The sequence below is a fragment of the Collinsella sp. AM15-2 genome (assembly GCF_003471985.1).
GTDB lineage: Bacteria > Actinomycetota > Coriobacteriia > Coriobacteriales > Coriobacteriaceae > Collinsella.
Genome location: NZ_QRKO01000021.1, coordinates 1 through 40,648, shown reverse-complemented (window position 1 = coordinate 40,648; position 40,648 = coordinate 1). Strand labels below are relative to the sequence as shown.

Here is a 40,648-nt window from a genome sequence, read left to right as displayed (position 1 = left end):
GGGGAGGCATACTTTGTTTTGAGAAGTTCGCGAAGCCCACTTCTCAAAACAAAGTATGCCTCCCCGGCCCTCGTCCGTGAACTCTTCCGCTGGGCGAGCCATAGACGCCGCGTACCGATAGGGTGAGGTGGCGGCTTGAAATTGGTGCTATATTCAGCTTGAGTTGTTAAATGTTAGTAGGAGAGGCTGATATGGGGCTGTTCAAGAAGAAAAACCCGCAGGATGCCTTTGATCCCGATGTGTTTACCATCACGGATACGATTTTGGACCCGCCGCGGTTTACGTTTTTGCCGGCTATCTACCAGGATGCCACGCGTCGCAAGTGGGCCGTACATCAGCGCGGCGGCGAGCCGAAGATTTTTGCCTATGCGGACGTGTTGCAGTGCGAAGTGGCCGAGGCGGGCGATCCGGAGGCCGATGAAGCGGTCTCTAAACAGGAATTTGCCCAGCGTATTCTGGCAAATCCCGCTAAGGCGGCAAAAATGAACGCAGCCAAGCGTAATATGTGTCTTGGTATGGGCGTTGTTGTGGCGGTTCAGACGGGAAAAGACGAGGTTTCCAAACTAGAGATTCCCGTTATGACCGATGAAGTCAAACGCGATTCAAGCCTGTATAAGTCGTATCGGAATGTCGCCGAGAAGATCAAGGCCGAATTTGATGCCATGGGTGGTCTGGCCTAATTTTGGCGACATACGTTTCTGAACGAGGAGTCTGTGCAATGGCAGGCGAATCTTATGCAATTCCCCCCAAAGATCGTGCTGTTGAGGGGATTCTTTGGTATATCCAGCACCATCAGCTTGCCGGCGGCGATCGCCTGCCGGCCGAGCGCGTGCTGTGCGAAGAGATTGGCGTTTCGCGTACGGCGTTGCGCGCCGGTATCACGCGGCTCATCTCGTGTGGAACGCTCGAGAGCCGTCGCGGATCGGGTACGTATGTGTGTCCTCCCAAACCGCTCAATATCTTTCAGGAAACGTATAACTTCTCCGATGCTGTGCGGACTGCCGGCCTGCACCCCTCTTCTCGTCTGGTTTCCACCGGGGCCATCGAGGCGGATGAGGCACTTGCCGACAAGCTTGGGGTTGCTGTAGGCGCTCCTTTGCTCCGCATGCAGCGTGTTCGACTTATTGAGGGCGAGCCGGCGTCAATTGAGACGGCTCACGTTAACCTGTCCCTGTGCCCCTCGCTTCCCGATCACGATTTTGAGTGTGAGAGCCTTTACGATGTCTTGCTCAAAGAAGGCGGCGTGCGCGTTGAGCATGGACGTGAGCATATCTCCATCTCGCGTTTGAACGCCGAAGAGGCCGAGTTGCTCCAGCAAGAAGAGGGAACGCCGGTGTTCTATGAGAGCACGATAGAATTTGATAAGGACATGCGTTTTGTGGAGCATTGCAAATCGGTGATTTTGCCCACAAAGTTCCGCTTTGCCGATAACGGCGAGAAGAACGGCATGAGGAGCGTGGCAGGTGAACAATGGCTGAAACAGTAGATGCCACCCCGGTTTATATGCGCATTCGACGCCGCATCGAGGAGCGTATCGAGCGCGGTATATATCCCACGGGTTCCATGATTCCGTCCGAAAAAGACCTCGCCGAGGAATTTGGTACGACGCGCTTGACCATCCGAAGCGCTGTCGATGAGCTGGTTCGGCGTGGGCAGATTCGACGCGTCCGCGGAAAGGGCGCGTTTGTGGCACAGAAAGTGCCCGTTGCCTACGAGCGAACGGGAGGCTTTCGCGAATCAGTTCGTGCTTCGGGCGGCGAGCCGTCCGTCCGCATCCTCGCGCGTTCCAAGCGTTATGCGGGTCCATATTATGCCAACCTGTTTGGCATTGCCGAGGACGATTTACTGTATTCGATTCGGCGTTTGAACTGCGTCAACGGCGATCCCGTATCGATTGAGATGGCGTTCATCCCGTGCCTGCTGTTTCCCACAATCGAAGATATTGACGTGTCGGTCTTCAGTTTGTACGAGACCTATGAGATGTTGGGCCGAAAGCCGGTCATGGCACAGGAAAAGCTCGATATCGAAGCGCTGGGCGCGCGAGATGCCGGCCTGCTTGGACTGGAGCAGGGCGATCTTGCCTTGACGCTTGAGTGCGTGAGCTTCGATGCGAGCGGCCAGGCGATCGAGTACGTCAAGTCGTTTAACCGCGGTGATGCGGGTGGATATACCTATACGTACTAGCTGGTTTTTTGCATAACGGGCTGAAAAGCTGACGGAATTTTGATTTGTTGAGCAGACTGCATATACGACCTTACATGGCTCAAAATCGACCGTTCGCCGATGGGGATAAATTAATCGACAAAGAGGTATCAAAAAGCCGTAACCTGTAACTGTGATTGGTATCAAATACTAATGATTTGTAACGAGGTGAGACGATGAAGATGCTCGATTACGTTCAGCTTGCCCATGTGCGTATGGGAGAGAGCCTCGAGCGTTCGTCTGAGCTGGTAGCGCAGCTCGTTGATATTTTCCAGTCCGGTTCTTTTAACGCGCTGCGCATCGTTGCTTCGGGTTCGTCGCGCCATGCCGCCGATTGCGCCCGCGATTACCTGCAAGATGCCCTGCAAATGCAGGTGTCCGTTGTGACGCCCGAGGCCTTCGTCGATTTTGAACATACCTATCCGCAGCATGCGCTCAACATTGCCGTTTCGCAGAGCGGCTATTCGACCAATACGATCGCGGCGCTCGATTACATGCGCGCACACGATATGGCTGCAGTTGCGCTCACGGCAAACGTCGAGGCACCCATCAAGGAGCACGCTGACATCGTTCTTGACTACGGTGTGGGTGTCGAGTCGGTGGACTTTGTGACTCTGGGCGTCGAGGTTCTCGTTGAGTACCTGGTGCTCTTTGGTATTTACTGTGGTCAGGCGCGCGGAACGATTGACGCCAAGGGCGTTGCCCAGCGTCTTGACGACCTGCGCGAGGCTATCCAGGCCAATGCCGTGATGTGCAAGATCGCCGAGGCGTATGTCCAAGACCACATGCTCGAGCTTTCTGAGCACATGCCCGCCATGGTCGTCGGCAACGGCCCCAACTATGGCGTTGCCGAAGAAGCGGCCCTCAAGCTGAGCGAGACCATCAAGATCCCTGCCATGCATCACGAGGGCGAGGAGTTCGTCCACGGTCCCGAGATGCAGATAACCCCAGGCTACCTGGTGTTTATCGTCGACGATCCGCAAGGGTCGGAGCGTCTTGCGAATATCGCCGATGCGCTATCGAACGTTACGACAAAAACGGTGCTGCTCACGGCCCATCCCAGGGGTAGGGCTCACGAGGTTGCGGTGCCTCAGGTGGCTCCGCTGCTCAGCGCAATTCCCAATCTTGTGTTCTTCCAGACGATTGCGGCCATAATCGCCGAGTGTCTGAAGTCATGGGACGTGCACCCGTATCTCGATGCCGTCTCCAAACAGATGGAGGTCAAGGCAGAGGGCTACGAAGAGTCAGTCAATGCGCTTAAGGCCAAAGCGGCCGAGTGTTACGGAATGTAAGCGGGCTTTGATGCCCGTTGGCATGGGGGATGTAGAGACAACCCCAGAAAGGAGAAGCAAATGAAGGAAACCGAGAAGATCGAGATCATGCATTTCGACCAGGAGGGCTACCTCGAGGACGGCAAGGCGCTCTACGAGACCGGCAAGAAGATGACCGCACTCGCCGACAAGGTCGCCGACGAGGGCTACGACGCCGTGTTCCTGATGGGCGTCGGCGGCACCTGGGACGAGCTCATGCAGCTCGAGTACCTCATGAACAAGTTCGGCGACCGCGACCTCGAGGTCTACCTGATCCACGCCGCCGAGTGGAACGTCATGGGCCACAAGCGCATGACCGAGAAGTCCGTCGTGCTCACCGCCTCCGAGTCCGGCACCACCCCCGAGGTCCTCGAGGCCGTCAAGAAGATGAAGGAAAAGGGCATTCGTGTCTACGCCATGACCAAGCCCGAGGGCCCCATCGGCCAGGCTGTCGGCGCCGAGAACTGCGTCAAGATGGCTTCCGATCATGGTAACGGCGGCTGCGAGATGGGCTACTACCTCGCCGACTGCTTCGGCCTGCGCCTGCTCAACCGCCTCGGCTGCTTCCCGCAGTTCGACAAGTTTATTGAGCAGACCAAGGATGTTTGGACCCACCTGGTCGACATCCGCAAGAGCTTCGAGCCGCGCGCCGAGGAGCTCGCCAAGAAGTACGCCCTGGCCCCCTACACCATGTTCATCGGCTCCGGCGCCCTGTGGGGCGAGACCATCCTGTTCTCGATGTGCATCCTCGAGGAGATGCAGTGGAAGCGCACCCGCTACATCACCTCGGCCGACTTCTTCCACGGCACCCTCGAGCTCGTGGAGCCCGGCGTCCCCGTGTTCCTGTTCATGGGCGAGGACGAGAACCGCAAGCTCGACGAGCGCGTCCGCGCGTTCCTGACCCGCGGCGTGACCGGCGACACCGACATCAACATCATCGATACCGCCGAGTTCGCGATCCCCGGCCTTGACGACGAGTTCCGCGTCATCGTGTCTCCGTGGATTCTCTCCTCGCTGATCACCGACCGCCTGGCTCGCTACTACGAGACGGTCACCAAGCACAACCTCAACTACCGTCGTTACTATCACCAGTTCGACTACTAATAGTTAACCACTCATTTAAGAAGCACCCTGCCCGGGCGCATGCGTCCGGGCATTTTTATGCCGAAATTCGCAAGAAAGGGGAATCGAATGAGGCAGTTTATCGTGGCGTCCCATGCTCACTTCGCGTCTGGAATCGTCGAGAGCATCGGCCTGCTCTCCGGCGAGCGCGAAAACGTCCATGCGCTGTCTATGTATGTCGACGGAAACGAGGACCTGGTCAAGGAGGCCGCAGCGATTCTGGACGGCTTTGCCGCGGACGATGAGGTCGTAGTTTGCACCGACCTCTTTGGCGGCAGCGTCAACAACGAGTTCACCAAGATCGTCCAGACGCGCCCCAACACGCACCTGGTGACCAATATGAACCTGCCACTCCTTATTCAGCTGCTGTTCGTGCCCGACTCCACCCCGATCGATGAGGCCATTCGCCAGATCGTCGAGGCGGACGACACTAAGGTCAAGTACGTCAACGACCTGCTGGGGCAGGCCGAACTCGATGAGTTTTAATCGTTAGGAGCACATCATGATTCAGATGATTCGCGTGGACTATCGACTGCTTCACGGCCAGGTTGCCGTTAGCTGGACCTCGGCTCTGGGTGCCGACTGCATCCTGTTGGTGAGCGACACGGTCCTCAATGACAAGCTTCGCCTGCAGGCCCTTTCCCTTGCAAAGCCTGAGGGATGCAAGGTCGTCGTCAAAAACACCGAGGATGCCGTCAAGGCGCTTCAGAGCGGTGTGACCGACAAGTACAAGCTCTTCGTGGTTTGCGAGACGATTCAGCAGGCCGGTGCCGTCGCCAAGGCGATGGGCGTCAAGAAGATCAACCTCGGCAATGTTGCCTTTAGCGAGGATGCCCGCCAGGTCTCGACGAGCGTATTTCTCACGCCCGAAAACGAGGCATACGTCAAAGAGCTGCTCGGCGAGGGCTACGAGCTGTTCATTCAGATGATTCCGGCAGATGCGAAGACTGACGCCGCGAAGGTCATCGGTTAGGGGCCGTCATGGTTATCAAGACAATCCTGATTTTCCTGATCGCCCTTTTGGGTTATTCCGAGTGGCTGACCGGTACGAGTTACCTTCAGCGTCCCATTGTGCTCGGACCGTTGGTCGGCCTTGTCATGGGCGATGTGGTGACCGGCACCATCATGGGCGCCACGATGGAGCTTGCCATGGTCGGCGCCATCTCGGTCGGTGCGTATAACCCGCCCGATACGATTTCCGGCACTATCCTGGGCGTATCGCTTGCCATGCAGGCCGGTGCGGACGCTTCGGCGGCCCTGACCCTGGGCATTCCCATCGCAACGATCGTCCTGGCGCTCGATACCGCCCTGGGCCAGCCGGTGATGCTGCTGCTGGTGCACCGTATCGACAAAAACGTCGAGGACGGAGACACCAAGGCCATCACGCGCAACATGCTTATCGCGGGTTATGCGCAGAGCTGGTGCGGCCTGCTGATTATTCCCCTGGCATTCTTCTTTGGCGCCGATGCCGTCGCCAGCCTGCTCAACATCATCCCCGATTTCGTTCAGACCGGCATGGATGTCGCCGCCGCCTTCTTGCCCGCACTCGGCTTTGCGATGCTGGCGCAGATGATTATGAACAAAACAGTGGCTCCGTTCTTCTTCGCTGGCTTCTTCCTCGTCGCCTACTTTGGCATTAGCACGACGGGCGTGGCGATTTTTGCCGCGATCATCGTCGTCGCGATGACGGTTTTGGGTGACAAGAAAAAGGCGGAGCAGCCCGCAGTGGCAACCGAGGATCCTGCGATTGGGAGTGGGTTCGATGAGTTTTAAGTTTGAGTCTTCTTTCGACGGGCTGATTTCCCGCGCAGACCTTAAGAAACTGTTCTGGCGCTCGATTCCCTATGAGCATTCCTGGAACTACGAGCGTATGGGCCATATCGGCTTTATGTGGGCCCTTATGCCGATCCTGCGCAAGCTGTATCCGCAGGATGCGGACTTTAAGGCCGCCCTTAAGCGCCATATGGAGCTCTATAACGTCACGCCGTACATCTCGACGCTCCCCATGTCCATTGCTGCCGCAATGGAAGAGGTCAACGCTACTGACGATAGCTTTGACACGAGCGCGATCTCTAATGTCAAGCTTGCTTTGATGGGACCGCTGTCCGGCGTGGGCGATGCCTTCTACTGGGGCACACTGCGAATTTTGGCAACGGGTGTCGGCACGTCGCTGGCGCTGCAGGGCTCTATTCTTGGCCCGATTTTGTTCCTGCTCGTGTTCAACGTCCCTCACTACATCATCCGTTACCTGCTGACGTTTGTGGGATATCGCTTTGGCTCGGACATGATCAGCAAGGTCCAGGAATCGGGCATTATGGACACGATCGTCAAGATGGCCTCTATCATGGGCGCCATGGTGATCGGAGCTATGACCATGGAGATGGTCACCGTGGACATTCCGCTCATGGTCGGCGCGGGCGATGGCGCTCAGACGCTCGCCGAGCTGCTCAATGGAATCTTCCCGGGCTTTGTCACGATGGGGCTGTTTGGAATCGTCTATCTCATGCTCAAGAAGAAGATGAATCCGCTGCTCATCATGCTCGTGATCCTACTCGTGAGTATCGCCGGCGCGTTCTTTGGAGTGCTTGGTGTTCAGTAGGGCATCCGTCATAATTAAAACAATGTAAGAGGGGGCGTCGCGCACACTGTGCTGCGGCGCCCTTTTGCCGAAAGGTGGACAGGATGGAGTATCCACAGCTTGCCGTCATGAATATCAGCCATCGCTATTTTGACCTTGAGGAATTCTTTTCCTCGGCAGCGGCCTCGGGCTACACGTGTTGCGAGCTTTGGACCGGGGCGATGCATCTGTATGTCGATTGCCATGGATACGATTCGCTCGAGCAGGTGCGGGAGCTGTCGCAGCGGTATGGAGTTCGGATTGTGGGACTTTGTCCCGAGCAGAACAACCCCAAGCCGTGGAATATCGCGGCGCGTGGGAATGAGGCGCGTGCCCGCACGTTCGCGTACTTTAAGAACGTTGTGGATATCGCGGCAGAACTTGGAGCCGAGCAGGTCATGGTCTCGAGCGGCTGGGCATTTTTGAACGAGCCGATCGAGGACGCGTGGGGTCGCAGCGCCTCGATGCTGCGTGCGATTGCCGAGCATGCGGGAGAACGCGGCGTGCGACTGGTGCTCGAAGCCCTACAGCCGGTTGAGTCGATGATCGTGAACTCGGCGGCCGATACGAAGCACATGATCGAGGCAGTTGATCATCCGGCACTTAAGGCATGTCTGGATATGGGCGCCATGGCGGTGGCGGGGGATACCATCGACGATTACTTCGATCTGCTTGGCGATGATGTCGCCCACGTGCATTTTGTCGATGTTGCGGCAGATGGCACGACGCATCTTGCCTGGGGTGACGGCGACCGCGATATGCGCGCTGACCTGGATAGGCTGGTGGCGCGCGGCTATCGCGGAGTTGTTTCGGCCGAGACCTATGACGGGCGCTATTTTGCCGACCCCGCAGCTGCCGATGCGCAGGTAATGGCAGAGTATCGTCGTGCGATTGGCGCCTAGGTGGGGTTGGGCTGCGGCAATCTGCCCCATGTTTCCAAATGAATACGGCGTGAGCTGCTGCGACGGATTTCCCCCGCAAGCACTCTAGTATGCTAAAGTACCCAGAAGACCGGCGGAGCTATGCCGGTCTTCTGTTCTATACGAAGCACAGCATGAGGAGGCTCACCAGATGACGGCCACACCGTGGGGATTCCGGGACATATTGCCCGAGGAGGCTCAGGCGCGCGAGGAGATCGCATGTACGGTGAAGGGCTGCTTTAGGGAGCATCATTATCTGCCGGTTGAAACGCCGCTGCTCGAGGATAAGGGTTCGCTCGAGGAAGGTGGCCGCATTGCGGACACGCCGTTTAAACTCTTTGACGATGACGGGCGTTTGCTGGTGGTTCGTCCCGACAACACGTTGCCGATCGTGCGCTTGGTTTCGACCCGCATGCGCGCGGCCGATCTGCCGCTGCGCCTGCGCTACGAGGCGCCGGTGGTTCGCGAGTGCCAGCGCAATGCCGGCGGCTCGCGTCAGTTTACGCAGCTGGGCTTTGAGCTCATCGGCGCGGGCGACGCCGCGGGCGATGTCGAGATTGTCTCGCTGGTAGCCGAGGCCGTGCGCAAACTGGCGTTGCCCGATGCGCGCATTATCGCGGGCAGCGTGCGTCCTTTTAAGGAGCTGCTCGCGGCGTGCGAGAATCGCGAGCTGGCTGCCGAGGCCCTGCGCTGCGTGCACGCCAATGACTTTGTGGGCCTCGATGCCCGCGTGGCGGCAAGCGCTGAGTCCGAGGCCGTCAAGGCCGCCATTAGCGAGCTGCCGCGCTTGCACGGCGGCGCCGAGGTGCTTGACCGTGTGGACGCGCTGCTGGAAGCTGCCGGTATCGCCGCGCCGCTGACGCGCGAGCTGCGTGCCCTGGTCGAGGGTCTGGCACCCGAGGACGCCCAGGTGCTGTCCTTCGACTTCTCCATCATGAACTCGTTTGATTACTACACGGGCCTGGTCTTTAAGGCCTATGCCGGCGGCCTGCCCGATCCTGTTGGTTCGGGTGGACGCTACGACTCCATCTTTACCGGCGCATTTGGCGACGGCATCGAGGTGCCGGCGGCGGGCTTCGCCTTTTCGCTCGAGCGCCTGGAGGCCGCGCGTACCTCGGCCGAGGACGCTGCTTCGGACGGCGATCATGCCGCGGGCCGTGGCGCCGAGGGCCCGCTGCGCATCGCCGTGCCCAAGGGCTCGCTTAAGGCCGACACGCTCGACGTGCTCGAGGCCGCGGGCCTGGACGTTTCCGAGCTGCGCGATCCCGGCCGCCACCTGATCGTGCGCGGCCGCGACACGCGTGCTGGCGAGGGTGCGGTCGGCGATATCGAGTTTGTCATCGTGCGACCCAGCGACGCGCCCGCCTTTGTGGGCTGCGGCGGTGCCGACTGCGGCATCTGCGGTTGGGACTCGCTTATCGAGGCCGACCTCAACCTGCTGCAGCTGGTCGATCTGGGCTACGGCCTGTGCACCTTTATCGAGGCGGAGCCCGCGTGGCGCGCCGGCCAGGCCGAGCGCAACTATGCCCGCCGCGGGTCGCTTCGCGTGGCCACCAAGTACCCGCGCATCGCGAGCGCCTGGTATGCCGAGCGCGGCGTGAACGTCGATATCGTTTCGCTGCACGGTAACATCGAGCTGGGCCCCATCGTCGGCATGACCGATCGCATCGTGGATATTACCGCGACGGGCGCCACCCTGCGCGACAACGACTTGGTCATCACCGGCCGCATTATGGACTGCACGGCCCGCTTCTTCGTCAATCCGGGTGCCGCGCGCCTGGATCCGCGCGTGCGCAACTTGGCCGATCGCTTGGCAGCTGCTGTTAAGGACAAGCATTTTGAGCCCGTCGCGGGCTCGGCACAATAGCGCGAGCGCGCACGGGCGCCCCCATATCCGGGCTGCGGACCGATTGGTGCCGCTGCCCGGCATCTCGTTTTTCAAACGCAACCTCGACCGATAGGGGATACCGATATGAAGACCATCAAACTTGCTCCCGGCGAGCGTCTCGTTACCAAGCAGCTCAACCGCAAGGGCGTGCTGCCGCAAAACATCGTCGACGCCGCCCGCGATATCGTGGCCAACGTGCGCGCCAACGGCGATGCTGCGGTGCGCGATTACTGCCAGCGTTTTGACGGTGTCGAGCTGCAGAGCTTTCGTCTGCCGCAAGAGCAGATTGACGCCGCGCTCGAGGGCCTCGATCCTGCCTTTGTCGCCGCGCTCGAGAAGGCCGCGCGCCAGATTCGCGAGTTTCACCAGCGCGAGGTCGAGCAGAGCTGGTTTACCACGCGCCCGGACGGCACGATGCTCGGCGTCAAAGTGACCCCGCTCGCCGCGGCCGGCATCTACGTGCCGGGCGGTCGCGCGCAGTATCCCTCCACCGTGCTCATGAACGCCATTCCCGCCAAGGTGGCCGGCGTCAAGCGCGTGGTCATGGTGACGCCGCCGCAAAAGGACGGCCTGATCAGCCCTTATACGCTCGCCGCGGCCAAGCTCGGCGGCGTAGACGAGATCTATATGGTGGGCGGCGCCCAGGCCGTGGCCGCGCTGGCGTACGGCACCGAGACCATTCCGCGCGTCGACAAGATCACCGGCCCGGGCAACGCCTTTGTCGCTGCGGCCAAGCAGATTGTCTCGGGCGACGTGGGTATCGACATGGTCGCCGGCCCCTCCGAGGTCTGCGTGCTGGCCGATGCCACGGCCAAGCCCATGGTGGTTGCTGCCGACCTGATGGCGCAGGCCGAGCACGATCCGCTGGCTGCCTGCTACCTGGTGACCTGCGACGAGCAGTTTGCGCGCGAGGTCGAGGCGGGCATCGATATTCTAGTGGCGCAGTCGCCGCGCGCCGAGATCACGCGCGCCTCGCTCGATAACGAGGGCACTATCGTAGTGGCCGCCGACATGGCCGCTGCCGTCGAGGCCGTGAACACCGTGGCGCCCGAGCACCTTGAGCTGCACTGCAAGGATGCGATGGGCCTGCTCGGCGGCATTCGCAACGCCGGCGCCATCTTTGTGGGCGCCTGGAGCTCCGAGCCGCTCGGCGATTACGTCGCCGGCCCCAACCACACGCTGCCGACCGGCGGCACCGCCATGTTCTCTAACCCGCTTTCGGTCGAAGAGTTCGTCAAGCGCTCGAGCGTCATTTGCTATACACCCGAGGGCTTGCTCTCCGACGCTCCCGCAACACAGCGCCTGGCCGAGGCCGAGGGTCTGTGGGCGCACGCGCTTTCGGCTGCGCTGCGCCGCCGCATGTTGGAGCAGGGCGAAGATGCCGTGAGCGCCGAGTCGCTGACGGCGGCCGACATGACTAAGGTTGCCTGGCCAGGCGACGCCGTGGCGACGGTTGCCGAGGGCGTGGACCTGGCGGCGGCTGCGGGCGGTGCTGTTGGCGCGGTCGTCGAGGAGGCCTAATATGGCCGAGCTGACGCCCCGCATGAAGGAGCTCGTCCAGCCCTACTTGGCCGGTATCGAGCCCTACGATCCCAACTTTACGCCTACGCGCATCAACCTTTCGGCCAACGAGAACACCTATCCCGTGCCGGCCGGCGTGCGCGAGGCGGTCGACGCGGCCCTGGTTGCCACGCCGCTCAACCGCTATCCCGATCCCATGTCGAACGACCTGCGCGACGAGCTTGCTGCCTGGCATGGCGTGACGCGCGAGAACATCTGCGTGGGAAACGGCGGCGACGAGCTGCTCTATAACTATCTGCTGGCGTTTGGCGGCGCGGGGAGAACCCTGCTCAACTGCCCGCCGTGCTTTAGCGAGTATGCCTTCTTTGCGTCTCTGTGCCAGACCGAGGTGCGTGACGTGTGGCGCGACCCGGCGAGCTTTGAGCTCGACCAGGCAGCCGTGCTTGCGGCGGCGCCCGAGTGCAGCCTGGCGATCGTGACCTCGCCCAACAATCCCACGGGCGACGTGGCGCCGCTCGACTTTGTCGCGGCCCTGTGCGATGCGTGTCCCGGCATGGTCATGGTCGACGAGGCCTACGTTGAGTTTGCCGACGATTCGTTTGGCGCGGCCACCACGGCGCAAGGCCTTATCGCCGAGCATCCCAACCTGGTGATTCTGCACACGCTGTCCAAGGCGTTTGGCGCCGCCGGTACGCGCTTGGGCTACGTGATCGCGGCGCCCGAGGTTATCGAGGTGTTCGCGGCGATTCGCCAGATTTATTCGGTCAACGTGCTGAGCCAGGCGGCGGCACTTGCCTGCGTGCGTGCCCGCAACGCGTACGCGCCCGTGGTGGCACAGGTCGCATCTGAGCGCGAGCGCGAGCTGTGCGCCCTGCGCGCGATGGCTGCCGAGGGTCTGCCCGTGGAGGCGTGGCCGAGCGCGGCCAACTTTGTGCTCGTGCGCACGCCGCATGCCACGCGCGGGCGCGAGCGTCTGCGCGATGAGTATTCGATTTTGGTGCGCGATTTTAGCTATGCGCCGGGGCTCGCGGACTGTCTTCGCATTACCGTGGGTACCCCGCAGGAAAACGATGAGGTGCTGGCTGCGTTTGCCGCGCTGGTGAAGGAGGAGATGTAGATGGGCCGTTATGCCGAAGTAACCCGTAAGACGGGGGAGACCGATATTGTCGTCAAGCTCGACTTGGATGGAAGCGGCGTGTGCGATATCTCGACCGGAGTGCCGTTTTTCGACCACATGCTCAACGCCTTTGGTCGTCATGGCCTGTTCGATTTGACGGTGCACGCGGTGGGCGATGTGGAGGTCGACGCACACCACACCGTCGAGGACACGGGCATTGTGCTGGGCGAGGCATTCTGCCAAGCGCTGGGTGACAAGGCGGGCATTACGCGCTTTGCCGATGCGGCGATCGCCATGGACGAGACGCTCGTGATGGCCGCCGTGGACATTTCGGGTCGCGGGCAGGCCTACTGCGAGCTGCCCGTGCCGACTGAGCGCGTGGGCAGTTTCGATACCGAGCTGACCGTAGAGTTCTTCTACGCCTTTGCGCGCGACGCCAAGCTCACGCTGCATGTGCGCGAGCTGGCGGGCGGCAACTCACATCACATTATCGAGGCCGCCTTTAAGGCCGTGGGCCGCACGATGCGCCACGCCTGCGAGCTCGATCCCCGCGTGCAGGGCATCCCCAGCACCAAGGGCTCGCTGTAACCGTCACAAGGGTAAAACCACCACGAAGATGCCTGTCCTCTTCGTGGTGGTTTTGGATGATGAGAAGTGGAGGGGTCGCGTGGGCGAACCGAAGATCGTGGTGGTCGACTACCACAAGGGTAACTTGTCGAGCGTCGTGCGCGGGCTTGCGCGCGCCGGTGCCGCCGCCTGCACGTCGGACGATCCGGAGCAGATCCGCAACGCGGACGGCCTGGTCATCCCGGGCGTGGGCGCGTTCTATGACGCGATCGCCTTTATGCGTCAGAGCGGCGAGGCGGACGCGGTGCTCGATGCCGTTGCCGCCGGAACTCCGCTGCTCGGCATCTGCCTGGGCCTTCAGCTGTTTTTTGAGCGCGGCAACGAGGGCGTGCCTGCGGACGAGGGCGTGGTCGCCGACGGTAACGCCCCCGAGCAGGCTGACGGCCCCTGGGTCGATGGCCTGGGCATCATGCGCGGTTCGTGTACGCGCCTGGAGTCGAGTCGCCTGAAGGTGCCGCACGTGGGCTGGGACCAGGTGCACATGACGCCCGCCGGTGCGGCCGATCCGCTGCTTGCCGGTTTTGCCGAGGGCGCCAACATGTACTTCACCCACAGCTACGCGGTGGCCGACGACGCCGATGCCGCCGATGTGCTGGCGCGCGCACACTATACGCGGAGCTTCCCATGCATTGTGCACCATGGCAACGTGTGGGGCTGCCAGTTCCATCCCGAGAAATCCTCCGCGCTGGGTCAGCGCATCCTTAAGAACTTCGTCAACATCGTCGAGGAGTTTGGCCGATGATCCTGTTTCCCGCAATCGATCTGATCGACGGCAAGGTCGTGCGCCTGGAGCGCGGCGACCGTAGCCGCTGCAAGGTATATTCCGACGACCCCATGGCCGTTGCCCGCTCGTTTGCCGAGCAGGGCGCAAGCTGGGTGCACGTCGTCGACCTGTCCGCCGCCTTTGGCGAGGACGAGGACGCGTGCGCTGCCAACTCGGCGGCGATTAAGGCTATCTGCGGCGTCGACGGCCTGTCCGTGGACGTGGGCGGCGGCGTCCGCTCGCTCGCGCGCATCGACGAGCTGGCTGGCTTCGGGGCACGCCGTATCGCACTGGGCACCGTACTGGTGACCGAGCCGGGTTTTGCCGAGGTGGCGGCCCAAGGCTTTGGCGAGCTGCTGGTGGCAGATATTGCCGCCCGTGACGGCCAGGTTAAGGTGAACGGCTGGCGCGACGGCGTGGGCGTGGCGCTCGACGATGCCGTGGCGCAGCTTTCCGAGCTGGGCTTTAAGCATCTGGTGTATACCGATATCGCGCGTGATGGCATGCAGACGGGCATCGATGTGGCGGTGTATCGCCATGTGGCCGAGGTCGCGGGCTTTCCCGTCGTGGCTTCGGGTGGCATCTCGACGCTCGATGACATCCGCGCGCTGGCCGCGGTGGGTGAGGGCGCGATTGAAGGCGCTATTACCGGCCGTGCACTCTACGAAGGCAACTTTACGCTGGCCCAGGCGCTGGTCGCCGCCCGAGGGGAGGAGTAGCCCATGCTTACCAAACGCGTAATTCCCTGCCTAGACGTCAAGGACGGCCGTGTGGTCAAGGGCGTCAACTTTGTGAGTCTGCGCGATGCGGGCGATCCGGTGGAGCTGGCACGTGCCTACGACCGCGAGGGTGCGGACGAGGTTGTTTTCCTGGACATTACCGCCACGAGTGACAACCGCGCGACGACTATCGAGATGGCGGCGCACGCGGCCGAGGAGCTCGCCATTCCCTATACCGTGGGCGGCGGCTTTCGCGACCTGGCGGGCATGCGCACCATGGTTGCAGCCGGTGCCGACAAGGTGTCGCTCAACTCGGCGGCCGTACGCGACCCGTCGCTGATTAGCCAGGCTGCCGCGGCGTTTGGCAGCCAGGCCGTGGTCGTGGCGATTGATGCCAAGCGCGTGGGGCTGCCCGGGGAGCCGGGCGCCGATAAGTGGGAGGTCTTTACGGCGGGCGGCCGCAACGCTACGGGTATCGACGCGGTGGCGTGGGCCGAGGAGGCGGTTCGTCGTGGCGCCGGCGAAATCCTACTGACCAGCATGGATCGCGACGGCACCAAGGCCGGCTTTGACCTGGCGCTCACCCGTGCTGTGGCCCGCGCGGTACCGATTCCCGTCATCGCGAGCGGTGGCGTGGGCACGCTCGAGCATTTTGCCGAGGGTGTGATCGAGGGCGAGGCCGATGCTGTGCTGGCGGCGAGCGTCTTTCACTTTGGAACCTTCAGCATTCGCCAGGTGAAGGAGTATATGGCGTCGCAGGGTATCCCTGTGAGGTTGGACTTCTAGTGCTGCGGCTTGCCCAGGCACCGCATCTTGCCGTTCAAACCGTCGCTCGCGTACCAAAGTACGCGTCGCTCCTCTTTCGCGGCAACCTGCGGCGCCTGGACAGCCCTCGCCGACCTGTGGGGTTTCGTTTATGACTTGGGAGAAATGATGACTGAGGTAGTAGAAGCTGCTGATCTTAAATATGACGCCAACGGGCTGATTCCTTGTGTGGTTCAGCAATATGACACCGGCGAGGTGCTTATGGTTGCTTGGATGAACGAGGAGTCGGTGGGGCTTACGCTTAAGACCGGCACCACGTGGTTTTGGAGCCGCAGCCGCCAGGAGCTCTGGAGCAAGGGCGCGACGAGCGGCAACATGCAGGAGGTCCGCGAGCTCTGGGCCGACTGCGATAACGATACGCTGCTGGTCAAGGTCGACTCGCCCGGCCCGGCCTGCCATACCGGCAACCGTACCTGCTTCTTTAAGCGCGTGGAAGGGGGAGCGCGATGAAGGTCGTGACGCCGTTCGAAGTTGCCGACTGCAACGCCGAGCTCCTCCGCGCGGGCGTGCCGTGCCGCGTGCACCTGACCGATGCCTGCGGGGCGCAGTCGCTTTGGCTCGAGGCCGAGAAGGAAAGGCTCGATGAGGCCCATGCCGTTATCGTCGAGTTCTTTGAGAAAAAGGGCGCAAAGCCTCGGTTCGATGAGACCGGTACCTACTTTACGCTGCAGTAACGAGAGGAAATAACCATGGGAGTCAGAACAGCTAACGTGCAGCCGGGAAACATCGGCGAGACGCTGACGGGACTGGCCGAGGTGATTCACGGTCGTCGTGACGCATCGCCGCAGGAGAGCTATACCGCCCGCCTGCTGACCGACGTCGAGGACGAGCTGCTCAAGAAGCTTGCCGAGGAGGCGAGTGAGGTGATCATGGCCTGCAAGGATAACGATCACGATCACATCCGCTACGAGGCCGGCGACCTGATCTACCACCTACTCGTGACGCTCGAGCGCTACGGCATCACCCTCGACGAACTGGCCGGCGAGCTCAACGCCCGCCGCCACTAGTCGTTTAAGAACGTCCCTAACGGCTAGTCTTAGGCGAGGGGCGTGGATTCCCATTCGCCGGTGGGGTGGGGGATATCGAAGGTTCGGTAGCCGCAGTCGTAGGCGTGGGTCTGGGCCTCGCGGATATTCCAGCAGATGTCGCAGGCGCGGTGTGCGTCCGAGCCAAAAGTAATCGGCACCTCGGCGTGGGCGAAGCAACGCAAAAGCCCCGTCGAGGGGTAATAGTCGTCGAGGCCCTTGCGCGGCGCGGCGGTCGAGACCTCGACACGGCGACCAGTGTCGTGAGCGCACTCGGCCATCTGCCCCCAAAACGGAGCGGGGTCAAAGTCGGGTGCAAAGCCTTCCTTCGAAAAGCGCATGACCAGGTCGGGGTGGGCCATCACGTCAAAGTTGAGTGAGCTTTCGCAGGCGCGGCACCAGTCGTCGACGTAGCGCCCCCATACGCCGCGCACGCCCTGGTTTTCCCAAACATGCAGGTTGGTATCGTCGTCGATCCAGCCGCAGCGTGAGTCGGGCGTATCGGGGCGCGCGACGTCCTCTGTCCCTGCCGTGCCCGCAGCGCCGGCCATGATATCGCCCGGATCGCCAATCCAGTGCACACTGCCCAAGCGCACTACGGCACCAGCGGACCAGCGCTCCACCAAGGGCTCGCAACCCTCGTACCAATCGCATTCAAAACCGTAGATAAAGGCGAGCTCCGGCGCGATTTGCGCGGCGAGCTTGCGGGCGTCCTCAAATGCCAGGCGATGCGCCGTCAGGTCGCCCTCGACAACTTGCACTTCGCAGTTGGCGTCCATGCTGGCGGGCAGGGTGAGGTGGTCAGTCGAGACCATGACGCGGCAGCCTGCCGCAGCAGCGGCACGGACGTTGTCCTCAAACGAGGCATGGCCATCCGAAAACGAAGTATGGGTGTGGCAATCGACCAGAGGGCAGGCGGGCATGGCGACTCCTTTGCATTTGGTGAATCCGCTCCATTGTAACGGCGCGGCCCCCGATGAGACGAGCGCACCGGGGGCCGAAATCGACGGGAAAGGACAGGCGGCGCGTGCCGGCGCCGGCGACTACTTGCTTCGTGCCGCCACGCGTTTGGCCTGCACTGTTACCATCGCGTGCCGCACGGCGGTGATGGGGCGATAGCGGATCATACGTGGTCCCGACCAGCGCATGACCTCGCGGATCTTCTCGCGCATGGCAGACCGGTAACAATGCGAAGGACAGGCCGAGCAAAATGTCTTGGTGCCCATGTGGGGGCAGTGCCCAATGCGCGCGACGGCGTATTTCTGCAGCTCGGCGCATTCGGGGCAGAGCGTAATGGTTCGGAGTCCGAGCTTCACGCGCACGGGCTCATCGTCGCCAGCCTGTTTGACCGCATGCTCGCTGCCATGATGTCCACGACACCACAGCGCAATCATCTGCGACACCATTTGGGCCTCGCGCTCACGTTTGCGTGCCAGCTCCGGTGTGTCGACCTGGCGCGCCATTAGCTCAGCCTCCCGTGCTCGACCGAAAGCGAGAAATCGGCAAACGCGCAGGTGCTGGCACGGTGGCTTACCAGCACAATGGTCTTGCCGCGACGCTTGAGCTCGTCGATCGCCTGCATCACGGACGCCTCGTTGAGGGCATCGAGCGCGCTGGTGGGTTCGTCGAGCAAGATGAAGGGTGCGTCGTTGAGGAAGATGCGCGCAAGGCCGATGCGCTGGCGCTCGCCGCCCGAAAGCGAGTCGCCCAGCTCGGCAACGGGCGTGTCGAGTCCCTGCGGCAGACGGTCGATGAGCGTGGTGAGTGAGGCGGAGCGGCAAGCGTCGAGCAGCTCGGCATCGGTGGCGTTGGCGTGCGCGACCAGCAGGTTCTCGCGTACGGTGCCGCAGAACAGATGCGTGTCCTGGGTCATATAGGCCTCGTGGCTGCGCAGGCTCGCCGTGTTGATGTGGCGGGCATCGACGCCGCTCACCGTGATGGTGCCGGCTGCGGGGTCCCAAAAGCGCATGAGCAGCTTAAGCAGCGTCGACTTGCCCGAGCCCGAGCGTCCCATGATGCAGGTCATGGTGCCGGGCGCAAAGGTGCAGGTCACGTCGTCGAGGATGAGACTCGAGGCGGGGTTGTTCGCGGCCTGCTCTGTGGTGTCGGCACCGCCCGCGTCCACGCCGCTCGCATAGCTAAAGCTCACATGCTCGGCTGCGGCGCCGGCAAACCCAACGTCCTGCCCGTCGGAGACCTCGGCGCACTGGGGCTGCTCGTCGAGCAAATCGAGCACGCGCGCGCCCGAGGCGAGCGTCTCCTGCAGTGAGGCGCCCAGGCGGCTCACGGCCATCACCGAGCCAAACGACGACACAAAGGTAAAGACGGCGACAAACGCTGCGGCAAAGTCAATCGTTCCCGCAGCCACCAGCTGCAGCGCACGTCCGAGCATCACCAGATTGGCCGCAAGAATAAGCGCATCGGCTACGGCCTCACTGGCCGCTTGGCGGCGCTTGAGGCGCGCGTCCACGGCGCCGACTTGCTCGGTCAGCTTGCCCAGGGCACGGCTACGATCGGCGCCACCGGCAAACTGGATAGTCTCGGATGCGCCGCGCAGACTGTCGAGCACAAAGGCACCCAGCTTGCCCGCGCCCTCGCGGCTCTGGCGGCCGGTGGTGCCGCATGCCTTGGCCGAGATCAGGGGCAGCAGCACGCCCAGGACCGCGTAGGCCACGAGCGCGATGCTCGCGAGCTCGGGGCTCACAGCCAGCAAAAAGCCCTCAAACACAACGGTGCAGACCAGAGCTATGGCAATGGGCGAGATGGTGTGCGCGTAGAAGACCTCGAGCAGCTCAATATCCGAGGTGACCAGGCTCACGAGCTCACCCTTGCCGCGGCCCTCGAGCTTGGCGGGGGCGAGCTGGCGCAGGGCGCCAAACACCAGGTCGCGAATGTGTGCGAGCAGACGGAATGCGATGTAATGGTTGCAGAGCTGCTCGCCGTAGTGGAGCGGCCCGCGTGCGATGCCGCAGGCGGCACAGGCCGCGCATGCTGCGATAAGACCAAGCCCCAAGGCGTTCCGGCCCAGCGCGGCCATAAGACCAAGGGCGCCAAAGGCCGGCACGAACGCGGCGGTGAGCATGCCAATGCTGCCCAGGGTAACGGCCAAAACAAGCCAGCCGGCAAGCGGTCGGACGAGCCCCATCATGCGCCACATGATGGACGGCGCCGAGCGACGGGCGCGGCCGGAGTCAGGCGCCGCGGCAGCGGAAGACGAACCAGCACCGTTGAGGCCATCGGTACAGGCGGCGCTGCCGTCAACAGCCTCATCCGCGCCAGCATCCTCGGCATCATCCTCCGCATACGCATATGCCGAGAGCTGCTCCTGGCTATCCCACATGCGTGCATAGACGCCCGCGGTGGCCAAGAGCTCGCCGTGAGTCCCGCGCTCGGCAATACGGCCACGCTCCAGCACCAGGATCTGATCGGCGTCTACGATCGTCGACAGGCGGTGCGCCACCACAATTACAGTGTGCTCGCCGGCAAGCGATGCGATGACCTCGCCGATCGCGGCCTCGCTTGCGGCATCGACGTTGCTCGTAGCCTCGTCAAACACATAGATCGGCGAGTCATGCAGCAGGGCGCGGGCCATGCACACGCGCTGGCGCTGGCCGCCCGAAAGGTTGGTGCCGCCCTCGTTAATCACCATGTCGAGCCCGCCGTTGGCCTGCACAAAGGCCGCCACGCGCGTGCGGTCGAGCGCGCGCAAAAGCTCGGTATCGGTGGCGTTGGGCTGGGCGAGCAGCAGGTTGTCGCGCAGGGTGCCGGCAAACAGGTAGCCGTTGGTGGGCACCAGGGTGACGGCGCGCATGAGTGAGGCGGCCGTGGCATCGCGCAGCTCGACGCCGCCAATGCGAACGCTGCCACGGTAGGCACCCTTGCGGCCCGCGATAATCCCCGCGAGTGTGGACTTGCCGCCGCCGCTTTCGCCCACGAGTGCCACGAGCGAGCCGTGCGCAATGGTCGCGCTGGCGCTGTCCAGCACCGTGCGGTCGCCGTATGCATAGCTCACGCCCGCGAGCTCGATATCGCCGCGACCGTCAAGCTCAACATCGCCGCGCTCGGGCTCGGGCGTATCCAAAATGCCAAACATGCGGCGCGAGGCGGCCATGCCGTTCATGGCCGTGTGGAACAGCGATCCCAGGCGGCGCATGGGCAAAAAGAACTCCTGCGACAGAAAGACGATGAGGAAGGCAGACTCAAAGCCGATCTTGCCCGTGGTGAGCTGCAGCGCGGCTACGATAATGCCGAGCGCGGCGCCCATATAGACGACCAGGTCCATGACGCAAATGGAGCGCAGCTGCATCACCAGCAGGCGCATGGTCGCTGTGCGGAAACGCTCGGACTCGGCGTTGATGCGCTCGTGCCAGCTGCGATCGGCCTGGTAGACCTTAAGGGTGGTGAGACCCTGCACGGCCTCCAGGAACATGCCGCCCACATCGACATAGCTGCCCCAGTACTCGGCACCGATCTTTTTGGCGTTGCGCATGACCATCATGATGGAGACGGGGATGACCGGAACGCAGGCGAGCAGCAGCGCGGCGGGAAGACCCGCCTGGCCCACGAGTAGCACAAACAGCGTGATGGGTGCCAAGCCGGCAAAGAAGAGCTGCGGCAGGTAACCGCCAAAGTACACCTGGAGTTGCGTGGCGCCCTCGACGCTGGTCTGGACGGCCTCGGCCGTGGGGACGGTTTCGGTGTAGGAGGGGCCGAGTGCGGTGAGCTTGTCGTAGACGAGCGAGCGCACGCGGCGGACGGCCTCGAACGCGGCTTTGTCGCCGGCGCGTTGGGCCAGGTAGATGGAGGCGGCGCGCACGATGATGGCGGCGGCGAGCGGCAGGGCCGCCTGCGCGAGGGCGTCGACGGCGAGCGCGGCGGAAAGACCGTCCGTGACGATGCCGCCCAAGATGCGCGCAAGCACCCACATCACCGTGATGTTTGCCATGAGCGCGATCCACTTAAACAGGACGCTTGCCATAATGTGGGGCGTTGCCTGCGGAACCAGGGAGAAGAGCCGCTTCTCGAACATGAAACCTCCTATGCCGTAACGGTGCCGGGCTGGGTCCTCGGCAGCCGCTTAGTTAGCCAAATGCAACTAGAGTAGCATCGTGCAGCGGGTAAGTATGCCGAGGGTTATTTTTTGGCCGATGAACTGCGTAGAAAGTTCAAAATTGTTGAGTGCAGCGAACTTTATGGTGGACGGAGTGCGGGCGCGATTCTGATCGTGTGCGGCCCCGCTCCAAAACGTGTACGTCAGCCTCCAAAACCGACAAGAAATGACATGTTTGGAGGCTGATGTACATGTTTGGATAGGGGCGAGGGCGGCGACGGACGAAAGTCACGCCTGTGCCATTGTCCGATGTGCTAGCGTTTGAGTGAGCAAAACGAGTCCGTGCGGAAAGGATCCAGACCGTATGCAATGCGATAGCACATCTCCGCTGTCTCGCGAGACCGATGCGCCCGAAACTATCGTCAAGCTGGAGTGCGACATCGATGACGCGTCGCCCGAGGTGCTCGCCTATGCCGCCGACCGCCTGCGCGGGGCCGGCGCCCGCGAGGTGCACTGGCTGCCCCTCTACTGCAAAAAGGGCCGCCCCGGATGGCAGTTGCAGGTGATCTGCTCGCACGAGGATATCGAGTGCCTACAGACGATTATCTTTTTGGAGACCACGACCAACGCCGTTCGTCGCCAGGTGATGGAACGCGTTTGCCTGCCGCGCCGATTCGAGCAGGTGACAACGCCTTGGGGCGAGGTATCCGTTAAGGTGGCGACCCTGCCCGACGGCAGCGAGCGCGCGGCTCCCGAGTACGAGGATTGCGCCCGTCTTGCCCGCGAGCACAACGCGCCGCTCCAGCGCGTGATGCAGGCGGCACAAGCCTTGGCACTGCGATTTGAATAGCGCGCCCGGCCACATCTCGCGCCTGGCCACATCAACCCCATCCGAAAGGACCCTCCCATGAAATACCTCATCGCTTCCGACATTCACGGCTCGGCATACTGGACCGAGCGTCTGGTCGCCGCAATCGAATCCGAGCAGCCCGACCGCATCGTGCTGCTGGGCGACCTGCTCTACCACGGCCCGCGCAACGACCTGCCGCGCGACTACGCCCCCAAGCGCGTGATTCCGCTGCTCAACGCCCTGGCCGACCGCATCATCGCCGTCCGCGGCAACTGCGACGCCGAGGTCGACCAGATGGTGCTCGACTTTCCCGTCATGGCGGACTACGCCACGCTGTTCGATGAGGCCGGCCGTGAACTGTTCCTGACGCACGGCCACGTCTTTGGCGCCGGCATGCACAACAGCGTCGACCACGTGCCCGCGCTGCCCGAGGGCTCCGCGCTCGTCTACGGCCACACGCATATCAAGGTTAACGAGGCAAGCGAGGCACGCCCGGGCCTATGGCTCTTCAACCCCGGCAGCGTGAGCATCCCCAAGGACGGCACGCACAGCTACGGCATCTACGAGGGCGGCGCATTCCGTCACGTGATCCTGGAGGAGAAATAATCATGGCGCAGCACATGGCTCGGCAAAATGCCGAGGGCTCGCGCGATCTGTCCACGCTGGTCGACGTGTCGGCCGAGCTGCAGCATTTGGTGCAGACTATCTGGCGTCTGCGTCAGCCCGATGGCTGCCCGTGGGACCGCGAGCAGACGCACCGCAGCATTGGCAAGAACATGATCGAGGAGGCCTACGAGGCGCTCGATTGCATCGAGGCGGACGACGTGGCGCATCTGCGCGAGGAGCTGGGCGACGTGCTCATGCAGGTGGTACTGCATGCGCAGATTGCGGCGGACGCCGGCGAGTTTACACTTGCCGATGTGGCACGCGATATCGACGCCAAGCTCATCCGTCGTCATCCGCACGTGTTTGGCGATGCGGACGCCGAGAGCTCCGATGAGGTGCTCAAGATCTGGGACGAGGTTAAGCTTGCCGAGAAGGCTGCAAAGGACAAGGCCGTGGCAGCGGGCGAGGCTGCGCCCGAGGGCCTGCTCGACGGCGTGCCCACGCATCTGCCGGCGCTGATGCAGGCTCAGAAGGTGTCGCGCAAGGCGGCTGCCGTGGGCTTTGAGTGGGAGACAGTCCAGGACGTGTGGGACGAGGTCGCCGAGGAGCGCGCCGAGTTTGAGGCCGAGACTCCCGGCTCGCCCGAGCGCGAGATGGAGTTTGGCGACCTGCTCTTTGCCCTGGTCAACGTTGCGCGCAAGGAGGGCATAGACGCCGAGAGTGCTCTGCGTGCGAGCACGGCAAAGTTCCGCCACCGTTGGGCCGCGATGGAGGCTGCTGCGCGCGAGGCGGGCGATGACCTCGCCGTCTGCTCAACCGCTCAACTCAATGACCTGTGGGACCAAGCAAAAGCAAGCGAGTGAGACCTGCGTCTCTCACGGTATCCATTCACAGAGAGGTCTCTACAAGCAAAAGGCCATATACAGCGGAAGATGTGCCAGCTGTGCTTCGGCATCCCACTCGAGTTGTTTAGGATGCAGCACATATGCCGTCCCGATTTTTTTGTTAAAGCGTGCGCGGAACCGATCGAGGGAGATGGTCCCGTATTTGCGCGGCGACTTAACTTCGATGGGGCTGATGCGCGGCTTTCCAGCGGCGTTGACATAGGGTCGGGTAACGAGGAAGTCGATTTCCATGCGCTCCTCCCCCTCCTTCTTTCCGCTTTGGGAATAAAAGAAGAGCCTGTGTCCATTGGCCTTTAGAGATTGGGCAACGTAGTTTTCGGTAAGCATTCCTTCGTTCAATCCGATGTCGCCGCGAAGCACGGCCCTGTAAACGTCTTCATCGGTATCGTTGTTGTCAGAGAAGGCAAGCGTTACAAGCAGGCCGGTGTCTGCCATGTAGCACTTGAGGGCCGTTTGCTCCATGCTGAGTGAAAGGCCCACGCTCGGTTCGCTTGCGGCATAGCAGATATTGGCAATTCGCGCGTCTGCCAGCCAAAAGAAGGCTTCTTCGTAGGTGCGCATGCGTGCGTTTTTATCAAGTGAGGAAAGCTTGAATCGCTTTTCGTGCCTAGAGAGCTGACCCGGGATGCCATCAAGTACGGAGACGACTTTGAATTCGTAACCGGTTGCAAAACGAGAGATATCGTTGCGATAGAGCTGGACGATTCGGCGCTTCGAAGCGTCGACGGGCGCAAAAGCGCGCTGTTCAACATAGATGGATACCGGCTCAGGCATGCCGCCTACGAGCATGTATTCGCGCATAAGGGAGAGCGCTCTGCGATGTAGGGCATCGGGGAGCGGCTTCATCTTGTTAAAACTCATGCGAATGAGATCGGCCAGCCCCTTTTCGTCCATGCCCCAAAGAAACTCCTCAAAGTCGAGGGGCTCAAGTTCCAGAGACTCTTCCTCGGATGGGATGACGATATCTTTAATGTTCTGCTTGATGCTGAGCAGGGATCCAGTTTCGATGTAGTCGTAACGTCCGTCTGCAACGAGATACTTGATGAGTCCGCGTGCTTGCGGGTACATCTGGACCTCGTCAAAGACGATAAGCGTCTCGTGTTCATAGAGTTTGACGTTATAGAAAACCGAGAGATAGAGGAAAAGCGAGTCGAAGTCGGTGCGGTAGTCCTCAAAATATTGCTTAACTTCGGCAGGTGCTTGAAAGAAATCAATGACAAGGCAGGACTTGTATTCGGTTTCTCCAAACATGCGGGCAAGCGTGCTCTTGCCGACGCGACGGGCTCCTTCAATAAGAAGTGCTGTTTTACCAGCGCTTTCATGCTTCCATTTTAGTAGTTTGTCATAGGCTTTTCGTTTAAGCATGGCTACCTCGTACACGATATCCAGAACTTTTATGACCTGATTATGCACGATATCCAGAACTTCAGACCCTTAGATTTGCACGATATCCAGAACTTTGCACGATGTAAAAGCACATTATTGGCTCTTTCATTCGCAAGCCAGGTAAAGACGGTATGCCGATAGAAGAATTTAATGGGGGGGGGCGACCTCTAGAGATGAATGCTCGGTGCAAAAACAAGCGCCCCAAAGAATGATTTCTCCAATTCATATGTATCCCTTGGCTAACTTAGGGCATAATGCAAAAAGTGCGACATGGCTAACTTACGGAGGCACACCGATGGTGCACAGTCGGCCAGTCGCTTGCATCCACTACGTTTCCAAGTGAGAGGGAGACAACATGAGCGATATTTTGGACGTCTACGGTCGCGAGGTGCTCGACAGCCGCGGCAATCCCACCGTCGAGGTCGAGGTCGTGCTCGAGGACGGCAGCTTTGGCCGCGCAATGGTGCCTTCGGGTGCTTCGACCGGCGCCTTTGAGGCATGTGAGCTGCGCGACGGCGACAAGGGCCGCTATCTGGGCAAGGGCGTTTCGCAGGCCGTCGAGCACGTCAATAACGAGTGCGCTAACGCCGTCGTGGGCCTCGACGCCTTCGACCAGCGCGCCGTCGATGCCGCGCTGATTGCCGCGGACGGTACCCCCAACAAGACCAAGCTCGGTGCCAACGCCATCCTGGGCGTGTCGCTGGCCGTCGCCCGCGCCGCTGCCGAGTCGGCGGGCCTGTCGCTGTACCAGTACCTGGGCGGCGTCAACGCCCACCTGCTGCCCACGCCTATGATGAATATCCTCAACGGTGGCGTCCATGCCGACAATAACGTTGACTTCCAGGAGTTCATGATCATGCCGGTGGGCGCCCCGAGCTTTGCCGAGGGCCTGCGTTGGTGCGCCGAGGTCTACCACACCCTCAAGGGCGTGCTGCACGAGGCCGGCCTGGGCGGCGGCGTGGGCGACGAGGGCGGCTTTGCGCCCAACCTCAAGACCAATGCCGAGCCGTTCGAGTACATCACCAAGGCCGTGGAGAAGGCCGGCTTTAAGCCCGGCGTCGACTTCATGTACGCCATGGACCCGGCCTCGACCGAGTTCTACAACGCCGAGACCGGCATGTACGAGCTCAAGGGCGAGGGCGTGGAGTACACGAGCGCCCAGATGGTTGATTACTGGGAAAAGCTCGTCGACACCTATCCCATCATCTCCATCGAGGACGGCATGGCCGAGGAGGACTGGGACGGCTGGGTCGAGCTGACCCGTCGCATTGGCAACAAGGTGCAGCTGGTGGGCGACGACCTGTTCGTCACCAACACCGAGCGCCTCAAGAAGGGTATCGAGCTGGGTGCCGCCAACGCAATCCTGGTCAAGGTTAACCAGATCGGTACGCTCACCGAGTCGCTCGAGGCCATCGAGACCGCCAAGGAGGCCGGATACGCTTGCATCGTGAGCCACCGCTCCGGCGAGACCGAGGACTCCACGATCGCCGACCTCGTTGTGGGCGTCAACGCCGGCCAGATCAAGTCGGGCGCCCCGTGCCGCAGTGACCGTATTGCCAAGTACAACCAGCTCATCCGCATCGAGGATGAGCTCGAGGGCAGCGCGCGCTACGCCGGTAAGGCCGCGTTCTACAACATTCGCTAAACGGGCGGTGCTCGCGGGGGCGGGGTTGACTCGGCTCTGTTCGACTTCTGATGGCCGCTATTGGGCGCTGGGCCGTGTGGCTCAGCGCCTTTTTTATGTCGAGCAAAGGCTGCCGAAGGCGGTGCGCGCGCTCGTGCTATAACTAGAATACTTAGCGCAAACAAACCTCAACCGCACAAGGCGCACATGGATCAGATTTACGACAACAGGTACTATTCCGCCGGTTCGCGTGAGCCGTCGTCTCGCCGCGCGCATTCGGTGCAGCTTGGCGGGCCCGAATATACGGGTGCTGACCGTCCCACGCATCGCACGCCGGGCACTTCGCACTCCCATGCTCAAACGAATATGTCGACGCATCGCCCGGACCGTCCGTCGCGCGCGACGTACGAATCGCGCCCGTCTGCTCAAGCGCACGACAAGTCGACCAAGCCCTCGAGCCGTCTTTCGGGCTCGGACTTCATGCACTACGCCAACGACAACGCGGTGATTAAGGCAATCTACGACTTTACCCATGGGCCCCAGCGTGGACTGTTTATCGGTATTGTCGTTGCCCTGGTGCTCGTGAGCCTGTACTTTCCCGTGCGCGACCTCTACGTTGCCAAACGCTCGAGCGACATCTTGGCCAAGCAGGTCGAGATTCGCCAGCAGTACAACGACGAGCTGCAGAAAAGCGTCGACAAACTGCTCTCGGAGGAGGGCATTAAGGACGCGGCGACCGAGGATCTGGGCCTGGTGATGCCCGGCGAGACCAAGATTGACGTGCTGGGCCTGGACGACGATTCGGATTCGTCTTCGAGCAAGAAGTCGTCGAACGCCAAAAAGGCCAGCGAAGTGGCCAAAGAGATCGAAGAGGTGGGCAAGGACGCGCCGTGGTACATCCAGACGCTCGACATGCTGTTTGGATTTAACGGCGTCGAGGGTCAGACGGTCGCGTCCAGCGGCGAATAGCGCCCGGAGGGGAGCCTGCAATGACGAATTGCAAACGATATAAGGTGGCGGCGATTGACTTGGGAACGGTGTCGTCGCGACTGGTGCTGGCCCAGGTCGAGGGCGGGGCGATCGTGGAATCGTCCAAGCATACCGAGATTACCGATCTAGGCGAGGGTGTCGACGCGACGGGGCGCTTTTGCGAGGCGGCCGTTGAGCGCGTGCTTGCCGCATGCCGCATGTTTGTGGACGAGGCACGTGCCTTTGGGGTCGCGTGCATCTGCACCACCTGCACGAGCGCCGCGCGCGATGCATCCAATGCCGCACTGCTGCTGGACGGCCTGCGCGATCTGGGGCTTGAGCCGCAGGTGATTCCGGGCGAGGTCGAGGCGCGCCTGACGTTTTTTGGCGTGGCGCACGACTTTGCAGGCGAGCGCATTATTGTCGCGGATTCGGGCGGCGGGTCCACGGAACTCGCGACGGGTGTGTACGCACCGGAGCGTGGGGTCTTTGCGCTGGAGGGCACGCGTTCGCTGGACATTGGCTGCCGTCGTGTGACGGAGCGGTTTTTCTCGGCATTGCCGCCAACGGACGGCGAGCTTGCTGCCGCCGCCAACTGGGCGGGCGAGCAGTTCGCTGCCTATTTTGAGGGCCTGCCCGTCGATTTTGAGCGTGCCGAGCGCCTGGTCACGGTGGGTGGCACCGTCACCACGCTCGTGGCGCTCGTTCACGAGCTGGAGCCGTACGACTCGAGTTTTGTGCACCTGCGCGAGCTTTCGATGGAGCAGGTCTCGGCCGCTATCGAGCGCATGTCCACGCTGGATGTTGCAGGCATCGCCGCGCTGCCAGGCGTGCAGCCCAAACGCGCGGGCGTGATCTTGGCCGGTGCCGTGGTAATTCGCGAGCTCATGCGCGCTGGCAATTACGACACGCTCACCGTAAGCGAGAACAGCTTGCTTGCCGGCATGGCCGCCACCATCAACGAGACTCTCGACGGCGCGACCCCCACCATCGCATGGGCCCCGAGCCTGAGCACCCTCTAAAACTAGTCTTTTTGGGACGGGGCTATTTTAGCTACTTATGCCAGCCTGTCGATTTGCCCAATCTCCCAAAGCGGAATATTGACGAGCATGTCCTCGTCTCTATATGCCGCCAGGGAGGTCCTCACGCAACGCATGAGTTTGAATTTTTCGCAGGCTATTTTCAGACTCTTCGCTTTAAGGTTCTCCGCCGCCTTGACCTCAAGCGGAAGTACAGCCCCCATGTGATCGATAGCAAAATCGGTTTCGGCATTGCCAGAGGTAGAGGACCAGTACGCGGGGCTTTTGCCTTGCAGTAAGAGTTCCTGTGCGACATATTGCTCGGTGAGCGAGCCCTTAAACTCGGTGAAAACAGCGGAGCCGTCCAGGACGATGGTCGGTGGGAGGTTGGAGAGCGCGCCGAGGATGCCGGTGTCGATGCAAAACAGCTTGAAGCCTGAGAGGTCCTCATAGCTCGAAAGCGGTGCCCTGAGAGCGGAAACGCGCGGCACCTTATGAACGATTCCGTAATCCATGAGCCACTGGAGACTCTCTTCGAAATCGCGTGCGCGCGCCCCGGGGCGAAGGGCTCCGTAGATGAACTTTTTATTTTCCTTTGCAAGCTGGCCGGGGAGGGATTTCCAAACCAGCCTCATGCGCTCGACAATGCGGGCGGGCGCATGTTTGCCAAAATCAGATTCGTAAGCCTCGATGATTTGTTGCTGAAGCCTGCGGGCTTCGATGAAATCGCGGGTCGCGGCGAAGGCGGAGACGACTTCGGGCATGCCGCCGACAACGAGGTATTCCTTGAGCAAGTGCTCGAGCTTTTCGGTAACGTTTGCCAGAAGATTCATGTCTGCGGCAAGGATGGCGTCGGCGAGCGGGTTGCCATCGACGGCGCGAACGAACTCGGTAAACCCCATGGGACGCATGGTGAGCTGGTCGATTTTGCCGACGGGAAATGACTCGTTTTCGCGCCGGAGCGCGAGGCCCATATAGGAGCCGGCTGCGACGATATGGTATTCGGGCGCAAGCTCGTTGAAGTACTTGAGCGAGGTGATGCCGCGCGGTGCCTCTTGGATCTCGTCAAAGATGATGAGCGTGTCTGCCGGCGTTATGGTTTGGCCACTTAGGAGTTCTATCTGGGAGATGATGCGCTTGGGGTCGAGGTCCCCATCGAACAGCGAACGTGCGCTCGGCTCGAGCATAAAGTCAAAACGAATGACGTTTCGATACTGCTGGCTTGCGAATTTGTTAAGAAGCCACGTCTTTCCTGTCTGGCGGGCTCCCTTAAGCAAGAGAGGTTTGCGATTCGCCCTTGATTTCCAAGCGATAAGTTCACTCATAAGCTGTCGTTGCATATTGCCTCCCAACCCTCTCGGCTAGTATAAGGCCATATGCGCGTTTCCCTTGGAAAATGTGCGAGACAACCACGTTTTTCCATCGAAAAATGTGCGAGACAACCACGTTCTTCCATCGAAAAATGTGGGAGTATCAACCTAAGCTGCGGTGAAATAGTTCTTAAATAGGCTGGTAAACAGCATAAACAAGAACTATTCCACCGCAACTTATCATCCGTGTCGGCATCCACAAGAAACGAGCCCGCGTCTCCGGGGGACACGGGCTCGTAAACAATGCGTGGTAGGGGCGGTGGGACGTCTGCGAATTTGCGCAGCAAATACGCACCGGCCTCGGTCGCCTGCCGGCGCCCTCGCCGGCTCGCTACAAACGCTCCGCGTTTGCTTAACGCTCGCCCCCTCGCGGGTTCGAGCCCCACCGGCGTGCAAAAGAAACGAGCCCGCATCCCTGGGGGACACGGGCTCGTAAGCACTACATGGTAGGGGCGGTGGGACTCGAACCCACAATCCTTGCGGCGAGAGATTTTAAGTCTCCTGCGTATGCCAATTCCGCCACGCCCCCGTAAGATTAGAAGTCTAGCACAAGCCGTCCGTTACGCGTTGACGGCCATCGAGTGTTGGCCCGACTTCTCGAGGAACTCTTGGAACTTTGCCTCGTCGCCCTTGTTTTGGTACTGCAGGGCCAGCAGGTACTCCAAGCGGCAGCGCTTGACCGGGTCGTCGCCGACATCCTCGAGCATGCGCTCCAGTTCGGGAATGTCGTTGTGGCGCTTGAGGATCATCGTGTCGTACATCAGCTGGCATTCGTGTGCGACCGCCTCGGCCTGACCGCCCTCAAAGCCCTTGATCTCGTGCAGAAGCTCCTTGGACTTTTTGCGATCCTCCTGCCCAACGTAGTAGTTAAAGGCCTTGATCACCAGGTCGACGCGCTGCATCTTGGGCAGGTTGAGCCCCAGCAGCAGGTCGAACATCTCGTCGACGCGCTCGTGGTCCTCGCGCAGCAGATAGGAGTTCAGGCGCAGGTAATCACGGTTGTAGCGCGGGTACAGCATGCTGGTGAGTTTGGCGTCGAGCAAACGATCAAACTCGTCCCACTGCTTGGCGGCCATAAGCTGCTGCAGGCGTTTGAACGTGGTACGTTTTTTGACGCTAAAGAACACCGACACGGCGATGCAGATGATAACGACGGCGGTCCAGAGTGTGCGGGAATCGGGCATATTAGGATCCTTAGTCGCTCGTAAAGCGAGCGGTATGGCAACACGTACTAGATGTATTATACGCAGCGCGCAAGCAAACTGGCATAAAAGCTCATCGAGGCTGAGTGCCATCGCTCGCTGCGGTACACTTACCTAAAGTAAACCATGAAGGGAGACACTACCTATGAAGAAGATCGTTTTGGCTTGCGGTGCTGGCGCTGCCACTTCCACGCTTGTTGCCCAGAAGGTCGCCACCTTGCTCGACGCCAACGGTTATGCCGGCAAGTACGAGATCGTGCAGTGCGCCATCTCCGAGGCCAAGGACTACTGCGACGAGGGCGCCGATCTGCTGATCGCCACCACCGTTGCCCCCGAGGGCCTCACCTGCCCGTACGTGAGCGGCGTGCCCTTCATGACCGGCATGAACCGCGTCGCTGCCGAGAAGGCCGTCCTCGACGTCATGGCTCAGTAGGCGCTGACTGTATGAGTGAGCAGAACGCCAATCCGGTCGAGCTCTTTGGCATGCGCGTTGCCCATGTGGGCATTAACGCCACCGACCCGGCAGATGCCCTGGAGATCGCGGAGCTGTTCTCGACGATGATGGGCCTGCCCGTTATCGAGACCCCGGTTTCGTACTTTAACGATTCGCTGATCGAGGTCATGAAGCAGAACGGTCGTGGCACCAAGGGCCACATCGGCTTTGCCGTCAACGACATCGATGCGGCCGAGAAGTGGTTTGCCGAGCGCGGGCTCGAGGTCAACGAGGAGTCGCGCGTGCTGCTGCCCGACGGCGGCACTAAGCTCGTGTACTTTAAGCGCGAGTTCGCCGGCTTCGCCGTGCACCTGTGCCGCGAGTAGCGCACAAGCTGCCATAGCTAACGAAAAATGGGGTAAGGCCACGTGGCCTTACCCCATTTTTAATGCCGAGAGGGTGACTGACGGGCTGCCGTAAAACGAAGGTGAATGCTTTTCCGCGAAGTGAACGAGTGAAATCGGACCTCTGGAGCATCGACACTTTGGAGGCACCGTTTCCTGCGGTTTCGTAAGGTTTTTCCTGCAGTTTTGGCGTCAAAAAGTGTGGATGCTTCGGGGGTCCAAAATAGGTCGTTCACTTCGCGGAAAAGCATTCACCTTCGATTCGTGAGAGACGCCCCTACCGCGGCAGGCGAATCGTAAAGCGGCTGCCGACGCCCTCGACTGAGGTCACGCCGATGACACCGCCATGGCTGTCGACGATCCACTTGGCAATGGCGAGCCCCAGACCCGAGCCCTGCGCGCCGGCATCGCGTGCGTTGTCGGCGCGGTAGAACCGTTCAAAAGCGTGAGCTGCGGATTCCTGGTTCATGCCGATACCCTCGTCCTCAACACTTATGTCGATCGTGCCCGCGCTCGCATCCGGCACTACGCCAAATCTGATGGACGTGCCCGCGTTCGAATACTTGGCGGCGTTCTGCACGATCACGCGCAGCGCCTGCTTCACGAGTGCCACGTCAACCGATGCGTTGCAGCGCGGGTCGCCGGTAAGTGCGGCATCATACGCCAGCCGATATGTGTGCCCGGCATCGATCATCTGTGATTCTTCGCAAACCTCGCCGACCAGTGCAGCCAGGTTGGTATTCGCGCGCCGCAGCACGGTGCGACCGGCATCGCCGCGTGCCAAAAACAGCAGCTGCTCCACGAGCTCCTGCATATGCTCGCTTTCGGCTTTGAGCGAGGTGATGGATTCTGCCAGCACGTCCGGGTCGTCTTTGCCCCAGCGGTCGAGCATGTTCACGTAACCCTGAATCACCGCGATGGGCGTGCGCAGCTCGTGACTCGCATCGTTGACAAAGCGCATCTGCTGCAGCTTTGCCTCTTGCATCTGGCGCAGCAGGCGGTTGAGTGCGACCTCGATGCTCGCCAGGTCGGCGTCGCCGGTGGCGACGCTCGGTGAGTCGACGCTTGCGCGCTCGATGGCCTGCTCCAGCGTTTCCATCTTGCCGCCGGCGAGCTGCATGCGGCCGAGCTCGTCCACACGCAGGGCCAGGTCGTTGAGCGGCGCCATGGTGCGGCGCACGCGGCGGGCGCCGCCGAGCATGTTGAGCACGCTGATGACCTGCCAACCCACAACGACAAGGTAGAGAGGCCATAGCGCGACGAGGTCCTGCGCGAGGGGGAAGGTCTTGGTGGTGCGCGCAAACTCGACGGTATAGGTGAGCGTTGTCAGGTCCCAGCCGCGCGCGGGCGTCAGCGACATGCTGCGAACGCTGGCGCTGGGGATCCATCCCGCGGTAAACGAGCCATCGGGCAGCGTCTGGTTGTAGCCATAGACGAGGATCGCCGCCGCAACAAGCAGCAGTAACAGATCCAGCCAGACGTAGCTCACCAAGCGGCGCCACATATAGCTCCAGTTGATGGCGCGGGCGATGGAGGTGACGCGCTTGGCCTCGTCGTTACGCGCGGCAGACATAGCCCACCCCGCGCACGGTCTGGATGATGCGGGCACCGCCGGCGTCTTCGATCTTGGCACGCAGGTGCGCGATGTGCACGTCGACGTTGTTGGTGTCGCCCACATAGTCGTAGCCTAGCGCCTCGTGCGCAATGCGCTCGCGCGTGAGCACGGAGCCGGCATGCGTCATAAGCAGGGCGAGGACATCGAACTCGCGGGCCGTGAGCGCGATGGGCGAGCCGCCGACCGTGACTTCGCGGCGGTCGGGATCGAGCGCGACCGAACCCACGGCGAGTGCGGCGGGGGAGGGCGCGGCAGCGGTCTGGGCCGTGTCGGTTGCCGGGGACATTGTGGCGATACCGGCGGCCGTGCCGCTCGCTACGCCAGCCCCGGCCCCGCCGCCGCCAACGCCCGAAGCCGCCCGCACGGCTTCCGAGCGCTTCAGCGCCACGCGGATCCGTGCGAACAGCTCCTCGATCGCAAACGGCTTGGTCAGGTAATCGTCGGCGCCGGCGTCGAGCCCGGCAACCTTGTCCATCACGGCATCGCGCGCGGTGACCATGATCACTGGCGCATCCTTGTGCTTGCGTATGCGCCGCAGCACCTCCATGCCGTTGAGCTGCGGCAACAGTACATCGAGCAGAATCAGATCGTAGTCGCGCTCCAACGCCAGGTCAACGGCGGTGCGTCCGTCGGCGGCGTGCTCCACCTGGTAGCCCTCGTGCTCCAGCTCGAGTGTCACAAAGCGGGCGATTTTCTCCTCGTCCTCTACGATCAGGATTCGTGCCATGCGTGCCCCCGTCTGCGATTACTTGTCGTCGTTGAGATTTTGCTTGATGTCGTCCGCGGCGTTAGCAGCGCTATCCATAAGGTTGTTGATGCTGCCGGGCACGTCGCCGTCGCTGTCGATGCGGTAGCGCATGCCAAAGAACAGGCCAATCAGCATCAGCCATATCGTGGCGCCCCAGGCAAACAGGGCGACGATGGGAATCAGGATGGGGATGTTGAGGATGATCGCGTCGCGGCGCGTGGCGATAAACTTGGTGTCCAGGCTCAGACGGAAGAGCTTTTTGAGGTACTCCCACACGCTGTCCATCTTCTTGGAAAAGTCGGTCTTTTCGCTCGACTTCTCGTAGGCGGCCTGCGCGGCGACCATCTCGGCCGAGGGCTCATCGACCGGCTCGGACTCGGTGGCGGCATGCGCCGACGTGGTCTGGGTCTTGCCCTGCGACTCGAGCCAGATGATGGCGTCCAGGACGTTACCGTCGGCGGCGTCGAGCGCAGCCTTGGCATCGGTGTAGCTCACGTTGCACTTGGTGCGGATGGTTTCAACTTTTTCGAGGTCGTCCATGACCTGTCCTTTCGTTCGATGGGCGCGACGCCGGGCGATCTGCCCGGGCGCGAGCGTTGCGTTCGGCGGCCTGCGTTGCGCGGTGCCGCCCCGCCCTCGGTCGAACTCTATAGTGCAGGTTATAGATTAAGCGATTCTTGAGCCAAGATTAATGTTGGATGAGTTTTTGGGTGTGTATAGAGGGGTCATTATTAGTGGCCCGCGGCGAGGTCTAATACTTTTCCCGAGAAGTGAACGAGCAAAATCGGACCCCCGAAGCATTGACACTTTGAGGGCGCCGTTCTCTGCGGTTTTGATGCCAGAATCCTGCGTTTATGCCGTTGAAAAATGCGGATGCTCCAGGGGTCCAAAAACAGACGCTCACTTCGCGGAAAAAGTAATAGAGCCCGATAGCGGGGGATGGGGTACCGATGCAAAACGGCGTCAAGGGTTGGTCGAGCAGGCGGTTTCTCCATTGATGTCCGCACGATATGTGACACTTACCCTGCCGCCATGCTCCGTCGCGGCGGCATGCATCTGAAAAACGACCCTCTAAGGAGTTCGATATTGATGAGTGGCAACACCAAGCACCTTGCAAAGAAGTGCGTCAAGGACGCAGGGCCGTGTCTTGTGCTGTGCGCGGCCGGCGTGGCGGTCGCGCTGCTGGCTGTTCTGGGACCATTTGACGTGCTCCGAAGTGCCAGTTCTCTGCATGTTTGCATGGCCCTTGCCGGTGCCATGATGACCAGCGGCGTGCTCGATCTGGTTTTTTGGGTGCTTGACCCGTTTGGATGGAAGAGCGAGGGGTAGGTCCTAAAGGATGGAAGGGCTGGAACGGTTGGCTTAGTGATCGTGCAGAATGTGGGCTAGCGACTTACAGGGAAGTGGTGATCCGATGACGGTCTATGTGACGGGCGATATTCACGGCGGCCTCGACATGCAAAAGCTGCGCGATTGGGATCTTGGGGAAAGCCTGACGAGCGACGACTATCTCATCATTGCCGGCGACTTTGGCTTTCCGTGGGATTTCTCTGCCGAGGAGTGCGCCGACATCGCTTGGCTGGAGTCGCGCCCCTATACCGTGCTGTTCGTCGACGGCAATCACGAACGTTTCGACCACTGGGCGGAGCGACCCATGGAGTTGTGGCACGGCGGACTGACACAGCGCCTGTCGGACACCTCGCCCATACGGCGCCTGACGCGCGGCGAGGTTTTTGAACTCGACGGCTCAACGGTCTTTATCATGGGCGGCGCCACGAGCGTGGACAAGGAATACCGCATTCCGTATTCCAGCTGGTGGCCGCAGGAGTTGCCGGACGAGCGCAACTTTGAGGAGACACGGACGAAGCTCGACAGCGTGGCCTGGAAGGTCGACTACGTGGTCACCCACACCTGCTCTACGCGCATGCTTTCGCCCACGCTCTATCCGGCGCCCGGCTGGAATTGCCCCGCCGTCGATCGACTTACGGCATTTTTTGACGAGTTGGAAGACCGCTTGGACTACAAGCGCTGGTACTACGGGCATTTTCATCGGGATGCCAACCCGACCGAGCGCCATACCGTGCTCTACGACTGCATCGTTCGCCTGGGCGACGAACTCCAGCCTTGGGATGTTGCGTAGGGGTGGGGCGTATTTGGCTACTCGGCCGTTACAGCGATGTTCTCTCGGTGCGCGCGGATAACATCCCAGCTAAAGTGCTCGACCAGCCGCTCGGCAGAGCGCGGCGTGGTGTCCGGCGCGATGCCCGTTTGCCCGGCGAGCCAGCCCAGCAGCGCTTCGGGCGTGCCAAAGCGGGCGCGGAGTTCGCCCAGGTCCAGATCGCGGTCTCGTTTGGAAAGGCGGCGGCCGTCCGGTGCCATGAGCAGCGGAATATGTCCGTAGTGCGGCGTGGGCAGTCCCAACAGGTGCTGCAGATAGATCTGGCGCGGTGTGGACCCCAGCAGGTCGCATCCGCGCACGACCTCGGTGACGCCCATGGCAGCGTCGTCGACCACCACGGCTAGCTGATAGGCAAACACGCCGTCGCTGCGGCGCACCAAAAAGTCGCCGCACTCGGTGGCGAGTGCTTCGCATTGGGCGCCGTACGTGCGATCCACAAATTCGATCACGTCGTCTGCGAGGTCGTCGACGGTGGGCACGCGCAGACGTGTGGCCGGGGCGCGCAGGGCGCTGCGGCGGGCCACCTCCTCGGCCGAAAGACTTCGGCAGGCGCCACGGTAGATGGGCGTGCCGTCGCTCGCGTGCGGTGCACTCGCGGCGTGGAGCTCGGCGCGTGTGCAAAAGCAGGGATAGGTGAGGCCGGCGTCTTTCAGCCGGCGCAAGGCGCTCTCGTACAGGTCTAGGCGGTCGTGCTGGTAGTAGGGGCCTTCGTCCCACTCCAGCCCCAGCCAGGCCAGGTCGTCAATCAATTGGGCGGCAAGTTCCGGGCGCTTGCAGCGATCGTCCAGGTCCTCAATGCGTAACACGATGCTGCCGCCCTGGCTGCGGGCCGAAAGCCATGCGCACAGGCAGCTGAACACGTTGCCCAGGTGCATACGGCCCGAGGGCGACGGGGCGAAGCGCCCCACGACGGGCGCGGGAGCGGCCGGCGTCGTTGGCGCGTCGGCGGCGGTTGTTGCTATGTTGCGTGCGTTGATGTCCATGCGGACGAGTATAGCGCGGGGCGCGGTGGGGGAGACGCTGCCGTGGCCTGCAAGTTGCTGAGGCCACACGTTGCGCGTGCCGGACCACCGGCTCGGCGCCTTAATCGTCGTCAATCAATCTAGCCTTCAAACGACAGAAACCCCGGCAGCTCTTCGCAACTGCCGGGGTTTCCGCGGAAAAGGGGGACATGATCCTCAAGCGGACGGCAAAGGGGCAAACCGTTTTCGCTCAACTGCTTTATGCCCCTCAACTGGCGGCTCAATCAGCGCATGCCGCGCCCACACAAAGCCGCTACACCTGTGATGGAGCTATGAAGTGGTATCTATTGCCGGAGCGGGCTATGCCAAGGAGTGTCCCAGATTGCCGGCAGATAAGGAACGTCCCCAGGTGCCGGCGGCGGGCGTGACTTTTGTCCCGTTTTGACGCTCCGCTGACCTAGATGTTCGTCACATGAACTCGCAAACGTGGGACAATGACGCTACTGGTACCACAGACAAAGGATGTGCCTATGAACGCCCCCGTTGCCCAGCCCTGTCGGCAGCGCCGCCTGTTTGCGCGGTTCGCTTCCGTCTGCGCACCCGTCGCGCTTGCGTTGTTGCTGCTGCCTGCCGTCGCGCACGCCGACGGCTACTCCATGAGCCAAACCTATATCGGTGCCACGGTTGAGGCCGATGGCTCGCTGACCGTTGTCGAGGGACGCCAGTTCGATTTCGACGACGACATTAACGGCGTGTATTGGGATATCAATACAGGCTCTAACCAGCAAGGCGGCTCGGTGGTCGTCAATGTGCTGAGCGTCGAGGAAGACGACACTGCGTTTAACAAGGTCGACAGCGCAAACAAAGGCGACGACGGCGTTTACACGGTGGAGCAGTCCGACGACGGCGTAAAGATTAAGGTGTTCAGCCCCCACGAGAGCGGCGACAGCGCAATCTACTACGTGAGTTATTCCATGACCGGTGCGGTTATGAACTGGGCCGATACCGCCGAGCTCTACTGGAAGTTCGTGGGTGACGGCTGGTCGGCGGATTCCGATGACGTCGAGATGGAAGTCTACTTTGCAAATGCCGCTGCCGGGACGGCTGCCGTCAAGGGCGATAACTTCCGCGCATGGGGCCACGGCCCACTGACGGGCGACGTGTCGCTCGATGCGGACGAGCCCATGGTCACCTATACCATTCCCTGCGTGCATGAGGGCGAATTCGCCGAGGCACGCATCGCCTTCCCCAGCGACTGGGTGCCGCAGCTTGCCGTCTCGGGCGAAAAGCGCATGTCGACGATTCTGAGCGAAGAGAAGGAATGGGCCGACGAGGCCAACGCTCGCCGCGCTCACGCTCGCATGATTGCCAATGCGCTTGCCGTGCTAAGTGTTGTCGCGGCGGTGGCCTTTACCGGCACAATCGTTGTGCTCAAGCTGCGCCGCCGCAAGCCCAAGCCGCTTTTCCAGGACGAATATTTCCGCGATGTGCCTTCGGCCGACCATCCCGCCGTGCTTTCGGCCCTCATGAGCTGGAACGACGTGCCCGATCAGGCATATATCGCCACGCTTATGAAGCTCACCGACGACCGCGTGATCAAGCTGGAAGAAGCGACCGAGACCAAGAAGAAGGGTCTGCTCCGTCGCGAAAAAGAGGAGCAGACGTATCGCATCACAGTGACCGACGAGGCCTGGAAGGCTGCCAAGAAGGACGGCATCGATCGCGATGTGCTCAAGGTCTTCTTCGCCGGCGTTAAGCCCGATAAAGACGGCGTCCGTTCACGCACGTTTAGCGAGCTGGAGGAGTATGCCAGCGAGCGTACTGAATCTGTTGGCAACAAGCTCGAGGACTATCAAAGCACGGTTAAGGGCAAGCTGGAGACGCGCGAGCTTATCGCCTCGGACGGCACCATCGCCCTGGTTGCCGGCTTGGTTCTCGGCATCATCATCGTCTTTGGCATTCTGGGCTCTCTGATCTATACCGACTTTGCGGACGCCAACGTCGGTGCCGCTATGATCTCGATCCCCGTCACGATCGTGGGCTTTGTCCTGAGCTGCACCTTCCGCCGCTACACGCCGGAGGGCGCCGAGGTGGCGGCTCGCTGCAAGGCGCTCAAGCATTGGCTCGAGGACTTTACGCGTCTGAAGGAGGCCGTCCCCAGCGACCTGATCTTGTGGAACAAACTGCTGGTGATGGGCGTTGCCCTGGGCGTTTCGAAAGAAGTGCTGCGACAGCTGGCCGAGGCCGTGCCTGCGGACCTGCGCAACAGCGACGATTTCTACGACAACTACCCCTGCTACTGGTGGTATTACCATCACTACGGCAACGAGTCCCCGCTCGATTCGTTCAACGATGTGTACCACGAGACCATCCACGAGCTGGCTTCGAGTTCCGATAGTTCGAGCGGCGGCAGCGGCGGCGGCTTTTCCGGTGGCGGCGGTGGCGGCGTCGGCGGAGGCGGCGGCGGAACGTTCTAGCGAGCGCTTGCTTTGGGGTGGATCTTTCTGGGCGGTTGCCAGGGAAGATTCATCCCATTTTTGTGCATCGAAACGGGTCAAACTTTCCGCTGAGGACCTTCGCACAAGGGGCAGTGGACAAAAAATACCAAATATGAGTACTGTTGCTGGTGGCGCGCGCAGACGTGGTGTAAGAGCGTCCCGAGGTCCGTCG

The 40,648-nt window shown here is 61.5% G+C and carries 41 protein-coding genes and 1 tRNA gene; 31 read left to right on the top strand and 11 right to left on the bottom strand.

What is annotated here, in order from left to right; translation table 11 throughout:
* Positions 1-191 precede the first annotated feature (191 nt).
* From DW171_RS08590 to hisE, 20 genes are all read left to right on the top strand, one after another.
* Positions 192-680 (top strand): hypothetical protein, encoded by a 489-nt coding sequence (locus DW171_RS08590; protein WP_117638246.1) that lies wholly within the window; start codon positions 192-194, stop codon positions 678-680.
* 38 nt (positions 681-718) lie between these two features.
* Entirely contained in the window at positions 719-1,486 is a 768-nt protein-coding gene (locus DW171_RS08585) for a GntR family transcriptional regulator (protein ID WP_117638247.1), read from the top strand.
* Entirely contained in the window at positions 1,471-2,184 is a 714-nt protein-coding gene (locus DW171_RS08580) for a GntR family transcriptional regulator (RefSeq protein WP_117638248.1), read from the top strand. Before DW171_RS08585 ends, DW171_RS08580 begins: the two co-directional genes overlap by 16 nt.
* Positions 2,185-2,378: 194 nt before the next feature.
* A complete protein-coding gene (locus DW171_RS08575) occupies positions 2,379-3,494 on the top strand; it encodes an SIS domain-containing protein (protein WP_118270960.1) in 1,116 nt (371 codons plus the stop codon).
* 60 nt (positions 3,495-3,554) lie between these two features.
* The gene (locus tag DW171_RS08570; RefSeq protein WP_118270959.1) at positions 3,555-4,616 is read left to right on the top strand and encodes an SIS domain-containing protein; all 1,062 of its coding nucleotides are present in this window, start codon (positions 3,555-3,557) and stop codon (positions 4,614-4,616) included.
* A gap of 87 nt (positions 4,617-4,703) precedes the next feature.
* Complete coding sequence (locus tag DW171_RS08565) at positions 4,704-5,120, top strand: PTS sugar transporter subunit IIA (RefSeq protein WP_117637123.1); 417 nt, start codon at positions 4,704-4,706, stop codon at positions 5,118-5,120.
* A gap of 16 nt (positions 5,121-5,136) precedes the next feature.
* Complete coding sequence (locus tag DW171_RS08560; RefSeq protein WP_099432278.1) at positions 5,137-5,607, top strand: PTS sugar transporter subunit IIB; 471 nt, start codon at positions 5,137-5,139, stop codon at positions 5,605-5,607.
* 8 nt (positions 5,608-5,615) lie between these two features.
* A complete protein-coding gene (locus DW171_RS08555; RefSeq protein WP_117757611.1) occupies positions 5,616-6,407 on the top strand; it encodes a PTS sugar transporter subunit IIC in 792 nt (263 codons plus the stop codon).
* Positions 6,397-7,233: a PTS system mannose/fructose/sorbose family transporter subunit IID gene (locus DW171_RS08550; protein WP_118270958.1), complete on the top strand. Its 837-nt coding sequence runs from the start codon at positions 6,397-6,399 to the stop codon at positions 7,231-7,233. The genes DW171_RS08555 and DW171_RS08550 overlap by 11 nt, the downstream gene beginning before the upstream one ends.
* Before the next feature lie 83 nt (positions 7,234-7,316).
* Positions 7,317-8,153, top strand: coding sequence for a sugar phosphate isomerase/epimerase (locus DW171_RS08545; protein ID WP_118270957.1), 837 nt, complete (start codon positions 7,317-7,319; stop codon positions 8,151-8,153).
* Between the two features lie 169 nt (positions 8,154-8,322).
* On the top strand, positions 8,323-10,038 hold the full coding sequence (hisG, locus tag DW171_RS08540; RefSeq protein WP_118270956.1) for an ATP phosphoribosyltransferase: 1,716 nt from the start codon (positions 8,323-8,325) through the stop codon (positions 10,036-10,038).
* Between the two features lie 105 nt (positions 10,039-10,143).
* Complete coding sequence (hisD, locus tag DW171_RS08535; RefSeq protein ID WP_118270955.1) at positions 10,144-11,580, top strand: histidinol dehydrogenase; 1,437 nt, start codon at positions 10,144-10,146, stop codon at positions 11,578-11,580.
* A gap of 1 nt (position 11,581) precedes the next feature.
* On the top strand, positions 11,582-12,697 hold the full coding sequence (gene hisC, locus DW171_RS08530; protein WP_118270954.1) for a histidinol-phosphate transaminase: 1,116 nt from the start codon (positions 11,582-11,584) through the stop codon (positions 12,695-12,697).
* Positions 12,698-13,285 carry an imidazoleglycerol-phosphate dehydratase HisB gene (hisB, locus tag DW171_RS08525; protein WP_118270953.1) on the top strand — a complete coding sequence of 196 codons (588 nt, stop codon included), beginning with the start codon at positions 12,698-12,700 and terminating at the stop codon, positions 13,283-13,285. It abuts the gene before it with no gap.
* A gap of 79 nt (positions 13,286-13,364) precedes the next feature.
* The gene (gene hisH / locus DW171_RS08520; protein WP_233539142.1) at positions 13,365-14,066 is read left to right on the top strand and encodes an imidazole glycerol phosphate synthase subunit HisH; all 702 of its coding nucleotides are present in this window, start codon (positions 13,365-13,367) and stop codon (positions 14,064-14,066) included.
* Positions 14,063-14,806 (top strand): HisA/HisF-related TIM barrel protein, encoded by a 744-nt coding sequence (locus tag DW171_RS08515; protein WP_118270951.1) that lies wholly within the window; start codon positions 14,063-14,065, stop codon positions 14,804-14,806. The genes hisH and DW171_RS08515 overlap by 4 nt, the downstream gene beginning before the upstream one ends.
* A 3-nt stretch (positions 14,807-14,809) precedes the next feature.
* A complete protein-coding gene (hisF, locus tag DW171_RS08510) occupies positions 14,810-15,592 on the top strand; it encodes an imidazole glycerol phosphate synthase subunit HisF (RefSeq protein WP_118270950.1) in 783 nt (260 codons plus the stop codon).
* Positions 15,593-15,739: 147 nt separating this feature from the next.
* On the top strand, positions 15,740-16,081 hold the full coding sequence (gene hisI / locus DW171_RS08505; RefSeq protein WP_118270949.1) for a phosphoribosyl-AMP cyclohydrolase: 342 nt from the start codon (positions 15,740-15,742) through the stop codon (positions 16,079-16,081).
* Positions 16,078-16,305 (top strand): hypothetical protein, encoded by a 228-nt coding sequence (locus tag DW171_RS08500; protein WP_118270948.1) that lies wholly within the window; start codon positions 16,078-16,080, stop codon positions 16,303-16,305. Before hisI ends, DW171_RS08500 begins: the two co-directional genes overlap by 4 nt.
* A 15-nt stretch (positions 16,306-16,320) precedes the next feature.
* On the top strand, positions 16,321-16,638 hold the full coding sequence (hisE, locus tag DW171_RS08495) for a phosphoribosyl-ATP diphosphatase (RefSeq protein ID WP_117583614.1): 318 nt from the start codon (positions 16,321-16,323) through the stop codon (positions 16,636-16,638).
* A 29-nt stretch (positions 16,639-16,667) separates the two neighbouring features.
* On the opposite strand, the gene DW171_RS08490 is transcribed toward hisE, so the two are convergent.
* From DW171_RS08490 to DW171_RS08480, 3 genes are all read right to left on the bottom strand, one after another.
* On the bottom strand, positions 16,668-17,579 hold the full coding sequence (locus DW171_RS08490) for a PHP domain-containing protein (protein ID WP_118270947.1): 912 nt from the start codon (positions 17,577-17,579) through the stop codon (positions 16,668-16,670).
* 120 nt (positions 17,580-17,699) lie between these two features.
* Positions 17,700-18,119: a nitrous oxide-stimulated promoter family protein gene (locus DW171_RS08485; RefSeq protein ID WP_118270946.1), complete on the bottom strand. Its 420-nt coding sequence runs from the start codon at positions 18,117-18,119 to the stop codon at positions 17,700-17,702.
* Positions 18,119-21,685, bottom strand: coding sequence for an ATP-binding cassette domain-containing protein (locus tag DW171_RS08480; protein ID WP_118270945.1), 3,567 nt, complete (start codon positions 21,683-21,685; stop codon positions 18,119-18,121). The genes DW171_RS08485 and DW171_RS08480 overlap by 1 nt, the downstream gene beginning before the upstream one ends.
* Before the next feature lie 385 nt (positions 21,686-22,070).
* Between DW171_RS08480 and larC the strand changes: the two genes are divergently transcribed.
* From larC to mazG, 3 genes are read left to right on the top strand one after another with little or no spacing between them, the layout of a single operon-like run.
* Positions 22,071-22,556: a nickel insertion protein gene (larC, locus tag DW171_RS08475; protein WP_118270944.1), complete on the top strand. Its 486-nt coding sequence runs from the start codon at positions 22,071-22,073 to the stop codon at positions 22,554-22,556.
* A 57-nt stretch (positions 22,557-22,613) separates the two neighbouring features.
* Positions 22,614-23,162 carry a phosphodiesterase gene (gene yfcE, locus DW171_RS08470; RefSeq protein ID WP_118270943.1) on the top strand — a complete coding sequence of 183 codons (549 nt, stop codon included), beginning with the start codon at positions 22,614-22,616 and terminating at the stop codon, positions 23,160-23,162.
* A 2-nt stretch (positions 23,163-23,164) separates the two neighbouring features.
* A complete protein-coding gene (gene mazG / locus DW171_RS08465) occupies positions 23,165-24,025 on the top strand; it encodes a nucleoside triphosphate pyrophosphohydrolase (protein WP_118270942.1) in 861 nt (286 codons plus the stop codon).
* Between the two features lie 39 nt (positions 24,026-24,064).
* Here mazG and DW171_RS08460 read toward each other — a convergent pair whose 3' ends face one another.
* On the bottom strand, positions 24,065-25,432 hold the full coding sequence (locus DW171_RS08460; RefSeq protein ID WP_118270941.1) for an ATP-binding protein: 1,368 nt from the start codon (positions 25,430-25,432) through the stop codon (positions 24,065-24,067).
* A gap of 376 nt (positions 25,433-25,808) precedes the next feature.
* Here DW171_RS08460 and eno point away from each other — a divergent pair, with 376 nt between their 5' ends.
* The 3 genes from eno to DW171_RS08445 all read left to right on the top strand — a co-directional run bounded on the left by eno (position 25,809) and on the right by DW171_RS08445 (position 29,068).
* Complete coding sequence (eno, locus tag DW171_RS08455) at positions 25,809-27,098, top strand: phosphopyruvate hydratase (protein ID WP_117564903.1); 1,290 nt, start codon at positions 25,809-25,811, stop codon at positions 27,096-27,098.
* A 186-nt stretch (positions 27,099-27,284) separates the two neighbouring features.
* The gene (locus tag DW171_RS10345) at positions 27,285-28,046 is read left to right on the top strand and encodes a septum formation initiator family protein (protein WP_233539141.1); all 762 of its coding nucleotides are present in this window, start codon (positions 27,285-27,287) and stop codon (positions 28,044-28,046) included.
* Between the two features lie 20 nt (positions 28,047-28,066).
* The gene (locus DW171_RS08445; protein WP_118270940.1) at positions 28,067-29,068 is read left to right on the top strand and encodes a hypothetical protein; all 1,002 of its coding nucleotides are present in this window, start codon (positions 28,067-28,069) and stop codon (positions 29,066-29,068) included.
* A 35-nt stretch (positions 29,069-29,103) separates the two neighbouring features.
* Here the strand turns inward: DW171_RS08445 and DW171_RS08440 are convergent, their stop codons facing one another.
* From DW171_RS08440 to DW171_RS08430, 3 genes are all read right to left on the bottom strand, one after another.
* Positions 29,104-30,405: an ATP-binding protein gene (locus DW171_RS08440; RefSeq protein WP_118270939.1), complete on the bottom strand. Its 1,302-nt coding sequence runs from the start codon at positions 30,403-30,405 to the stop codon at positions 29,104-29,106.
* Positions 30,406-30,879: 474 nt separating this feature from the next.
* Positions 30,880-30,964, bottom strand: a tRNA-Leu gene (locus DW171_RS08435).
* A 31-nt stretch (positions 30,965-30,995) separates the two neighbouring features.
* A complete protein-coding gene (locus DW171_RS08430; RefSeq protein ID WP_118270938.1) occupies positions 30,996-31,619 on the bottom strand; it encodes a hypothetical protein in 624 nt (207 codons plus the stop codon).
* A 163-nt stretch (positions 31,620-31,782) separates the two neighbouring features.
* Here DW171_RS08430 and DW171_RS08425 point away from each other — a divergent pair, with 163 nt between their 5' ends.
* Together DW171_RS08425 and DW171_RS08420 are read left to right on the top strand one after the other, a co-directional pair.
* On the top strand, positions 31,783-32,070 hold the full coding sequence (locus DW171_RS08425; RefSeq protein WP_117564906.1) for a PTS sugar transporter subunit IIB: 288 nt from the start codon (positions 31,783-31,785) through the stop codon (positions 32,068-32,070).
* Positions 32,071-32,081: 11 nt separating this feature from the next.
* On the top strand, positions 32,082-32,456 hold the full coding sequence (locus DW171_RS08420; RefSeq protein WP_089573578.1) for a VOC family protein: 375 nt from the start codon (positions 32,082-32,084) through the stop codon (positions 32,454-32,456).
* A 295-nt stretch (positions 32,457-32,751) separates the two neighbouring features.
* Here DW171_RS08420 and DW171_RS08415 read toward each other — a convergent pair whose 3' ends face one another.
* From DW171_RS08415 to DW171_RS08405, 3 genes are read right to left on the bottom strand one after another with little or no spacing between them, the layout of a single operon-like run.
* Positions 32,752-34,047, bottom strand: a complete 1,296-nt coding sequence (locus tag DW171_RS08415; protein ID WP_118270937.1) for a cell wall metabolism sensor histidine kinase WalK — start codon at positions 34,045-34,047, stop codon at positions 32,752-32,754.
* Positions 34,031-34,816, bottom strand: a complete 786-nt coding sequence (locus DW171_RS08410) for a response regulator transcription factor (protein WP_118270936.1) — start codon at positions 34,814-34,816, stop codon at positions 34,031-34,033. Before DW171_RS08410 ends, DW171_RS08415 begins: the two co-directional genes overlap by 17 nt.
* Positions 34,817-34,834: 18 nt before the next feature.
* Complete coding sequence (locus DW171_RS08405) at positions 34,835-35,377, bottom strand: DUF4342 domain-containing protein (RefSeq protein ID WP_118270935.1); 543 nt, start codon at positions 35,375-35,377, stop codon at positions 34,835-34,837.
* 549 nt (positions 35,378-35,926) lie between these two features.
* On the opposite strand from DW171_RS08405, the gene DW171_RS08400 reads away from it, so the two are divergent.
* Together DW171_RS08400 and DW171_RS08395 are read left to right on the top strand one after the other, a co-directional pair.
* The gene (locus DW171_RS08400; protein ID WP_117564911.1) at positions 35,927-36,166 is read left to right on the top strand and encodes a hypothetical protein; all 240 of its coding nucleotides are present in this window, start codon (positions 35,927-35,929) and stop codon (positions 36,164-36,166) included.
* Positions 36,167-36,251: 85 nt separating this feature from the next.
* The gene (locus DW171_RS08395; RefSeq protein WP_117776840.1) at positions 36,252-36,977 is read left to right on the top strand and encodes a metallophosphoesterase; all 726 of its coding nucleotides are present in this window, start codon (positions 36,252-36,254) and stop codon (positions 36,975-36,977) included.
* Positions 36,978-36,994: 17 nt separating this feature from the next.
* Here the strand turns inward: DW171_RS08395 and gluQRS are convergent, their stop codons facing one another.
* On the bottom strand, positions 36,995-38,113 hold the full coding sequence (gene gluQRS / locus DW171_RS08390) for a tRNA glutamyl-Q(34) synthetase GluQRS (protein ID WP_255413393.1): 1,119 nt from the start codon (positions 38,111-38,113) through the stop codon (positions 36,995-36,997).
* A 395-nt stretch (positions 38,114-38,508) separates the two neighbouring features.
* Here gluQRS and DW171_RS10190 point away from each other — a divergent pair, with 395 nt between their 5' ends.
* Positions 38,509-40,455, top strand: a complete 1,947-nt coding sequence (locus tag DW171_RS10190) for a DUF2207 domain-containing protein (protein ID WP_158571041.1) — start codon at positions 38,509-38,511, stop codon at positions 40,453-40,455.
* Positions 40,456-40,648 lie beyond the last annotated feature (193 nt).

Excerpts from the sequence above, each read along its gene's own strand:
- DW171_RS08560 (WP_099432278.1), top strand. The coding sequence starts at position 5,137 with ATGATTCAGATGATTCGCGTGGACTATCGACTGCTTCACGGCCAGGTT.
- DW171_RS08415 (WP_118270937.1), bottom strand. The coding sequence starts at position 34,047 with ATGTCTGCCGCGCGTAACGACGAGGCCAAGCGCGTCACCTCCATCGCC.
- DW171_RS08545 (WP_118270957.1), top strand. The coding sequence starts at position 7,317 with ATGGAGTATCCACAGCTTGCCGTCATGAATATCAGCCATCGCTATTTT.
- yfcE (WP_118270943.1), top strand. The coding sequence starts at position 22,614 with ATGAAATACCTCATCGCTTCCGACATTCACGGCTCGGCATACTGGACC.
- DW171_RS08575 (WP_118270960.1), top strand. The coding sequence starts at position 2,379 with ATGAAGATGCTCGATTACGTTCAGCTTGCCCATGTGCGTATGGGAGAG.
- DW171_RS08400 (WP_117564911.1), top strand. The coding sequence starts at position 35,927 with ATGAGTGGCAACACCAAGCACCTTGCAAAGAAGTGCGTCAAGGACGCA.
- DW171_RS10190 (WP_158571041.1), top strand. The coding sequence starts at position 38,509 with ATGAACGCCCCCGTTGCCCAGCCCTGTCGGCAGCGCCGCCTGTTTGCG.
- DW171_RS08430 (WP_118270938.1), bottom strand. The coding sequence starts at position 31,619 with ATGCCCGATTCCCGCACACTCTGGACCGCCGTCGTTATCATCTGCATC.
- DW171_RS08550 (WP_118270958.1), top strand. The coding sequence starts at position 6,397 with ATGAGTTTTAAGTTTGAGTCTTCTTTCGACGGGCTGATTTCCCGCGCA.
- DW171_RS08485 (WP_118270946.1), bottom strand. The coding sequence starts at position 18,119 with ATGGCGCGCCAGGTCGACACACCGGAGCTGGCACGCAAACGTGAGCGC.
- hisC (WP_118270954.1), top strand. The coding sequence starts at position 11,582 with ATGGCCGAGCTGACGCCCCGCATGAAGGAGCTCGTCCAGCCCTACTTG.
- DW171_RS08410 (WP_118270936.1), bottom strand. The coding sequence starts at position 34,816 with ATGGCACGAATCCTGATCGTAGAGGACGAGGAGAAAATCGCCCGCTTT.
- hisE (WP_117583614.1), top strand. The coding sequence starts at position 16,321 with ATGGGAGTCAGAACAGCTAACGTGCAGCCGGGAAACATCGGCGAGACG.
- DW171_RS08445 (WP_118270940.1), top strand. The coding sequence starts at position 28,067 with ATGACGAATTGCAAACGATATAAGGTGGCGGCGATTGACTTGGGAACG.
- DW171_RS08500 (WP_118270948.1), top strand. The coding sequence starts at position 16,078 with ATGAAGGTCGTGACGCCGTTCGAAGTTGCCGACTGCAACGCCGAGCTC.
- hisB (WP_118270953.1), top strand. The coding sequence starts at position 12,698 with ATGGGCCGTTATGCCGAAGTAACCCGTAAGACGGGGGAGACCGATATT.
- DW171_RS10345 (WP_233539141.1), top strand. The coding sequence starts at position 27,285 with ATGGATCAGATTTACGACAACAGGTACTATTCCGCCGGTTCGCGTGAG.
- DW171_RS08425 (WP_117564906.1), top strand. The coding sequence starts at position 31,783 with ATGAAGAAGATCGTTTTGGCTTGCGGTGCTGGCGCTGCCACTTCCACG.
- DW171_RS08515 (WP_118270951.1), top strand. The coding sequence starts at position 14,063 with ATGATCCTGTTTCCCGCAATCGATCTGATCGACGGCAAGGTCGTGCGC.
- DW171_RS08565 (WP_117637123.1), top strand. The coding sequence starts at position 4,704 with ATGAGGCAGTTTATCGTGGCGTCCCATGCTCACTTCGCGTCTGGAATC.
- larC (WP_118270944.1), top strand. The coding sequence starts at position 22,071 with ATGCAATGCGATAGCACATCTCCGCTGTCTCGCGAGACCGATGCGCCC.
- DW171_RS08420 (WP_089573578.1), top strand. The coding sequence starts at position 32,082 with ATGAGTGAGCAGAACGCCAATCCGGTCGAGCTCTTTGGCATGCGCGTT.
- mazG (WP_118270942.1), top strand. The coding sequence starts at position 23,165 with ATGGCGCAGCACATGGCTCGGCAAAATGCCGAGGGCTCGCGCGATCTG.
- DW171_RS08405 (WP_118270935.1), bottom strand. The coding sequence starts at position 35,377 with ATGGACGACCTCGAAAAAGTTGAAACCATCCGCACCAAGTGCAACGTG.
- DW171_RS08490 (WP_118270947.1), bottom strand. The coding sequence starts at position 17,579 with ATGCCCGCCTGCCCTCTGGTCGATTGCCACACCCATACTTCGTTTTCG.
- DW171_RS08395 (WP_117776840.1), top strand. The coding sequence starts at position 36,252 with ATGACGGTCTATGTGACGGGCGATATTCACGGCGGCCTCGACATGCAA.
- DW171_RS08460 (WP_118270941.1), bottom strand. The coding sequence starts at position 25,432 with ATGCTTAAACGAAAAGCCTATGACAAACTACTAAAATGGAAGCATGAA.
- DW171_RS08555 (WP_117757611.1), top strand. The coding sequence starts at position 5,616 with ATGGTTATCAAGACAATCCTGATTTTCCTGATCGCCCTTTTGGGTTAT.
- DW171_RS08590 (WP_117638246.1), top strand. The coding sequence starts at position 192 with ATGGGGCTGTTCAAGAAGAAAAACCCGCAGGATGCCTTTGATCCCGAT.
- DW171_RS08580 (WP_117638248.1), top strand. The coding sequence starts at position 1,471 with ATGGCTGAAACAGTAGATGCCACCCCGGTTTATATGCGCATTCGACGC.
- hisI (WP_118270949.1), top strand. The coding sequence starts at position 15,740 with ATGACTGAGGTAGTAGAAGCTGCTGATCTTAAATATGACGCCAACGGG.
- hisG (WP_118270956.1), top strand. The coding sequence starts at position 8,323 with ATGACGGCCACACCGTGGGGATTCCGGGACATATTGCCCGAGGAGGCT.
- eno (WP_117564903.1), top strand. The coding sequence starts at position 25,809 with ATGAGCGATATTTTGGACGTCTACGGTCGCGAGGTGCTCGACAGCCGC.
- DW171_RS08480 (WP_118270945.1), bottom strand. The coding sequence starts at position 21,685 with ATGTTCGAGAAGCGGCTCTTCTCCCTGGTTCCGCAGGCAACGCCCCAC.
- hisD (WP_118270955.1), top strand. The coding sequence starts at position 10,144 with ATGAAGACCATCAAACTTGCTCCCGGCGAGCGTCTCGTTACCAAGCAG.
- DW171_RS08440 (WP_118270939.1), bottom strand. The coding sequence starts at position 30,405 with ATGCAACGACAGCTTATGAGTGAACTTATCGCTTGGAAATCAAGGGCG.
- DW171_RS08585 (WP_117638247.1), top strand. The coding sequence starts at position 719 with ATGGCAGGCGAATCTTATGCAATTCCCCCCAAAGATCGTGCTGTTGAG.
- DW171_RS08570 (WP_118270959.1), top strand. The coding sequence starts at position 3,555 with ATGAAGGAAACCGAGAAGATCGAGATCATGCATTTCGACCAGGAGGGC.
- hisF (WP_118270950.1), top strand. The coding sequence starts at position 14,810 with ATGCTTACCAAACGCGTAATTCCCTGCCTAGACGTCAAGGACGGCCGT.